The following is a 55,785-nucleotide window of genomic DNA, read 5'->3' as shown; positions in this document are numbered from 1 at the left end:
GACCCGACGACCCCGACGTCGGGCCCCTGTCCCACCGGCTCATGCGGTCGATCAGCGAACGCGCCCGCTGGCGATCCGAACTCCTCGCCGCGAAGGACCGGGCCGCGCAGGGGTCCTCAGATCTTTCGGCAACTCAGCACAGCGCACAGCACCACGGGGAGGAAAGACAGTGAACGAGGAGTTGTTGACCGTGCCGGAAGTGCTCGCCGAGCTGCGCGTACCGCGCTCGACCTGGTTCTACTGGCGGCAGACCGGCAAGGGGCCACGGGTGATCAAGCTCCCGAACGGGCAACTGCGGGTCCGCCGGTCGGCGCTGGGCCGGTGGCTCGGTGACCTGGAGCAGGACGCCGCGTGAAGAGCTACGAGGTCCAGATCTGGGAGATCGGCAAGCGCGCTGACCGGAAGGCTCGGCCGTGGCGGGTCCGCTGGGCGGTGAGCAGCCACCGCTTCGAGGAGATGTTCCGTACCAAGGCTTTGGCGCACTCGTTCCGCGCCGAGCTGGTCCAGGCGGCCAACGCGGGGGAGCCCTTCGACCCGGCCACCGGCCGCCCGGTCTCGGAGGCCAGAACCAAGAACCCCACTACGTGGTACGCGCACAGCCGCGCGTACGTCGAGATGAAGTGGCCCCGGGCGGCGGCCAAGACCCGGCGGTCGATCGTCGAGGCGCTGACCTCGATCACGGTGACCCTGACTCGGTCGACGAAGCGGGGCCGTCCGGATGACGCGCTTCTCCGTGAGGCGCTGTACCTCTACGGGCTGAACCCGCGTCGCTGGTCCGACGAGATCCCGGCCGAGCACGCGGCGGCCCTGGCCTGGCTGGAAACCGCGTCGCTGCCGGTCGTCGAGCTGGACTCGCCCGCGATGGTCCGCCGGGTCCTCGACAGCCTGTGCGTACGCCTCGACGGCAAGCCGGCGGCGGCCTCGACCGTCCAGCGCAAGCGGGCCACCTTCTACAACACCCTCGGGTACGCCGTCGAGCTGGAGCTGATCGACTCCAACCCGGTCGACCGGGTGCAGTGGACGGCTCCCGAGGTCGCGCAGTCCATCGACCGTCGGGTGGTGGCGAACCCTGCCCAGGTCGCCACGCTGCTGGAGGCGGTGAAATCTCTCGGCAAACGGGCCGACAAGGTGACGGCGTTCTTCGGCTGCCTCTACTACGCGGGTATGCGGCCCTCCGAAGCGGCGGACCTACGGCGGGAGGACTGCGACCTTCCCGGGCGCTGCCTCGACTGCGGGGCCGACTTCGACGACCTGGCGGCGGTCAAGGCGTCCGCGTCCTGTGACCACGAGAAGATCGAATACCGCTGGGGGCGCCTGGTGCTCGCCGGGACTGCCCCACGAGCAGGGTCGCACTGGACCGATGACGGCGGCTCCCACGAGCGGCGCGGCCTCAAGCACCGGGCGCGGCAGGAAACCCGAACGGTCCCGATCCCGCCCCGGCTCGTCGAGCTGCTGTGCGCGCACGTCGAGAGTCACGGCGTCGGCCCGGATGGTCGGTTCTTCCGCGGCCTGCATGGCGGCCCGCTCTCCGAATCGGTCTATGACCGGTGGTGGAAGCTCGCCCGCGAGAAGGCGCTGACCGAATCGCAGGTGGCCTCGCCGCTCGTGCGCCGTCCCTACGACCTGCGTCATGCGGCGGCTTCGCTCTGGCTAAATGCCGGCGTCCCGCCGACCGAGGTCGCTCGGCGCCTGGGCCACGGCGTCGCCGTCCTGCTCCGCGTCTACGCGAACTGCATCGACGGGGGAGACGACACCATGAACGACAAGATCGGCGACGCCCTCGGATGACACTAGCGCCGGTGTGTAACAGTGCGTGCATGCGCTCGAACCCCAAGAGGCGAGGCCGACGGCTGTCATCTTTCGTGGCTGCCTGTGCTGCGGGCTCGGCTGCGGTAACCGGCTTCTCTGAGGCTCCGACGAAGTTTCAGTTGGCCATGGTTGGGGTGTCGGCTCTCCTAGCGGCGTTGGGCGCACTGGTGCAGCCAGCGAATTCAGCGCGTGGTTCGACGACGACCTTTTTAAAAAAATCTGCGGCGCTGGCACGGTGCCAGATGGCAACAGTGCAAACCTGGCACCGTGCCAGCCTGGCACCGTGTTGAACACTCCGGCGATGGCGTAGTGGCAGGGCCGTGGGCGTGGGCGTGGGCAGATGGTGGGCACCCGTTCGGCAAGTCGCCGTCGGCAGGGCAGAAGTCGCAGCTCAGCGCATGTGGCCCCACCAAGATCGCTGACGCCCTGTAAATCCGTCGCGAAAGCTACAGAGGTTCGAATCCTCTACCCGCCACCAGGTGCACGAACGGCCCCGTGAGCTGCGGAGACGCGTTCCGGGGCCGTTTTCGTGCAGTCCAGCGGAGTCGAGCTCGATCCGGCGCTCCGCGGCTGCCTGCAGGAACATGGCGGGAACGGATGATCTTGTGCTCGCCCGGCCGCGTCCCGCTGGCTACGTGTCCAGAGACGAGAAGGCGTGCAGCATGCCGGCCCGTCGCGACAGACCCGGTTTCGTCCATCTCGTGACCCTTGCCGTCGCTACCCTCTGCTTGTGAACGACATCCGCGTGTCAAACCGTGACCGAGAAGCGGTCGTGGTCCGGCTCGGCGTCGCTGCACGCGAGGGGCGATTGACCCTCGCAGGTCCCCACGCAAGATCAAAAGATCCTCAACCTGCATCAGCCGGCGGTTGAGATCGGGTTGCCTACTTCACCGTACGCATCGGCTGGCCGGTCAAGACGCTGTAGCCGACGGTAATCAAGATCATGACGCCGACCACTGCGAAAGCTACGCCAATCACCCGTTCCAGCAGGATGAAGCGCGCCAGCCGCTCCTCGTGCGGGACGTCTGGTAGCCAACGCCAGGGCGGAACTCGCCGCAGCGCACTCGCGGTGGACATCGACCGCCGCACGTGCCACTCCGTCACGCCCCGAAAGTTGGTGGCCAGGGCGACGCCTACGAGGCTCACAGCCGGGCCCGTGATGACAGCCGCCAGAACACGCCATGTCTCCATCCGACCCCTCCGCTGTGGTTATGGGATCTTAGGGCGGCCCCTGTGTCGCATCTGTTTCGCGTACCCCTGTTGATCAACGTTCATGCTGGTCAGAGGCTTTGGGCACATCATGGTTGGCGTTGCGGACCTGGAGCGTCGCCCATTCGTACGAGATCCTGGTCGGGCCAGGAGTCGTTGCCGGTCACCGGTGTGCGGCTTCCCTCCGGGTGTACGACGTCCAACCCCCGGTGAGCCGGGCGGGTGGCGGTGAGTATGAGCGGTATGGGACATCCGGAAGGCGGTGGAGAGGGTCAGGACCTGTTGCAACGTCGCGAGGACGTGCGGCAGGCCAACTTCCTGGAGCTGTTCGTCGACCTGGTGTTGGTGTTCGCCCTGGCCGGGGTGGTCAGCCGCGTCGCGCGGGACATCGTCAGCGAAGACGCTGTCGTCCGGTGGCGGTCGATGGCCTTCCTGCTGGTGCTGGCGCTGCCGCTGATCTGGTTGTGGATCACGACCGCGCACATCACCAGCTGGTTCGACCCCCGCCGCCGCAAGATCCAGTGGATTGTGCTGGCCAGTGCCTTCGGGCTGCTGGTCATGTCGACCTCGCTGCCGTACGCGTTCGTGGGCCGCGGGTGGGCGTTCGCGCTGCCGTACGTGATCCTGCAACTCGGCCGGCCGCTCATCCTGATGCCCACGCTGCGCGGGCACCCCCTTCGGCAGCTCTACCTCCGGTCAGTGCTGTGGTACGCGGCCACGGCGGTGATCTGGCTCGCCGGCGCGGCCGTCAGTGGCGGCGCCCGGGCCACCCTGTGGGGGGTCGCCGTGACCATTGACATCGTCGCCGGGCAGCTGCGCTGGCCGGTGCCGGGGATGGCCCGGCCAGCGCAGGTCAGTGCGTGGGCCATGGACAGCCGCCACCACCTGCCCGAGCGTTACCAGCAGTTCCTGATGATCGCCCTCGGGGAAACCGTCCTGGCCGTCGGCCTCACGCTGACCAACCAGCCGGTCACCGCGGCGGCCGCCGCGGGGCTCGTGGTGGCGTTCCTGTCGACCGTGCTGTTGTGGCGGATCTACTTTTACCGCTCCGGCCAGATCCTCGCCGAAGCCGTCGCCGCGGCGGGGGACCGGTACGCCGCCGGCCGCGCCACCGGCACTGCCCACGTCGTCATGGTGACGGGCATCGTCGCCGCCGCCGTCGGCTTCGAGATCGTTCTGCAACAGCCGGACGGCCGGCCCGAGGCGGTGTGGCTCGTCGCGATCCTCGGTGGCCCGGCACTGTTCCTCTACGGCCGCGTCCGTCTGGAACGCATCGTGTTCGACCGACTCTCCATCCGCCGCGTCGTCGCCATCGTCGCCCTGGCGGTCGCCGCCGTCCCCCTGTACTTCGCCCCAACGCTGGCCGCTGCGGTCGTGGCCGCGCTCGTGCTGCTCGCCGTCGCCCTCGCCGACGCCCGCCACGCCGCCGGCCGTCCCCCCGAGGCGCCCTCCCCGGCGCACTAGGTCGACCTAGATCATGCGGCGGCCTCGCTCTGGCTGGATGCCGGCGTCCCGCCGGCGGCGGTTGCCCGGCGTCTGGGCCACGGCATCGCCGTGCTGCTTCGGGTCTACGCCAACTGCATCGACGGGGAGACGATGCACATCCGGACGGCCGGCGAAGCCGTGCGGCGCCGGACGGGAAGCGCTCACTCCCGCGGTTCCGTTCGTGACCGGCTTGTCCGGATCCGCCGCTCCGGCCGCATTGCCCTCCACCGATCGGGCGCATGGTGTCCCGACACTGGTGCGATGGCGCAGACCGGGTATGGTGGTCGATGCCCGGGCACGTGTCCGGATGGGTGGTGCGGCCTCCCGGGCGACTGATGGGGGGTTGCCGTACGGTCGACCGGCCGCTGCCGGCCCGGCCACCGAGCGGAATGCGCCGAAGGTCGTATTCGGCACTGTGCGAAGTGGGTGGTGGCCCTCGCAGGCTCGTGATCTGGCCTGCTGCGACGAGGGTGGTGGTCCGAACGGCGGAACGTCACCGACGCTCGGGCCGGCGGCAGGCGCACGGCTTTTCTGGGTACCTGCCTTGTGGCACGATCGTGGAACCTCCACCATCCCCGTGACACTTCCCCGACAGGAGCAAACATGTCTGGTCGAAGGCTGGGCCGGCTGCTTGGCTCGTTTTTCGTACTCGCCGCTGTGGCTGGTGGCGTCTTCGTCGGTGACGCCTCGAACGTCGGCGACGCCCAGTTGTTGGATTTTGTCTGGAACATGCCCAAGCTCTGACGAACCACCACGTCGATGATGTGAGCCGGCGCGGCCGGTGAGGGGAGCGGCATGGCGGGTCGAGGCCGCACCGGTCCCCGATCGACGGAGTACGCCTGGCTGATCACCGGGCCGTTGGCGATGCTCGCGGTCGTCTGCGCCACGGTCGTCGGCCTGGTCGCCCCGGAACCGTTCGGCGAATGGCCACTGGCAGTGCTGCTGCTGGTGGCCATGGTGGCTGCCGGCATGCCGGTGCTGAACTTCACGGTCCGGCGGCAGTCCATCGGGATGACGCTCAACGAGATCCCGCTCGTCCTGGCGTTCTTCCTCGTCCGGCCGCTCACGGTCGTCGCCATCTACACACTCTCGGCGATCATCACCCACCTGCGGCACCCCTCCGCCGCCGCGAAGTTCTGGTTCAACGTGGCCCGGGCCGCCGCCGGCTCGTCGCTGGCCGTCCTGGTGCTCCAGGCGTTCCCACCGGTGCAGGGCGTGGGTCCGGCCACCTGGCTGACCCTGTTCGTCGCGGCGAGCATGGTGAACCTGGTGAGCCTCACCGCGATCGCCGGGGTGCACACGCTGCTCCAGGGTTGGCAGGCCGGGCGCGAGGTCTTCCGGAAGTCCCCGCCGGGACTGCTGGCCGCGGCGATCAACATCGCCTGCGGGATGATCGTCCTGATCCTCATCGCGGCCACCTGGTGGTCGTTGCTGCTGCTGGCGGTCCTGGTCGCCGCGCTGGCGCTCGTCTACCGGGCGTACGCCCAGTTCTTCCGGCAGCACCGCACGCTCGCCGACATGTACGAACTGAGCCGCGCGGTGAGCGAGAGCGGCCAGTACGGCACCCTGCCCGACGCCCTCCTCGGGCGGGTACGGGCCCTGATGCAGGCCGAGTACGCCACCCTCTGGTTGCCCGCCCAGGGCCGGCACCCGGAGGTGCTGCTCACCGCGCGCAACGACGACCCGGGCCTGCTCGACTTCGCCAAGACGCCGGCCGCGCTGCGCGAACGCGCCCGTGACGAGGGCCGTACGGTGGCCGTCGGGCGGGGTCTGATGACCGACGGCGACCTGCGCGCGGCGCTGTCGGCGGAGCGCGTCAAGGACGTGATCGTCATCCCGTTGCGGTCCGGCCAGGCGGTCATCGGGACGCTGGAGGTCGCCAACCGCCTCGGTGACAGCAATCATTTCGTCCGCACCGACGTGCCTCTGTTCGAGACGGTGGCGGCGCACGCTGCGGTGGCGTTGGAGAATTCCCGGCTGGTCGACCGGCTGCGGCACGACGCCTACCACGACGCGTTGACCAAGCTGCCCAACCGGCGGCGGATCACCGGCGCGCTGGACGAGGCGGTCAAGATCCGGGCGCCCGGCGAGGTGGTGGCGCTGCTGCTGTTCGACGTCGACCGGCTGCGGCAGGTCAACGAGTCCCTGGGGCACGCGGCCGGCGACAAGGTCCTCGCCGAGGTCGCCGACCGGCTGCGCGCCTGCGCCCCGTCGTCGGCCCTGGTCGGCCGAGCCGGCGGGGACGAGTTCCTGGTCACGCTGCGGCTGGAGAGCGCCGAGGCGGCGGTGGAGCTGGCCGCGCAGTTGCGCGAGCAGATCCGCGACGAGATGGTCTTCGACGCGCTCACCCTGGACGTGGACACGGCGGTCGGCGTCGCCGTGCACCCGGATCACGGCAGCGACGCCGCCTCCCTGCTGCAACGGGTGGACCTGGCGGCGACGGCGGCCAAGTCCGTGCCGGGCAGCGTGCAGCTGTTCAGCCCGGCGCTGGAGTCCCGGTCGCTGCGGCGGCTGGGCCTCGCCGGTGACCTGCGGCGGGCGCTGGACGACGGCGAGCTGAAGGTCTACTTCCAGCCGAAGGTGACGCTGCGGGACCGCCGGCTGGTCGGCGTGGAGTGCCTGGCCCGGTGGGAGCACCCGGCCCACGGGTCGGTCGCCCCGGAGGACTTCGTCGCGGTGGCCGAGCACACCGGCCAGCTCGGCCGGTTCACCGAGTTCGTGCTCCGCGAGGGGCTGCGGCGCAGCCGGGACTGGTCGCACGCCGGCCAGCCGCTCTCCGTCGCGGTCAACCTCTCCGCCCGTACGCTCACCGACCAGCACTTCCCGGCCCGCGTGCAGGAGTTGCTCGACGAGTACGGCGTACCGCCGCAACGGCTCACGCTGGAGATCAAGGAGGCCGGGGTGCTGGACGGCACCGATCGGCCCATCCCGACGCTGCGGCGGCTGCGGGACCTCGGCGTACGGCTGTCGGTGGACGACTTCGGCACGGGGGATTCGTCCCTGGCGCACCTGCGCCGGCTGCCCGTGCACGAGGTGAAGGTCGACCGCTCCTTCGTGCAGGGCATGGCGACGGATCCGGGCGACCTGGCGATCGTGAACGCCGTGGTCACCCTCTCCCAGCAGTTCGGCCTGGCCGTGGTCGCCGAGGGTGTGGAGAGCGAGCTGACCCTGGAGCTGCTCCAGGACATCGGCTGCGAGATCGGCCAGGGCTTCCTGTTCAGCCGGCCACTGCCGTACGAGCGGCTGGAGGCCTGGTTCGGCGCCCAGGTGGATCCGGAGACGATCTCCGCCGGGGAGCTGCCCCGGCTGCGCGTCGTGCCGTGAGCTGTGGAAATGCGGCTCTGGGGGATCCGATTTCATCTCCGCCGCACGGCCGTGTAATGTATCCCCTGCGCGTCACCCCCCGGGGAGATCGCGCAGGCCCCCTTAGCTCAGTCGGCAGAGCGTCTCCATGGTAAGGAGAAGGTCTACGGTTCGATTCCGTAAGGGGGCTCAGAGGGTCCGGCTGGACCCGCCACGGCGGTGTAGCTCAGATGGTAGAGCAAGCGGCTCATAATCGCTGTGTCGCCGGTTCAAGTCCGGCCACCGCTACTCTCGTCCACCGGGCTTGTTCCCGGTGGCCGGTGGGATGGGCGCCATAGGCGCCCACTTTGCATGTCCGCGTGGTCAGCGCGTAGGCTGATGCGTCGTAGTTGTTACCCGTAGCGAGGAAGGCACTCCGCCGTGGCGAAGGCGACCGATGTCCGGCCGAAGATCACTTTGGCGTGTGTGGAGTGCAAGGAGCGCAACTACATCACGCGCAAGAACCGTCGTAACGACCCGGATCGCATCGAGCTGAAGAAGTTCTGCCCGCGGGACGGCAAGCACACGGTCCACCGCGAGACCCGCTGACCCACGGCCGGCTCCGCCGGCCCGGTCCCCGCACTTCCCGATCGCCGGTCCGTCAGGACGGCGCGGCTCCGGCCGCCGCCGCCCCGTACGGATCGGCGATCTTGTTTTGCGTGTAGGTTCGCGGCATGTCCCTGGACCCGTCCTTCGTCGGCCGGACGTACCCGCCGACCGCCCCCTACCAGGTGGGCCGAGAAAAGATCCGTGAGTTCGCGACGGCGATCGGCGCCGCCGACCCGGCCCACCACGACCCGGAGGCCGCCCGCGCGCTCGGCCACCCGGACGTGGTCGCCCCGCCGACCTTCCCCGTGGTGGTCAGCATGGCCGCCAGCCAGCAGATCATCGACGACCCGGCCCTCGGCGTGGACTACAGCCGGGTCGTCCACGGCGACCAGCGCTTCGCCTACACCCGTCCGGTGGTGGCGGGAGACGAACTGGTCTGCGTCTGCGTCGTCGAGGACGTCAGCAGCCGCGGCGGGCACGACTTCCTGACCACCCGCACCGAGGTCGGCACGTCGGCCGGGGAGCCGGTGGTGACCGTCTGGTCGAAGCTCGTCGTACGCGGGGAGGGCTGAGATGGAGCTGCCAGCCAAGACGTTCCGGGTGACGCGCGCGGACCTGGTCCGCTACGCCGGCGCCTCGGGGGACTTCAACCCGATCCACTGGAGCGACCGGTTCGCCACCAAGGTGGGTCTGCCCGGCGTGATCGCCCACGGCATGTTCACCATGGCGCTGGTCGGCCGCGCGCTGACGGAGTGGGCCGGCAGGCCGGACGCGGTGGTCGACTACAACGTCCGCTTCACCCGGCCGGTGGTCGTCCCGGACGACGACGAGGGCACCGAGATCGAGGTCACGGCGGTCGTCCGGGAGGTCACCGAGGAGGGCCTGACCAGGCTCGACGTGACCGCGACCTGCCGGGGGGAGAAGGTGCTCTCGCAGGCCCGGGCGACCGTCCGGACGGCCCGCTGACCAGGCCCGCGACGCGCGATGGGCAGACCGGTTGGGAAAGTCGTGCGACTACCCGTACACTGGTCCGCCGTGGGGCAAGTGACCCCTGCGCGGTCCTGCGACCGGGCGGGGTGAGCGTTGCCGCACAGGGGTGTAGCTCAATTGGCAGAGCAGCGGTCTCCAAAACCGCAGGCTGCAGGTTCAAGTCCTGTCACCCCTGCGCCTCAGGCCTGACCGTTCCCGTGGGTCGCGCCGCCGTAGGGCGGCGTCCGGCCCGTGGTGGTGGTATCGGCGGGGTGGTTCCGAGGCATTCGGGTCCGTCCGGCCGGTCCACCGGCCGCGGCCCGTCGCGGGACGGTTGGTCCGGCCGGCGTGACCAAGCGCTGCGCACGCCCACCGCGTGCGACCCGACATCCCGCGACGGAGGGCGAAGTGGCCGACAAGAAGCGGCGCGGCGAGGACGCCGGCGACGACCGTCTGCACGACGAGGTCGTCGACGACGTGGCCGACGACGACGCCACCGACGCCGAGGAGCCGGTCTCCCGGGGCGGCACCGCGACGCGGTCGCGGGCGAAGGCCGAGTCGGCCGACAGCCGGCCCAAGACCAAGACGGACACCGATCGCGTGGGTCTGTTCGGCCGCATCGCCCGATTCATCCGCGAGGTCGTGGCCGAGCTGCGTAAGGTCATCTGGCCGACCCGCAAGGAGCTGCTGACCTACACGGCCGTGGTGGTCGCCTTCGTCACGGTGATGCTGACGATCGTGGCCGGCCTGGACTACGCCTTCGCGAAGGGCGTGCTGTGGGTCTTCGGCAACCCCAGCTGACCGGCCGACTGAGCCGATAGTGACGGAAGTGAGCGAGCGTGCCTGAGTACGACGAGACCGCCGAGACCACGGACGAGCAGTCCACGGTGGCGACGGCGGCTGGTGACGAGTCGGTCGAGGCCGCCAGCGAGCCGGAGTTCCCCACCACCGAGCCCGCCCCGGACGAGGACTACGACCCGGTCGCCGAGCTGCGGCAGAAGCTGCGCTACGCGCCGGGCGACTGGTACGTGGTGCACTCGTACGCCGGCTACGAGAACAAGGTCAAGACCAACCTCGAGACCCGGATCACGAGCCTCGACATGGAGGACTACATCTACCAGGTCGAGGTGCCGACCCGGGAAGAGGTCGAGGTCAAGAACGGGAAGCGGTCGCAGGTGCAGGCCAAGGTCTTCCCGGGCTACATCCTGGTCCGGATGGAGCTGACCGCGGAGTCCTACTCCTGCGTGCGCAACACGCCGGGCGTGACCGGCTTCGTGGGCGCGACGGACCGGGCCGACCGCCCGGCTCCGCTCTCCCTCGACGAGGTGCTGAAGTGGCTGGCGCCGGCCGTCGAGACCGAGCAGAAGAAGGCCAAGCCCGAGATCAAGGTCCTCGACTTCGAGGTCGGCGACTCGGTCACGGTCACCGACGGTGCCTTCGCCTCGCTGCCGGCGACGATCAGCGAGATCAACGCCGACCAGCAGAAGCTCAAGGTGCTCGTGTCGATCTTCGGCCGCGAGACGCCGGTGGAGCTCAACTTCAACCAGGTCGCCAAGATCTGAGGTCCCGGTCGCCGGCGGTGGGCAGCGGCCCGCCGCCGGCGTACTCGTCCCACCCGTCCGTGCGACCTCGGCGGGAGGGGCGGCGGGACGCTGCGCTACCCTAGAACGTCGCCGCTGTCGCATCGCGCTGACCGTGCGCGCCCGCGGCCGGCACCTTTCCCAGTTCCAAGCCCCAGGAAGAGACATGCCTCCGAAGAAGAAGCTCGTCAAGACTTTCACGCTTCAGCTGCCGGCGGGCCAGGCCACCCCGGCGCCGCCGGTCGGCCCCGCGCTCGGCCAGCACGGCGTGAACATCATGGAGTTCTGCAAGTCCTACAACGCGCAGACCGAGGCCCAGCGGGGCGACATCGTCCCCGCCGAGATCAGCGTCTACGAGGACCGCAGCTTCACGTTCGTGCTGAAGACCCCGCCCGCCGCCCGGCTGCTGATCAAGGCCGCCGGCGTGCAGAAGGGCTCGGGCGTCCCGCACAAGGAGAAGGTCGGCTCGGTCACCCGCGCCCAGGTGCGCGAGATCGCCGAGAAGAAGATGGCCGACCTCAACGCCAACGACATCGACCAGGCCGAGAAGATCATCGCCGGCACCGCCCGGTCGATGGGCCTCAACGTCACCGACTGACCTCGGTCACCGCCAGATCCAGTTCGTGGGAGGGTGCGCGGACGCCGCGGCCCGCCATAGACCACAGGAGTTACCAGACCATGCAGCGCAGCAAGAGCTACCGCAAGGCCGCCGAGGTCATCGACCGGTCCAAGCTCTACACCCCCGCCGAGGCCGTGAAGCTGGCCAAGGAGACCACCAACGTCAAGTTCGACGCCACGGTCGAGGTCGCGATGCGCCTCGGCGTCGACCCCCGCAAGGCGGACCAGATGGTCCGCGGCACGGTCAACCTGCCGCACGGCACCGGTAAGACCGCCCGCGTGATCGTCTTCGCCGCCGGCGCGAAGGCCGAGGAGGCCGCCGCCGCCGGTGCGGACGAGGTGGGCACCGACGAGCTGGTCGCCCGGATCCAGGGTGGTTGGCTCGACTTCGACGCGGCGATCGCCACGCCGGACCAGATGGCCAAGATCGGCCGGATCGCGCGGATCCTGGGCCCGCGCGGTCTCATGCCGAACCCGAAGACCGGCACGGTGACCATGGACGTCACCAAGGCCGTCTCGGACATCAAGGGCGGCAAGATCACCTTCCGGGTGGACAAGCACTCCAACCTGCACCTGATCATCGGCAAGGCCTCGTTCTCCGAGACCCAGCTGATCGACAACTACGCGGCGGTCCTCGACGAGGTCCTGCGGGCCAAGCCGTCCGCCGCGAAGGGCAAGTACCTCAAGAAGGTCACCCTCACCACCACCATGGGCCCGGGCGTCCCGGTCGACCCGAACCTGGTGAAGAACCTGCAGGAGGGCTCGGCCGAGGGCTGAGCACCCGCACCCGTGACGGGGCGTCGCCACATCGTGGCGGCGCCCCGTTCCCTTTCCGCTGTGGCATGCTCGGTCGGGTGCGACTGGAGAACGTCTGGCTGCGGTACCGGCGGCGCGGGCCGTGGGTGCTGCGGGAGACGGATGTGCGGGTCGGTTCCGGTGAGGTCGTGGTCGTGCTCGGCCGCAACGGCGTGGGCAAGTCGACCCTGCTCCAGGTGGCGGCCGGGGTGCTGCGGCCGAGCCGGGGGCGCGTGATCGACCGGCCCCGACACGTCGGTTGGGTCCCGGAGCGTTTCCCGGCCGACCAGCCCTTCACCGTCGAGCGTTACCTGACCGCCATGGGTCGGGTCGCCGGCCTCGATTCGGCGGCGACGGGCCGGGCGGTCGACCACTGGACCGACCGGCTGGGCCTGGCCCGGTTCCGTCGGGTCCGGCTGCCGGAGCTGTCCAAGGGCACCGCCCAGAAGGTCGGCCTGGCCCAGGCGATGCTGCGTACCCCCGGCCTGCTGGTGCTCGACGAGCCGTGGGAGGGCCTCGACGCCGCCACCCGGGACCTGGTGCCCACGGTGATCGCCGAGGTGTTGGCAACGGGCGGGTCGGTGCTGGTCAGCGACCACCGCGGCGAGATCGCCCGGCTGCCCGGCGCCCGCCGCTGGACGGTGGCCGACGGCACGGTCACCGAGGGTGCGCCACCGGCCGACGCGGCGATGGTGGTGGTCGAGGTCGCGGTGCCGGCCGCGCGGGTCGCCGGCACCGTCGCCCGGTTGCGCGCCGAGGGCCATCACGTCCTGCGCGTACGCCCCGAGGCGCCGACCCCGTCCGGCATGCCGGACGGGGTCGCGACCGCCGAGGGGACGGCGGAGGTCGGCCTGGCGGAGCCGACCGGTCCGGCCACCGGGGGAGCGCGGTGACCGCCCTGCTCCGGCTGCGGCTGGCCGGCTTCCTGCGGACGGGGCGGGCGCTGGCGCCGCTGCTCGCGGGCCTGGTGGCGCTCGGCGTCCTCTACGGCGGCGGCCGGGCCCAGCCGGGAGAGGCGTACGGCGTCTCGGCGGTGGCGCTCTTCCCGGTGCTGGCCTGGCAGACCAAGGTGCTGCTGGACGTGGAGCCCGACGTGCAGCGCCGGTTGGCCCAGGCGCTGGTCGGGGTGCGCCGGGAGCGGCTGGCCGGCCTGCTCGCCGCCGGCGTGGCCGGGCTCGGCACGGTGGTCGTCGCGCTGGTCTTCCCCTGGCTGGTCGGCGGAGTCGCCGGCCCGGTGGGGCCGGACGACCGCTCGGTGCCCCTCGGCATCGCCGTCGGCCTGTGGGCGCACCTGCTGGCCGTACCCGCCGCGGTGGCGCTCGGGGCGCTGGCCAGCCGCGCCTGCGCGGGCAGCGCCGGCTACGGCGTCGCGGTGCTGGCGCTCGGCGGGGTCGGCGCGGTCGCCCTCGGCCTGAGCGGCTCGGTGGCGCCGTGGCTGGCGCCGCCGGTGATGGCGACCGCGCGGGCCGCCGCCGGCGACCTGGCCGCGCCGACCGTGGCGCTGCTGACCGGCTGGGCCGCGGCGTGGAGCGCGAGCGCCGGGGCGGCCTACCTGTGGCGGCGTCGCACCCGGCCCTGACCGGCGGCCCGCTCCCGGGGGTCCCACCGGAGGGGTGACGTGGTGCACCCGGGGGCGATTTGGTGGTCAGGGCAATCTTCGCGTAACCTTGGCGCGAAGTTCCACCCAGAGACCGCTGGTCACCGTGCCCCGGCACGGTCGAAGGTCCCGCGACGACGGGCGACCCGCGCAGGGCGGTAAGCGAAAATCGGTGCTGAGCACGGTCCGCCGACTGTGCCCGTGTCCCGGCCCTCGCCCCGTGCGCCCTGCGCCGGGGCTTTCTCGTTCTCGTGATGCCTCCGCTCCCGTCGAAAGCTCCGGCCGACGACGGTGACCAGCCTCGAGCAACGAGAGAGGAGGGACATGGCGGACAAGCCGATCCGGGCCGACAAGGCCACGGCCGTCGCTGAGCTGACCGAGAGCTTCCGCAACGCGGGCGCCACGGTGCTGACCGAGTACCGCGGTCTGACGGTATCCCAGCTCACCCAGCTGCGGCGCTCGCTCGGTAAGGAGACCAGCTACACGGTCGCGAAGAACACGCTCGCGAAGCGTGCCGCGTCCGACGCTGGCATCTCCGGTCTCGACGAGATGTTCACCGGTCCTACCGCGCTGACTTTCGTTTCGGGCGACGTCGTCGAGGCGGCGAAGGGCCTTCGCGACTTCGCGAAGGCCAACCCGAAGCTCGTCATCAAGGGCGGTGTCTTCGAGGGCAAGGCCATTTCCGCGGCCGAGGTCACGAAGCTTGCCGACCTGGAGTCCCGTGAGGTGCTGCTGGCCAAGCTGGCCGGCGCGATGAAGGGCAACCTGAGCAAGGCCGCGGCCCTGTTCCAGGCCCCGCTCTCCAAGGCCGCCCGTGCGGCGGCCGCCCTGGCGGACAAGCGCGAGAAGGAGGGCGCCGAGGCGGCCTGAGGCCCCGCGGCGCACCCAGTTCTTACCTAACAGATTCAGGAAAGGACGCCAGACATGGCGAAGCTCAGCACCGACGAGCTGCTCGACGCGTTCAAGGAGATGACGCTGATCGAGCTCTCCGAGTTCGTGAAGCAGTTCGAGGAGACCTTCGAGGTCACCGCCGCGGCTCCGGTCGCCGTCGCTGGCCCGGCCGGCCCGGCTGGCCCGGCTGCCCCGGTCGAGGAGGAGAAGGACGAGTTCGACGTCATCCTCGAGGCTGACGGCGGCAAGAAGATCCAGGTCATCAAGGTCGTGCGCGAGCTGACCGGCCTGGGCCTCAAGGAGGCCAAGGACCTGGTCGAGGCCGCTCCGAAGGCCGTCCTGGAGAAGGCCAACAAGGAGACCGCCGAGAAGGCCAAGGCCAAGCTCGAGGGTGAGGGCGCCAAGGTCACCCTCAAGTGACCTGAGGTCGACCAGGCGCGCGTCCGGCTCACGTGAGCCGGGGCACACCGCGTCACGGCGGGCGGTGATCCGACAGTGGATCGCCGCCCGCCGTCTTGGTGACCCGGTCGCAGCGCGGTGAGCAGGGCGTCCACGCCTGGCGTCGGCGCGTACCCGGTGCGTGGCGGTAGCCCGTGGGTGGGAAAGACGGGGCGACCCGGATGCCGGCCCTTGACGCGGCCCCGGGCTGACAGGCACGCTGACACCAGCAAGACCTTCCGCGCTTGCAACGGCCACCACTTGGGTAATGACAGCGGCAGCACCATCGGCCGCAACACCCGAGCGGCCCGGCAGGAACGTCGCGTTCCGAGCGGCCCGGTGAGACCCGGTTCCAGGGGGTCCCGAGGCACGTTCCGCGACGACCTGCGGGGTGGGCTGGACAGCGGTTAGCCTCTCGGCTACACTGCTAGTTTGCGCTGCCTTCCGACTTGACCCCTGCTCGGAAATGTCCGTTTACGGATAATTCTGGCGGGGTCATTGGAGTGCACGCGTACCAGCCGTTCTGCAGCACCGGTCCTCGGAAGGACGCATCTTGGCAGCTTCCCGCCCTGCGAAGACCAGTCGTACGTCGAGCGCATTCGCTCCCCGCCGAGTCTCATTCGGCAGGATCACCGAACACCTCGAGGTCCCCAACCTCCTCGCCATCCAGAACGAGTCCTTCGACTGGCTCGTCGGCAACGAGGCTTGGCAGGGCCGGTCGGCGGACGACCCGCACGCACGCTCGGGTCTCGCGGAGATCCTCGACGAGATCAGTCCCATTGAGGACTTCTCCGGCACCATGTCGCTCTCCTTCTCGGCTCCGCGCTTCGACGAGGTCAAGGCCTCGATCGAGGAGTGCAAGGAGAAGGACCTGACCTACTGCGCCCCGCTGTTCGTGACCGCGGAGTTCACCAACAACACCACCGGCGAGATCAAGAGCCAGACGGTGTTCATGGGTGACTTCCCGATGATGACGCCGAAGGGCACCTTCATCATCAACGGCACCGAGCGCGTCGTGGTCAGCCAGCTCGTCCGGTCCCCGGGCGTCTACTTCGACAAGCAGCCGGACAAGACCTCCGACCGCGACCTCTCCAGCGTCAAGGTCATCCCCAGCCGGGGTGCCTGGCTGGAGTTCGACATCGACAAGCGCGAGACGGTCGGCGTTCGCATCGACCGCAAGCGCCGGCAGGCCGTCACGGTCCTGCTCAAGGCCATCGGTTGGTCGGCCGAGCGGATCCGCGAGCGGTTCGGCTGGTCCGAGCTGATGATGACCACGCTCGAGAAGGACCACATCGCCGGCCAGGACGAGGCGCTCCTAGACATCTACCGGAAGCTCCGCCCTGGCGAGCCGCCGACCCGCGAGAACGCCCAGACCCTGCTCGACAACCTCTTCTTCAACCCGAAGCGGTACGACGTCGCCAAGGTCGGTCGTTACAAGTTCAACAAGAAGCTCGAGCTGGCCGTGCCGATCACCACCGGCACGCTGACCGAGGACGACATCGTCGCCACCGTGGAGTACCTCTGCCGGCTGCACGCCGGTGAGGAGGGCTACGAGGCCGACGACATCGACCACTTCGGCAACCGGCGCCTGCGTACGGTGGGCGAGCTGATCCAGAACCAGGTCCGGGTCGGGCTGTCCCGGATGGAGCGGGTCGTCCGCGAGCGGATGACCACCCAGGACGTCGAGGCGATCACGCCGCAGACCCTGATCAACATCCGCCCGGTGGTGGCGGCGATCAAGGAGTTCTTCGGCACCTCGCAGCTGTCCCAGTTCATGGACCAGACGAACCCGCTGGCGGGCCTGACCCACCGGCGCCGGCTGAGCGCGCTCGGCCCGGGTGGTCTGTCCCGGGAGCGGGCCGGCTTCGAGGTCCGCGACGTGCACCCGTCCCACTACGGCCGGATGTGCCCGATCGAGACGCCGGAAGGCCCGAACATCGGCCTGATCGGCGCGCTGTCCACCTTCGCCCGGGTCAACCCGTTCGGCTTCATCGAGACGCCGTACCGGAAGGTCGTCGACGGTCGGGTCACCGACCAGATCGACTACCTGACCGCGGACGAGGAGGACCGGTTCGTCAAGGCGCAGGCCAACGCGCCGCTGACGGCCGACGGGTCGTTCGCCGAGGACCGCGTCCTGGTCCGCCGTAAGGGCGGCGAGACCGAGGACGTCCCGCCGGCGGCCGTGGACTACATGGACGTGTCGCCGCGGCAGATGACCTCGGTCGCGACCGCGATGATCCCGTTCCTCGAGCACGACGACGCCAACCGGGCGCTGATGGGCGCGAACATGCAGCGCCAGGCGGTGCCGCTGGTCAAGGCCGAGTCGCCGCTGGTGGGCACCGGCATGGAATACCGTGCCGCGGTCGACGCCGGTGACGTGGTGGTCGCCGAGGTCGGTGGCGTCATCGAGGACCTCTGCGCCGACTACATCACCATCCACCAGGACGACGGCCACCGCCGCACGTACCTGCTGCACAAGTTCCGCCGCTCCAACGCCGGCTCCTGCGTCAACCAGAAGCCGGTGGTCTTCGAGGGCGACCGCGTCGAGGCCGGCCAGGTCATCGCCGACGGTCCGTGCACCGACGAGGGCGAGATGGCGCTCGGGCGCAACCTGCTCGTGGCGTTCATGTGCTGGGAGGGCCACAACTACGAGGACGCGATCATCCTGTCGCAGCGCCTCGTGCAGCAGGACGTGCTCACCTCGATCCACATCGAGGAGCACGAGGTCGACGCCCGGGACACCAAGCTGGGCCCGGAGGAGATCACCCGCGACATCCCGAACGTCAGCGAGGAGATGCTCGCCGACCTCGACGAGCGCGGCATCATCCGGATCGGCGCCGAGGTCGTCCCCGGCGACATCCTGGTCGGCAAGGTCACGCCCAAGGGCGAGACCGAGCTGACCCCGGAGGAGCGGCTGCTCCGCGCGATCTTCGGTGAGAAGGCGCGCGAGGTCCGCGACACCTCGCTGAAGGTGCCGCACGGTGAGACCGGCACGGTCATCGGCGTGCGTACCTTCTCCCGCGAGGACGGCGACGAGCTGCCCCCGGGCGTCAACGAGCTGGTCCGGGTCTATGTCGCCCAGAAGCGGAAGATCCAGGACGGTGACAAGCTCGCCGGCCGGCACGGCAACAAGGGCGTCATCTCCAAGATCCTGCCGATCGAGGACATGCCGTTCCTGGAGGACGGGACGCCGGTCGACATCGTGCTCAACCCGCTGGGTGTGCCGAGCCGGATGAACATCGGCCAGGTGCTGGAGACGCACCTCGGCTGGGTGGCGAAGACGGGGTGGAGCGTCGACGGCGACGACGCCGAGTGGAAGCGCCAGCTGCGCTCCATCGAGGCGCACGAGTCCGAGCCGGACACCAACGTGGCCACCCCGGTCTTCGACGGTGCCCGCGAGGAGGAGATCTCCGGTCTGCTCGCGTCGACCCTGCCCAACCGGGACGGCAAGCAGCTGATCGGATCCACCGGCAAGGCGCAGTTGTTCGACGGCCGCTCCGGCGAGCCGCTGCCGGACCCGATCGCGGTCGGCTACATCTACATCCTGAAGCTCAACCACCTGGTCGACGACAAGATCCACGCCCGGTCGACCGGCCCGTACTCGATGATCACGCAGCAGCCGCTGGGTGGTAAGGCGCAGTTCGGTGGCCAGCGCTTCGGTGAGATGGAGTGCTGGGCGATGCAGGCGTACGGCGCCGCGTACGCCCTGCAGGAACTGCTGACGATCAAGTCCGACGACGTCCTCGGCCGGGTCAAGGTCTACGAGGCGATCGTCAAGGGCGAGAACATCCCCGAGCCGGGCATCCCCGAGTCGTTCAAGGTGCTGCTCAAGGAGCTGCAGTCGCTGTGCCTCAACGTCGAGGTGCTCTCCAGCGACGGTGTGGCCCTCGAGATGCGCGAGACCGACGACGAGGTGTTCCGGGCCGCGGAGGAGCTGGGCATCGACCTGTCCCGGCGCGAGCCGAGCTCGGTCGAAGAGGTCTGAGGTGAGCGGTCGGGGGCCGGCTCGCCGGCTCCCGACCCCACCCACTAGCTAGCAGTACAGACGACGACATAGGGGACATAGTGCTCGACGTCAACTTCTTCGACGAGCTGCGCATTGGCCTCGCCACCGCCGACGACATCCGTCAGTGGTCGCACGGTGAGGTCAAGAAGCCTGAAACGATCAACTACCGCACCCTGAAGCCGGAAAAGGACGGGCTCTTCTGCGAGAAGATCTTCGGTCCGCAGCGGGACTGGGAGTGCTACTGCGGTAAGTACAAGCGGGTCCGCTTCAAGGGCATCATCTGCGAGCGCTGCGGCGTCGAGGTGACCCGGTCGAAGGTCCGCCGTGAGCGCATGGGCCACATCGAGCTCGCCGCTCCGGTGACCCACATCTGGTACTTCAAGGGCGTGCCGAGCCGGCTGGGCTACCTGCTGGACCTCGCCCCCAAGGACCTCGAGAAGATCATCTACTTCGCCTCGTACGTCGTGACGAGCGTGGACGCCGAGGCGCGTCACCGCGACCTCTCGACGATCGAGAACGAGATCCTGGCCGAGAAGCGGCAGGCCGAGAACAGCCGCGACTCGGAGATCGAGAAGCGGGCCGCCAAGCTCGAGGCCGACCTGGCCGAGCTGGAGGCCGAGGGTGCCAAGGCGGATGTCCGGCGCAAGGTCAAGGAGGGCGGAGAGCGCGAGATGCGCCAGATCCGCGACCGGGCCCAGCGCGAGATCGACCGCCTGGACGAGGTGCTCGACACCTTCCGCAAGCTGGAGCCGAAGCAGCTGGTCACCGACGAACTGCTCTACCGCGAGCTGCGGGACCGGTTCGGCGAGTACTTCACCGGCGGCATGGGCGCCGAGGCCATCAAGGCGCTGGTCCAGAACATGGACCTCGACGCCGAGGCCGAGAGCCTGCGCGAGACCATCCGCTCCGGCAAGGGCCAGCGGAAGATCCGGGCGCTCAAGCGGCTCAAGGTCGTCGCGGCGTTCCTGAACACCCGCAACTCGCCGCTCGGCATGGTGCTGGACTGCGTCCCGGTCATCCCGCCGGACCTGCGCCCGATGGTGCAGCTCGACGGTGGCCGCTTCGCGACCTCCGACCTGAACGACCTGTACCGCCGTGTGATCAACCGGAACAACCGCCTCAAGCGGCTGATCGACCTCGGCGCGCCCGAGATCATCGTCAACAACGAGAAGCGGATGCTCCAGGAGGCCGTCGACGCGCTGTTCGACAACGGCCGTCGCGGACGGCCGGTCACCGGCCCGGGCAACCGCCCGCTCAAGTCGCTGTCCGACATGCTCAAGGGCAAGCAGGGCCGGTTCCGCCAGAACCTGCTGGGCAAGCGCGTCGACTACTCCGGCCGTTCGGTCATCGTGGTCGGCCCGAAGCTCAAGCTGCACCAGTGCGGCCTGCCCAAGCAGATGGCGCTGGAGCTGTTCAAGCCGTTCGTGATGAAGCGGCTGGTGGACCTCAACCACGCGCAGAACATCAAGTCCGCCAAGCGGATGGTCGAGCGGCAGCGGCCGGTCGTGTGGGACGTGCTGGAAGAGGTCATCGGCGAGCACCCGGTCCTGCTGAACCGGGCGCCGACCCTGCACCGGCTGGGTATCCAGGCCTTCGAGCCGCAGCTGGTCGAGGGCAAGGCCATCCAGATCCACCCGCTGGTCTGCACCGCGTTCAACGCCGACTTCGACGGTGACCAGATGGCGGTGCACGTGCCGCTGTCCGCCGAGGCCCAGGCCGAGGCGCGGATCCTGATGCTGTCGTCGAACAACATCCTCAAGCCGGCCGACGGCAAGCCGGTCACCATGCCCACCCAGGACATGGTCATCGGTCTCTACCACCTCACCCACCTCACCACCGGTGAGCGGGGCGAGGGCCGGGCGTTCAGCTCGGACGCCGAGGCCCGGATGGCCTTCGACAACGGCGAGCTGCACCTGCAGGCACCGGTGAAGATCCGGCTGCGTGGCGTGGTCGGGGTCGACAACGGCGCCGGCGCCGAGCCGTGGACCGCCCCGGAGGGCTGGGCCGAGGGCGACCCGCTGACCGTGGAGACCACCCTCGGCCGGGTGCTGTTCAACGAGACGCTGCCGCAGGGCTACCGCTTCGTGAACTACGAGATCCGCAAGGGTCAGCTCTCCGCGATCGTCAACGACCTCGCCGAGCGCTTCCCCAAGGTGGCGCTGGCCGCCACCCTGGACGGGCTCAAGGAGGCCGGTTTCCACTGGGCCACCTGGTCCGGCGTGACGATCGGCATGGAGGACGTCATCGCTCCGCCGCGCAAGCGGGAGATCCTGGAGCGGTACGAGAAGGAAGCCGACCGGATCGACAAGCAGTACCAGCGTGGTCTGATGACCGCCGAGGAGCGCCGCGGCGAGCTCATCGAGATCTGGACCAAGGCGACCAACGAGGTCGCCAAGGAGATGGACACCGCGCTGCCGCAGGAGAACCCGCTGTGGAAGATGATCAACTCGGGTGCCCGCGGTAACCTCCTCCAGCTCCGGCAGATCGCGGCGATCCGTGGTCTGGTGGCCAACCCGAAGGGTGAGATCATCCCGCGGCCCATCAAGGCCAGCTACCGGGAGGGTCTCTCCGTGCTGGAGTACTTCATCTCCACGCACGGTGCCCGGAAGGGTCTCGCGGACACCGCCCTGCGTACCGCCGACTCGGGTTACCTGACCCGTCGTCTGGTGGACGTCTCGCAGGACGTGATCATCCGCGAGGAGGACTGCGGCACCGACCGCGCCATCCCGATGCAGATCGGCGAGCGGATCGACGGCAAGCTGGTCGTGCACGAGCACGCCGAGACCAGCGTGCACGCCCGGACGCTGGCCGACGACATCAAGGGGCCGGACGGCACCGTCGTCGCCGAGCGGGGTCAGGACATCAACTCCATCGGGGTCGACAAGATCGTCGCCGCCGGGGTGGAGACGGTCCGGGTGCGCAGCGTGCTCACCTGCGAGTCGAAGCTGGGCGTCTGCGGTGCGTGCTACGGCCGTTCGCTGCCGACCGGCAAGACCGTGGACGTCGGCGAGGCGGTCGGCATCATCGCCGCCCAGTCGATCGGTGAGCCGGGTACGCAGCTGACGATGCGTACCTTCCACACCGGTGGTGTCGCGGGTGAGGACATCACCCAGGGTCTGCCCCGTGTCCAGGAGATCTTCGAGGCCCGGGTCCCGAAGGGCAAGGCGCCCATCGCCGACACCCCGGGCCGGATCCGGATCGAGGACGGCGAGCGGTCGCGGAAGATCATCGTGGTGCCGGACGACGGCAGCGACGAGATCGTCTACGACAAGATCTCCAAGCGGGTCCGGCTGCGGACCCACGACGGCGACCACGTCGAGGTCGGCGAGAAGCTCACCGAGGGCACCATCGACCCGCACGAGCTGCTGCGCATCCTCGGCCCGCGCGCGGTCCAGGTCCACCTGACCCAGGAGGTCCAGGAGGTCTACCGCTCGCAGGGTGTGCTCATCCACGACAAGCACATCGAGATCATCATCCGCCAGATGCTCAAGCGGGTGACGGTCATCGACTCCGGCTCGACCGAGTTCCTGCCGGGTGTGCTGGTCGACCGGGCGCTGTTCGAGTCGGAGAACCGCCGACTCGTCTCCGAGGGCGGCGAGCCCGCCGCCGGTCGCCCGGTGCTGATGGGTATCACCAAGGCCTCGCTGGCCACCGACTCCTGGCTCTCGGCGGCCTCCTTCCAGGAGACCACCCGGGTGCTGACCGACGCGGCGATCAACTCGCGCAGCGACTCGCTCGTCGGCCTCAAGGAGAACGTGATCATCGGTAAGCTCATCCCGGCCGGTACGGGCATCAGCAAGTACCGCAACGTCCGGGTCGAGCCGACCGAGGAGGCGAAGGCCAAGGTCTACTCGATGACCGGCTACCCGGAGACCGACTACGGCTTCGGGCCGGCCAGCGGCCAGGCGGTTCCGCTGGACGACTTCGACTTCGGGTCGTACCGCTAAACAGCACGGACGACGAGGCCCCCGGCAGCCGCCGGGGGCCTCGTCGTGTCCCGGGATCGGTCGGCCCGATCCGGCGGGACCGGGGCATGATGGAGGGCATGACGACCGCACCCGGGCAGGCGCCCGTCGCCCCGCCGGTGCCGCCGCGCCACCCGCTCGACCCGGACCCGGCCCGGGCCACCAAGGCGAAGGCCGTCTTCGCGCTGGGCCTGATCGGCGCGCTGACCGGCCTGTTCGTCGGCGGCGTGGTGCCCGCCACGGTGGCGCTCCAGCTCGCCCGGCAGGCGCGCCGCGAGGCGTACGCGTCGGGGGGCTTCCTGACCGGTGCGGCCTGGCTGCGCCAGGGGGAGCGGCTGGCCTGGACGGGCCTGGTCCTGGTCGCGGTCACCGTGGTGGCCGCGGTGGTGGTCGGGGTGGTCCGCCTCGCCGACGCGCCCTACGGGCAGGACTTCGCGCCGAACGTGGACTGACCGCCCGGGGGAACGGGTCCCGCCGGGAGTGGGCCGTCCGCCCGCCGGCGGTAGCCTGGCCCGGTGTCCGTCGCGCGGCGGTGGACGCCGAGACGTCGACAGGAGGACCCGTGACGGAACCGGCGCGCTTTCCGGGCAGCGACCCCGCGGCGCCCCCCGCCACGCACCCGGACGCCGCCCCGTCCGACGCGGGGCAGTGGGCGCGGCCCGACGTGGCCGCCCCGCCCGCCCCGACGGGATACCCGCCACCCCCCGCGGCCGGCGGCTGGGGCGCGCCATCGGGTCCTGGTCCCGGCACGCCTCCCGGCGTGGCTCCCGGTTCGGGTCCCGGCTGGGGTGGCGGCTCCGCCTTCCCTGCCCTGACGACGCCTCCGCCGCCGCCGCGGGAGCCGGGTCGGCCGCCGAAGCGGGTCGAGGCGGTCGCCGGCACGCCGTTCGGCGTGGTGCACCTGGACGTGCCCCCGGTCACCTCCGGCCTCGCCGTCGGTTCCCTGGTGGCCGGGATCGTCTCGATCCTCGTCGCGCTGCTGGTGGTCTGCTTCGGCGCGGTCGCCGGCATGGGCGGCGCCTGGGCGGCCGGCGCCTTCACCGTGCTGGGCGTGCTGGCGGGGGCGGGCGCGGTCGTCGCCGGCCTGTTCGGGCTGCGGCAGATCCGCCGTGCGGCGCCGCCGCCGGCGGTCCGGTTCACCGGGCGGGGGCTGGCGGTGGCCGGCGTGAGCTGCGGCGGGGCGGGACTGCTGCTCAGCCTGCTCGGGCTGGGGCTGGCGTTGCTGGTGGCGCTGGCGTGACGCGGAGCCGCGACGGCCGGGAGTGAGCGGGGCCGCCCCGGGGTCGACGGGCCGGCTCCTGGGGAAGCCGGTACACTCGTGACCGTAGGTGCCCATCACAGGCGGGCAGGCGCGACGGGTTCGATCGGCGGGCGGGTGAGACGCTACGCCGGCCACTCCGTTTTGACCTGTGCGGTTGTGGTAGGTACTCTTTCCCCTTGTGCCCGGGCAAGCCCGGGCGACTCGTGCGTGCGCTGGATCCGGCGAGCCGGAAATCGCGTGGGAGCACGACAAAGCCAAAGACCCGGCGCGCGGCCTGCCGTGTGCCGGTGAAAGACCCCGGTCGACACGCGCGAGCGCCGACGCCGGGACCGTGAGCTGGGCGACACGCCCGACCGCGGGTGCCGGGACCTCCGCGAGGTGGCCCTGGTCGGAATGTAGGAGAGCCGGTCATCAGGCCGGCTACGGCAGAAGGCGCGGCCGCCCCACAGCGGCCGAAGGGAGCGGAGAAACCCGGTGCCCACCATTCAGCAGCTGGTCCGAAAGGGCCGTCAGGCCAAGACGACCAAGACGAAGACCCCGGCGCTCAAGGGGTCTCCCCAGCGGCGCGGCGTGTGCACCCGCGTGTACACCACCACCCCGAAGAAGCCGAACTCGGCGCTCCGCAAGGTCGCTCGTGTCAAGCTCAGCAGCCAGATCGAGGTGACCGCCTACATCCCGGGCGTCGGCCACAACCTGCAGGAGCACTCGATCGTGCTCGTCCGCGGCGGCCGTGTGAAGGACCTCCCCGGCGTGCGGTACAAGATCGTTCGCGGCTCGCTGGACACCCAGGGTGTCCGCAACCGCAAGCAGGCTCGCAGCCGTTACGGCGCGAAGAAGGAGAAGAGCTGAGATGCCGCGTAAGGGACCCGCTCCGCGGAAGCCGCTGGTCGCTGACCCGGTGTACAACTCGCCGCTGGTCACCCAGCTGGTGAACAAGATCCTGCTGCGTGGTAAGCGTCAGCTCGCCGAGCGCATCGTCTACGCGGCCCTCGAGGGCTGCCGTGAGAAGTCCGGCACCGACCCGGTCGTCACCCTCAAGCGGGCGATGGACAACGTCAAGCCGACCCTCGAGGTGCGCAGCCGCCGCGTCGGTGGCGCCACCTACCAGGTCCCGGTCGAGGTCCGCCCGGCCCGGGCGACCACCCTGGGCCTGCGTTGGCTGGTCACCTACTCCCGCGCCCGTCGCGAGAAGACCATGGTCGAGCGGCTGATGAACGAGCTGCTGGACGCGAGCAACGGCCTCGGTGCCGCCGTCAAGCGGCGCGAGGACACGCACAAGATGGCCGAGTCCAACAAGGCCTTCGCGCACTACCGCTGGTAACACCCTGGTTCCGGCGTCCGCGTGACGCCGGAACCGCCACCAGTTGTGTCGAGACGACGATAAGTAGGGATTGAAGTGGCCGCCGCAGACGCGCTCGCCAACGTACGCAACATCGGCATCATGGCCCACATCGATGCCGGTAAGACCACCACCACCGAGCGGATCCTGTTCTACACCGGCATCACGTACAAGATCGGTGAGGTCCACGAGGGCGGTGCCGTCATGGACTGGATGGAGCAGGAGCAGGAGCGTGGTATCACCATCACCTCCGCTGCTACCAAGTGTGAGTGGAAGGGCCACACGATCCAGATCATCGACACGCCCGGCCACGTCGACTTCACGGTCGAGGTCGAGCGGTCGCTGCGGGTGCTGGACGGTGCGGTCGCGGTCTACGACGGCGTCGCCGGCGTGGAGCCGCAGACGGAGAACGTCTGGCGGCAGGCGGACAAGTACAACGTCCCCCGGATGTGCTTCGTCAACAAGCTCGACCGGACCGGTGCCGACTTCTTCCGCTGCGTGCAGATGATGATCGACCGGCTCAACGCCACCCCGCTGGTGCTCCAGATCCCGATCGGCGCCGAGTCCGACTTCATCGGCGTGGTCGACCTGGTCGAGATGCGGGCGCTGACCTGGCGCGGGGAGACCCAGAAGGGTGAGGACTACGCGGTCGAGGAGATCCCGGCCGACCTCGCCGACTCCGCCGCCGAGTGGCGCGAGAAGCTGATGGAGACCCTGGCCGACGTCGACGACGCGGTGATGGAGAAGTACCTGGAGGGCGAGGAGATCTCCGCCGAGGAGATCAAGGCCGCCATCCGTCGGGCCACCATCGCCGGCAAGGCCAACCCGGTCCTCACCGGCACCGCCTTCAAGAACAAGGGCATCCAGCCGATGCTGGACGCGGTCATCGCGTACCTGCCGTCGCCGCTGGACATCCCGGCGATCGAGGGCACGGCCACCGACGGCGAGACGCCGATGCAGCGCAAGCCGTCCGTCTCGGAGCCGTTCTCCGGCCTGGCCTTCAAGATCCAGACGGACAAGCACCTCGGCAAGCTCACCTACGTCCGGATCTACTCCGGCACGCTCGAGTCCGGCTCCCAGGTGGTCAACTCCACGAAGGACCGCAAGGAGCGGATCGGCAAGATCTACCAGATGCACGCCAACAAGCGGGAAGAGCGCAGCTCGGCCCAGGCTGGCGACATCATCGCGGTGCAGGGTCTCAAGCAGACCACCACCGGTGACACCCTCTGCGACCCGGCGAACCCGGTCATCCTGGAGTCGATGACCTTCCCGGAGCCGGTCATCGAGGTCGCCATCGAGCCGAAGACCAAGGCCGACCAGGAGAAGCTAAGCACCGCCATCCAGCGGCTGGCCGAGGAGGACCCGACCTTCCGCGTCAAGCTGGACGACCAGACCGGCCAGACGGTCATCTCCGGCATGGGCGAGCTGCACCTGGACATCCTGGTCGACCGGATGCGCCGCGAGTTCAACGTCGAGGCCAACATCGGTAAGCCGCAGGTGGCGTACCGCGAGACCATCCGCCGCAAGGTGGAGAAGGTCGAGTACACCCACAAGAAGCAGACCGGTGGTTCCGGCCAGTACGCCCGGGTGATCATCAGCCTGGAGCCGCTGCCGCTGGGCAACGACGCCCCGACCTACGAGTTCGCCAACGCCGTGACCGGTGGCCGCATCCCCCGGGAGTTCATCCCGTCCGTGGACGCGGGCGCGCAGGACGCCATGCAGTACGGCATCCTCGCCGGCTTCCCCCTGGTGGGCGTCAAGCTCACCCTGGTGGACGGCCAGTACCACGAGGTCGACTCGTCGGAAATGGCATTCAAGATCGCCGGCTCGATGGCGATGAAGGAGGCGGCCCGCAAGGCCGACCCCGCGCTGCTCGAGCCGATGATGGCCGTTGAGGTCACCACTCCCGAGGAGAACATGGGTGACGTCATCGGCGACCTCAACTCCCGCCGTGGCATCATCCAGGCGATGGAGGAGCGCAGCGGCGCCCGCGTCGTCCGGGCCCTGGTGCCGTTGTCGGAGATGTTCGGCTACGTCGGCGACCTGCGGTCGAAGACCCAGGGCCGGGCTAGCTACAGCATGCAGTTCGACTCCTACGCCGAGGTTCCGGCCTCGGTCGCGAAGGAGATCATCGCCAAGGCGACGGGTGAGTGACCTCACCTGACGTGCTCCGATGATCCGGGGCGGTCGCGGGAGGGTGCTCCCCGCCCGCGGCCACCTCGGTCGGGATGCGTGAGACCGGGCCTGTAGGCTTCATCGCCGCAGAACCCACCAAAGCTCTCCGGCCGCCAGGCCGGAAAGGCTGTCGACAGAGTCCTAAGCGCCGACCGGCGCGCCGGGGCGAACGAACCAAGAAGTCCACAGGAGGACACCAGTGGCGAAGGCGAAGTTCGAGCGGACTAAGCCGCACGTCAACATCGGCACCATTGGTCACATCGACCACGGTAAGACGACGCTGACGGCGGCCATCACCAAGGTCCTGCACGACCAGTACCCGGACCTGAACCCGTACACGCCGTTCGACGAGATCGACAAGGCGCCGGAGGAGAAGGCCCGCGGCATCACGATCTCCATCGCGCACGTCGAGTACCAGACCGAGGCGCGGCACTACGCGCACGTCGACTGCCCCGGTCACGCCGACTACATCAAGAACATGATCACCGGTGCCGCGCAGATGGACGGCGCGATCCTGGTGGTCGCGGCGACCGACGGCCCGATGCCGCAGACCCGCGAGCACGTGCTGCTGGCCCGCCAGGTCGGCGTGCCCTACATCGTCGTGGCGCTCAACAAGAGCGACATGGTCGATGACGAGGAGCTCCTGGAGCTCGTCGAGCTCGAGGTCCGCGAGCTGCTCTCGTCGCAGGAGTACCCGGGTGACGACCTGCCGGTCGTCCGGGTCTCGGCGCTGAAGGCCCTCGAGGGTGACCCCGAGTGGACCGGCAAGCTGCTGGACCTGATGACCGCTGTCGACACCGCGATCCCGCAGCCGGAGCGCGAGACCGAGAAGCCGTTCCTCATGCCGATCGAGGACGTCTTCACGATCACCGGCCGCGGCACCGTGGTCACCGGCCGCGCCGAGCGTGGCATCCTCAAGCCGAACGAGGAGGTGGAGATCGTCGGCATCCGCGAGAAGTCGATGAAGACCACCTGCACCGGCATCGAGATGTTCCGCAAGCTGCTCGACGAGGCCCGCGCGGGTGAGAACGTCGGTCTGCTGCTGCGTGGCATCAAGCGCGAGGACGTCGAGCGCGGCATGGTCGTCATCAAGCCGGGCACCACGACCCCGCACACGGAGTTCGAGGCGACGGTCTACATCCTCTCCAAGGAGGAGGGCGGCCGGCACACCCCGTTCTTCCAGAACTACCGTCCGCAGTTCTACTTCCGGACCACGGACGTCACCGGTGTCGTCACGCTCCCCGAGGGCACCGAGATGGTCATGCCGGGTGACAACACCACCATGACGGTGAAGCTGATCCAGCCCATCGCCATGGAGGAGAACCTCAAGTTCGCGATCCGCGAGGGTGGCCGCACCGTCGGCGCCGGGTTCGTCACCAAGATCATCAAGTGAGCTAGGTAACCCCGATTAGACCCGCCGCCAGTCGTGCGGCATACTAGTCAGGTTGCGTAACGACAGTTCGCTGCCCGTGTTCGGCTTTCGTCGAACCTCCGGGCCGCAGGACAGTCGGGCGTAGGGTGGTTGGCGGCGCGTCCGCCAACCACCCTCGCACGGCGTTCAGGTCGCGGTAGTGCGATCGGCGCCTTGACCCACCGCGCGGTCAGAATCGCTCCGGAGTCCCGGGGCGGAGCCTGGCCCGGGAGCGCGACACGCCCGACCGCGGGGGTCGGCGAAGAGGGCCTGTACCAGCCGGTACAGGCGCCCGCAACACAGCGGCATCGAGAGAAGGAACAGAAGCCACCATGGCGGGACAGAAGATCCGCATCCGGCTCAAGGCCTATGACCACGAGGTCGTCGACTCCTCGGCTCGGAAGATCGTCGAGACGGTGACGCGTACCGGGGCGCAGGTCGCGGGCCCGGTGCCGCTGCCCACGGAGATCAACCGTTTCTGCGTTATCCGCTCGCCGCACAAGTACAAGGACTCGCGCGAGCACTTCGAGATGCGCACGCACAAGCGGCTGATCGACATCATCGACCCGACCCCGAAGACGGTCGACTCGCTCATGCGCCTCGACCTGCCGGCTGGCGTCGACATCGAGATCAAGCTGTAGGGACCGGACAAATGGACAGGCAAGTCAAGGGGATCCTGGGCGCAAAGCTCGGCATGACCCAGGTCTGGGACAACAACCGCGTTGTCCCGGTGACCGTGGTTCAGGCCGGCCCGTGCGTCATCAGCCAGGTTCGTAGCGCCGACAAGGACGGTTACTCCGCGGTCCAGCTGGCGTACGGCACGATCGACCCGCGCAAGGTCAAGAAGCCGATCAGCGGGCACTACGCGAAGGCCGACGTCGCGCCGCGCCGGCACATCGTCGAGCTGCGCACCGCCGACGCGGCGGACTACTCGCTCGGCCAGGAGATCACGGTCGAGGAGTTCCCGGCCGGTGTCTCGATCGACGTGACCGGCAAGACCAAGGGCAAGGGCTACGCCGGCCCGATGAAGCGTCACGGCTTCCACGGTCTGCGCGCCAGCCACGGTGTCGAGCGCAAGCACCGCTCGCCGGGCTCCATCGGCGCCTGCGCCACCCCGGGTCGTGTCTTCAAGGGCACCCGGATGGCCGGCCGGATGGGTGGCGTGCGCTACACCGTCCAGAACCTGACCGTCCAGGCGGTCGACACCGAGAACAACCTCCTGCTCGTCCGCGGCGCCATTCCCGGCCCCAAGGGCGCGCTGGTCCTGGTCCGCACCGCGGCCAAGACCAAGGTGAAGAAGGGCGGTGTGGCCAAGTGACCACCGTTGACGTCCTCTCCGTCGAAGGCAACAAGAGCGGCTCCGTCGAGCTGCCCGCCGACATCTTCGACGTCCAGGCCAACGTCGCGCTGATGCACCAGGTCGTGGTGGCCCAGCTCGCGGCAGCCCGCCAGGGCACGCACAAGGTCAAGACCCGCGGCGAGGTCGCCGGTGGCGGCAAGAAGCCGTACAAGCAGAAGGGCACCGGTCGTGCCCGGCAGGGCTCGATCCGCGCGCCGCAGTTCGCCGGCGGTGGCGTGGTGCACGGTCCCGTGCCGCGCGACTACAGCCAGCGCACCCCGAAGAAGATGAAGGCCGCCGCCCTGCGTGGCGCCCTGTCGGACCGGGCCCGCGCCGGGCAGGTGCACGTCGTCGAGGCGTTCGTCTCGGGCGAGAAGCCGTCGACCAAGGCCGCCCTGGCCACGCTGGCCAAGCTGACCGAGGCCCGCCGGGTCCTGGTCGTGCTGAGCAGCACCGACGAGCTGAACTGGGTGTCGCTGCGCAACGAGCCGCGGGTGCACCTGATCGAAGCCGGCCAGCTCAACACGTACGACGTGCTGGTGGCCGACGACGTGGTCTTCACGAAGGACGCCCTGGACGAGTTCCTCGGTGTTCCCGCCGAGACCACCGAGGAGGGTGGCAAGTGAGCACGATCGCCGACCCGCGCGACATCATCGTGGCGCCGGTCGTCTCGGAGAAGAGCTACAGCGAGCTGAACCGCAACTGGTACACCTTCCTGGTGCACCCGGACGCGAACAAGACCGAGATCAAGATCGCTATCCAGCAGATCTTCAACGTCCGCGTCCTGACGGTCAACACGCTCAACCGCGAGGGCAAGCGCAAGCGGACCCGCACCGGGTTCGGCAAGCGCAAGGACACCAAGCGGGCGATGGTGAAGCTGGCTGACGGTGACCGTATCGAGGCCTTCGGCGGCCCGGTCAGCTGAGGGGTGTAGACAATGGCTATCCGTAAGTACAAGCCGACGACGCCGGGCCGGCGTGGCTCGAGCGTCGCCGACTTCGCCGAGATCACCCGGTCGACGCCCGAGAAGTCGCTGCTGGCGCCGCTGCCGAAGAAGGGCGGACGCAACGCCCACGGCCGGATCACCACGCGGCACCACGGTGGCGGTCACAAGCGCCAGTACCGTCTGATCGACTTCAAGCGGGTCGACAAGGACGGCGTGCCGGCGAAGGTCGCCCACATCGAGTACGACCCGAACCGCACCGCGCGCATCGCGCTGCTGCACTACGCCGACGGCGAGAAGCGCTACATCATCGCGCCGAAGGACCTGAAGCAGGGCGACGCGGTGGAGTCCGGTCCGGGCGCCGACATCAAGCCGGGCAACAACCTGCCGCTGCGCAACATCCCGGTCGGTACCACCATCCACAACGTGGAGCTGCGCCCGGGCGGCGGCGCCAAGCTGGCCCGCTCGGCCGGCGTCGGCATCCAGCTGCTCGGCCGCGAGGGCGCGTACGCGACCCTGCGCATGCCGTCCGGTGAGATCCGGCGGGTCGACGTCCGCTGCCGCGCCAGCATCGGCGAGATCGGCAACGCCGACCAGTCGAACATCAACTGGGGCAAGGCCGGCCGTATGCGGTGGAAGGGCAAGCGCCCGACCGTCCGTGGTGTCGCGATGAACCCGGTCGACCACCCGCACGGTGGTGGTGAGGGTAAGACCTCCGGCGGTCGCCACCCGGTCAACCCGCAGGGTAAGCCCGAGGGCCGCACCCGTCGTAAGGGCCAGCCGAGTGACCGGCTGATCGTCCGCCGCCGCTACGCCACGCGTAAGCGCGGCTGAGGGAGATAAGACATGCCTCGCAGCCTGAAGAAGGGCCCGTTCGTCGACGACCACCTGCTCAAGAAGGTGGAGACGCAGAACGACAAGGGCTCGAAGAACGTCATCAAGACCTGGTCGCGGCGCTCGACGATCATCCCGGAGATGCTGGGTCACACGATCGCCGTGCACGACGGACGCAAGCACGTCCCGGTGTTCGTGACCGAGGCGATGGTCGGGCACAAGCTCGGCGAGTTCGCGCTGACCCGCACGTTCAAGGGTCACGAGAAGGACGACCGGAAGAGCCGTCGGCGCTGACGCCGCGGGCATACGGATAGAGGAACAAGGGGTTACAGCGATGCCAGGAAAGGGCGACGCTCCGGTGCTTCCGGGCGCGCGGGCGGTTGCGCGGCACGTGCGCATCTCGCCGATGAAGGCGCGCCGGGTGGTCAACCTCGTCCGCGGCCTGCCCGCGAAGGAGGCGCTCACGGTGCTGCAGTTCGCGCCGCAGGCTGCGAGCGAGCAGGTGTACAAGGTGCTCGCGAGCGCGATCGCCAACGCGGAGAACAACGAGCGGCTGGACCCCGACGCGCTGCTCGTCAGCGAGGCGTACGTGGACGAGGGCCCGACCATGAAGCGGTTCCAGCCGCGGGCGCAGGGCCGGGCGTACCGGATCCGCAAGCGCACCTGCCACATCACCGTCGCGGTCGAGGCCGTGGCGCCGGCCGCGCCGAAGAAGGCCGCGGCGAAGAAGGCGGCCCCGGCGAAGCAGGCGGAGCCGGCTGAGACGCAGAGCAAGACGGAGGGCGCCGAGTAATGGGTCAGAAGGTTCACCCGCACGGGTTCCGGCTCGGCATCTCGACCGACTGGAAGTCCCGCTGGTTCGCGGACAAGCTCTACAAGGACTACATCGGCGAGGACGTCAAGATCCGCCGCATGATGTCCAAGGGCCTCGAGCGTGCCGGCATCTCCAAGGTCGACATCGAGCGCACCCGGGACCGGGTCCGCGTCGACATCCACACCGCCCGGCCGGGCATCGTCATCGGCCGTAAGGGTGCGGAGGCCGACCGGATCCGTGGCGAGCTCGAGAAGCTGACCGGCAAGCAGGTCCAGCTGAACATCATCGAGGTGAAGAGCCCCGAGTCGGACGCGCAGCTCGTCGCCCAGGGCGTCGCCGAGCAGCTGTCCAGCCGGGTCAGCTTCCGTCGGGCGATGCGCAAGGCCATGCAGTCCGCGATGAAGAACCCGGTCTGCAAGGGCATCCGGGTCCAGGTCTCGGGCCGTCTCGGCGGCGCCGAGATGAGCCGGACCGAGTTCTACCGCGAGGGCCGGGTCCCGCTGCACACGCTGCGGGCCAACATCGAGTACGGCTTCTTCGAGGCCCGTACCACCTTCGGCCGGATCGGCGTGAAGGTCTGGATCTACAAGGGCGACGCGGTGCCGGGTCGGGAGACCCCGGCCGAGGCTCCGTCGCGCCCGCGCCGTGAGCGCGGCGACCGCCCCGAGCGGCCGCGCCGTGGTCGGTCCGGCTCGTCCGGCACGACCGCCGGTGGCACCGAGGCCGGCCGGGCCGCCGCGACCACCATCGCGCAGCAGGCCGAGACGCCGAGTGGTGACGCGGTGGATCCCGCCGCCGTCTCCGCCGCGGCAGAAACGCAGCAGGAGGGCTGACAGATGCTGATGCCGCGCAAGCCCCCGAAGGGCTTCCGCAAGCCGCACCACCCGGACCGCCACGGCGCGTCCAAGGGTGGTAACCGGGTGGTGTTCGGCGAGTTCGGGATCCAGGCTCTCGAGCCGGCGTACGTGACCAACCGCCAGATCGAGTCGGCGCGTATCGCGATGACCCGCCACATCAAGCGTGGTGGCAAGGTCTGGATCACGATCTTCCCGGACCAGGCCCTCACCAAGAAGCCGGCCGAGACCCGGATGGGTTCCGGTAAGGGTTCGCCCGAGTGGTGGGTCGCCAACGTGAAGCCGGGGCGGGTCCTCTTCGAGATGTCCTTCCCCAACGAGCAGATCGCGCGAGAGGCGATGCGTCGCGCGATCCACAAGCTCCCGATGAAGTGCCGCATTGTTACGCGCGAAGTGGGTGAATCCTGATGGCAGCGGGCGTTAAGGCCTCCGAGCTGCGTGAGCTCTCCGAGGAGGAGCTGGTCACGAAGCTGCGCGAGGCCAAGGCGGAGCTGTTCAACCTCCGCGTGCAGGCCGCAACCGGGCAGCTGGACAACAACCGGCGGCTGCAGGTCATCCGTCGGGAGATCGCCCGGATCTACACGATCATGCGTGAGCGCGAGCTGGGTCTCTCGGCCGCGCCGACTGAGGTGACTGCATCATGAGCGAGAACACCACCGCCGCCGCGCGGGCCCGCCGTAAGGTGCGTGAGGGCCTCGTGGTCAGCGACAAGATGGAAAAGACCGTCGTCGTCGAGGTCGAGGACCGGGTCAAGCACGCGCTGTACGGCAAGATCATGCGCCGTACCAGCAAGCTGAAGGTGCACGACGAGCAGAACACCGCCGGCATCGGCGACCGGGTCCTGATCATGGAGACCCGGCCGCTGTCCGCCACCAAGCGGTGGCGGCTCGTGGAGATCCTGGAAAAGGCCAAGTAGCGAAGGCTCAAGCTCGCCCGGCGTCAGTCGGGCGCGGGTTCCGCCAGGCTCCGGCCGCCTCGTGCGGCCGGAGAACCGGCAGACATAGGAGATAGACGTGATTCAGCAGGAGTCGCGACTGCGCGTCGCCGACAACACGGGTGCTCGGGAGATCCTGTGCATCCGGGTTCTCGGTGGCTCCGGTCGGCGCTACGCGAGCATCGGCGACGTCATCGTGGCCACCGTCAAGGACGCGATCCCGGGTGCCGGTGTGAAGAAGGGCGACGTCGTCAAGGCCGTCGTCGTTCGCACCGCCAAGGAGAGGCGGCGGCCGGACGGTTCGTACATCCGTTTCGACGAGAACGCCGCCGTCATCATCAAGGACGGCGGGGACCCGCGCGGCACCCGTATCTTCGGCCCGGTGGGTCGGGAGCTGCGGGACAAGCGGTTCATGAAGATCATCTCTCTCGCGCCGGAGGTGTTGTGACCGTGAAGGTCAAGAAGGGCGACACGGTCGTCGTCATCGCCGGCAAGGACAAGGGTGCCAAGGGCAAGGTCATCGCGGCCTACCCGCGGCAGGACAAGGTCCTGGTCGAGGGCGTGAACCGGGTCAAGAAGCACACCCGCATCAGCACCACCCAGCGTGGCGCCAAGACCGGTGGCATCGTCACCCAGGAGGCCCCGATCCACGTCTCGAACGTGCAGGTCCTGGACTCCGACGGCAAGCCGACCCGCGTCGGTTACCGGATCGACGAAAACGGCCAGAAGGTCCGCATCGCGCGTAGCACCGGTAAGGACCTGTGATGACCACGGCTACCGAAACCAAGACCATGCCGCGCCTCAAGGAGCGGTACCGCAACGAGATCGTGGCCCAGCTGCAGGAGCAGCACAAGTACGGCAACCCGATGCAGGTGCCGCGGCTGGTCAAGATCGTCGTCAACATGGGTGTCGGCGAGGCCGCCCGGGACGCCAAGCTGATCGACGGCGCCGTCCGGGACCTGGCCACCATCACCGGCCAGAAGCCGCAGGTGCGGCGGGCGACCAAGTCCATCGCGCAGTTCAAGCTCCGCGAGGGCATGCCGATCGGCGCGAAGGTCACCCTCCGCGGCGACCGGATGTGGGAGTTCCTGGACCGGCTGCTGTCGATCGCGCTGCCGCGTATCCGCGACTTCCGCGGTCTCGACGGGCGCAAGCTCGACGGGCACGGCAACTACACGTTCGGTCTGACCGAGCAGTCGGTGTTCCACGAGATCGACCAGGACAAGATCGATCGCCAGCGGGGCATGGACATCACGGTGGTCACGACCGCCACGACCGACGACGAGGGCCGGGCGCTGCTCAAGCTCCTGGGCTTCCCGTTCAAGGAGAACTGAGATGGCCAAGAAGGCGCTGATCCTCAAGGCGGCCGCGAAGCCGAAGTTCTCGGTTCGCGCGTACACCCGCTGCCAGCGGTGCGGGCGTCCCAAGGCGGTCTACCGCAAGTTCGGTCTCTGCCGGGTGTGCATCCGGGAGATGGCCCACCGCGGTGAGCTGCCCGGCGTGTCCAAGGCTTCCTGGTAATAGCTATTGCTCTTCGCCGTAGGCCCGGGGCTCACCGCCCCGGGAACCCCGGCGAGAAAGGCTGACGAATTCCATGACGATGACCGACCCGATCGCAGACATGCTCACGCGTCTGCGTAACGCCAACCAGGCGTACCACGACCGGGTGACGATGCCCTACTCGAAGATCAAGGCGAACATCGCCGAGGTCCTCAAGGCCGAGGGTTACATCGCCACCTGGTCGGTCGAGGAGCCCGAGGAGGGCGCCGTCGGCAAGCGACTGGTCGTCGAGCTGAAGTACGGCCAGAACCGGGAGCGGAGCCTGGCCGGCATCAAGCGTGTGTCCAAGCCCGGTCTGCGGGTTTACGCCAAGTCGGACGGGCTCCCGCGGGTGCTCGGCGGGCTGGGCGTGGCGATCATTTCGACGTCCCAGGGGCTGCTCACCGACCGGCAGGCCCGCAAGCGGAGCGTTGGCGGGGAAGTCCTCGCCTTCGTCTGGTAACGGGAGACAGGTAGAAATGTCGCGTATTGGACGTAAGTCGATCCCGGTGCCAGCCGGCGTCGACATCACGATCGACGGGCAGACCGTCAAGGTCAAGGGCCCGAAGGGCGAGCTCTCGCACACCCTGGCCGAGCCGATCACGATCGACCGGGCCGAGGACGGGCAGCTGAACGTCAACCGCCCGAACGACGAGCGCAAGGCCAAGGAGCTGCACGGCCTCAGCCGTACCCTGGTCGCCAACATGATCGTCGGCGTCACCGAGGGCTACCGCAAGAGCCTGGAGATCGCCGGCACCGGTTACCGCGTGACCGCCAAGGGCAAGGACCTGGAGTTCGCGCTCGGGTTCTCGCACCCCGTGCTGGTTCCGGCGCCGGACGGCATCACCTTCACGGTGGAGAAGCCGACGCTGTTCCACGTGGCCGGCATCGACAAGCAGCTCGTCGGTGAGGTTGCCGCCAACATCCGGAAGATCCGCCCGCCGGAGCCCTACAAGGGCAAGGGCGTGAAGTACCAGGGCGAGGTCATCCGCCGCAAGGCTGGAAAGGCAGGTAAGAAGTGAGCGCCACGCTGCTCAAGCGCCGCCGCGGCGTCGCCGCCAAGCGTGCCGTCGGGCGTGCGCGTCGGCACTTCCGGGTCCGCAAGAACATCAGCGGCACCGCCGAGCGTCCCCGCCTCGTGGTCACCCGCTCCCTGCGGCACATCGTCGCCCAGATCGTGGACGACACCAAGGGTCACACCCTGGCGTCGGCCTCGACCCTGGACGCCTCGGTGCGCGGCTCGGAGGGCGACAAGAGCGCCCTGGCCGGCAAGGTCGGCGCCCTGCTCGCCGAGCGGGCCAAGGCCGCCGGCATCTCCAAGGTCGTCTTCGACCGCGGTGGCAACCGGTACGCGGGGCGGGTCGCCGCGCTTGCCGACGCCGCCCGCGAAGCCGGGCTCGAGTTCTAGAAACCCCGTCACGAGAGAGAAGGAAGGCTGCTGATGCCAGGTCAACAGCGCCGTGGCGGCGGGTCCGGTGGCAACGAGGGTGGTCGCCGCGACAACCGCCGTGAGGGCGGCCGCGGAAACGCGCCCGTCGAGAAGACCCCGCACCTCGAGCGGGTCGTCGCGATCAACCGCGTCGCCAAGGTCGTGAAGGGTGGTCGTCGCTTCAGCTTCACCGCCCTGGTGATCGTGGGCGACGGCGACGGCACCGTCGGTGTGGGCTACGGAAAGGCCAAGGAGGTGCCCGCGGCGATCGCCAAGGGCGTCGAGGAGGCCAAGAAGCACTTCTTCAAGGTTCCGCGGATCGCCTCCTCCATCCCGCACCCGGTGACGGGTGAGGCGGCGGCCGGTGTGGTGCTGCTCAAGCCGGCTTCCGCCGGTACGGGTGTCATCGCCGGTGGTCCTGTGCGTGCCGTGCTGGAGTGCGCGGGTATCCACGACGTGCTCTCCAAGAGCCTCGGTTCGTCGAACCCGATCAACATCGTGCACGCCACCGTGGCGGCGCTGAAGGGGCTCGAGTCCCCCGAGGCCGTCGCCGCCCGTCGTGGCCTGCCGGTCGAGGACGTCGCGCCGGCCGCCATGCTGGCGTCGCGGGCGGGGGTGGCTTCCTGATGGCTCGCCTGAAGGTCACCCAGGTCCGGTCCGAGATCGGGACCAAGCAGAACCAGCGTGACTCGCTGCGTTCGCTCGGTCTCAAGCGGATCAACGACGTGGTGGTCAAGGAGGACCGTCCGGAGATCCGCGGCATGATCTTCGCGGTCAACCACCTCGTGAAGGTCGAGGAGGTCGAGTAATGACGATCAAGGTCCACCACCTGCGTCCGGCGCCCGGTGCCAAGACCGCGAAGACCCGCGTGGGTCGCGGTGAGGGCTCGAAGGGCAAGACCGCCGGTCGCGGTACCAAGGGTTCCAAGGCCCGCAAGAACATCTCGGCGGCGTTCGAGGGTGGGCAGATGCCCATCCACATGCGCCTGCCGAAGATGAAGGGCTTCAAGAACAAGTTCAAGGTGGTCTTCCAGGTGGTCAACCTGGACCGGCTCGCCGAGCTGTTCCCGAACGGCGGCCAGGTCGGCCCGCTGGAGCTCGTCGAGGCCGGCGCGGTCCGCAAGGGTCAGCCGGTCAAGGTCCTCGGCACCGGGGACCTCGGCGGGGTCGCCCTCCAGGTGTCGGCGCACGCGTTCAGCGCGTCGGCCAAGGAGAAGATCGCCGCCGCCGGTGGCACCGTCACCGAGCTGTAAGAGCTGTACGACACATGGCGCCCGCTCAGTTGTCCCAACTGGGCGGGCGCCATGCTCTCCCCGGCATGTGTGCGCCGGGTAACATCGGATTCGGTTTATGTAGCCGGGCACATCTGCCCGGACCGGGATCGGGCTGTTAGAGTCCCTTCCCAGCTATGGATATCGGGCGCTCGCCCGGCACCCACCCCGACCCGCCCGGGATCACCGGCGGCCCGCCGCGCGCAGGAGGAAGAAGTTGCTGTCCGCCTTTCTCAGTGCGTTCCGTACGCCTGACCTGCGCAAGAAGCTGCTGTTCACAGTAGGCATCATCGCGGTCTACCGGCTCGGGGCTACGCTGCCCAGCCCGGGTGTCTCGTACGGCAACGTGCAGAAGTGCCTCGACACCCTGGAGAACGGCTCCACCGGGGTCCTCAACCTGCTCAACCTCTTCTCCGGCGGCGCGCTGCTGCAGCTCTCGGTCTTCGCGCTGGGCATCATGCCCTACATCACCGCGTCGATCATCCTGCAGCTGCTGACCGTGGTCATCCCGCGGCTCGAGCAGCTCCGCAAGGAGGGCCAGGCCGGCCAGGCGAAGATCACCCAGTACACCCGCTACCTGACGCTGGGCCTGGGCGTCCTCCAGGCGTCGGCGTTCGTGGCGCTGGCCCGCTCCGGGCAGCTGTTCCAGAACCAGTGCGACCAGTTCCCGATCATCCCCGAGGGCACCGGGATCCCGGACTGGCTGACGCTGACCCTCCTGGTCATGACGATGACCGCCGGCACCGGCGTGGTGATGTGGCTCGGTGAGCTGATCACCGACCGGGGCGTCGGCAACGGCATGTCCGTCCTGATCTTCACCTCGATCGCGGCCCGGCTTCCCAGTGAGGGCTGGCAGATCAAGCAGACCGGCGGCTGGGGCAAGTTCATCCTCGTCATCGCGCTGGTCCTGGTGGTCATCACCGCGGTCACCTTCATCGAGCAGGCGCAGCGCCGGATCCCGGTGCAGTACGCCAAGCGGATGATCGGCCGGCGGATGTACGGCGGCACCTCGACCTACATCCCGCTGAAGGTCAACCAGGCGGGTGTCATCCCGGTCATCTTCGGCTCGTCGCTGCTCTACCTGCCCCAGTTGGCGCTGCAGTTCTTCGACCAGACCAACCCGGGCAAGACCCAGGCGTGGATCCAGAACAACCTGGTCGACCCGACCAGCCCGATCTACATCTCGGTCTACTTCCTGCTGATCATCTTCTTCACGTACTTCTACGTCTCGATCACGTTCAACCCGACCGAGGTCGCGGACAACATGAAGAAGTACGGCGGCTTCGTGCCGGGCATCCGCCCCGGCAAGCCGACCGCCGACTACCTCGACTTCATCCTCAGCCGGATCACCCTGCCGGGCGCCCTTTACCTGGGCATCATCTCGATCCTGCCGAACTTCTTCTTCATCTGGCTGGACAAGCAGCAGTACCTGAACTTCCCGTTCGGCGGCACCGCTGTCCTGATCATGGTCGGCGTCGGTCTGGAGACCACCAAGCAGATCGAGAGCCAACTGATGCAGCGGAACTACGAAGGGTTCCTGCGGTAGATGAGACTCGTTCTGGTTGGCCCGCCGGGTGCGGGCAAAGGTACGCAGGCCGAGTTCGTCGCCGCGCACCTCTCGGTCCCGAAGATCTCGACCGGTGACATCTTCCGGTCGAACGTCTCCCAGGGCACGCCGCTGGGGATCGAGGCGAAGCGCTACATGGACGCCGGCGAGCTGGTGCCCGACGAGGTCACGATCAACATGGTGCGGGACCGGCTCGCCGAGCCGGACGCCGCCGAGGGCTTCCTGCTCGACGGCTTCCCGCGCACCACGCCGCAGGCCGCCGCGCTGGACAAGCTCCTCGCCGACCTGGGCACCGCGCTCGACCTGGTGCTGGAACTCGTCGTCGACGACGACGAGGTGATCCGGCGGCTCTCCGGCCGGCGTACGTGCCGGGGCTGCGGCAAGATCTGGCACGTCGAGTTCGACGCGACCACCCGCGAGGGCATCTGCGACCGCTGCGGCGCCGAGCTGTTCCAGCGCGACGACGACAAGCCGGAGACCATCGCCACCCGCCTGCGGGAGTACGCGGACAAGACCGCGCCGCTGGTCGACTACTACGGCGCCCAGGGCAAGCTGGTGGGCATCGACGCCACCGGCCCGGTGGAGGACGTCACGCTCCGCGCCATCGACGCCCTGCGGTCGTACGGCGGCTGACGTCCCGCCGGGCTCCGGCGGATAGAGTGCGAAGAGCGGGGTACGTCCGACGTGCCCCGCTCTTCGGCATCGGCAACGAAAGGTAACGGCTCCATGCGTCGTCCCCAGCTGGACATCCAGCTGAAGACCCCTGACCAGATCGAGAAGATGCGGGCCGCCGGGCTGGTGGTCGCCGAGGCGCTGCGTCGGATGCGGGAGGCGGTCGCCCCCGGGGTCAGCACCGCCGACCTGGACGCCATCGCCGAGTCGACCATCCGCGAGGCCGGTGCCGTCCCCTCGTTCAAGGGCTACCACGGCTTTCCGGCATCGATCTGCTCGTCGGTGAACGAGCAGGTCGTGCACGCCATCCCGGCGCCGCAGCAGGTGCTCCGCGACGGGGACCTGATCTCGATCGACTGCGGCGCGGTGCTCGACGGTTGGCACGGCGACGCCGCGATCACGGTCGGCGTGGGCGAGGTCGACCCGGCGCTGCTCAGGATGGCCGAGGTGGCCGAGGACGCCATGTGGGCCGGCATCGCCGCCGCCGCCCGCGGGGCGGCCAGCGGCAGGGGCCGGCTCACCGACATCTCGCACGCCGTGGAGAACGCCGTCCGCAAGGGCGGCCGGTACGGCATCGTCGACGGCTACGGCGGCCACGGCATCGGCACCGAGATGCACCAGGACCCGCACGTGCTCAACCACGGACGCCCGGGCAAGGGCCCCCGCCTGGTGCCGGGCATGGCGCTGGCGATCGAGCCGATGATCACGATGGGCTCGCCCCGGACGGTGGAGCTCTCCGACGGCTGGACCGTGGTCACCCGGGACCGGTCGATGGCGGTGCACGTCGAGCACACGATGGCGCTGCTCCCGGACGGCGTCTGGGTGCTGACCGCACCGGACGGCGGTCGCGCCCGGCTCGGCGAACTCGTCACCTCCCGTCAGCCCGCCGACTCGCCGGCCGTCTGATCCGACGATGGTCGGCCGGAGCCGCCCGAGCACGACGAGCGGTCGCCGCTGGCGTACGGGGAGCGGGACGCCCTCGTCACGGCCCGCCGGCGCCCGCCGCCCCCGCGGCGCGGGAGCTCGCGACGCCGGCGGGCGCTGTCCTGTTCCTGGTCGAGGCGCCCGCCGGGCCGGAACGCTGGGCGGGTGACCTGGATGCCTGATTGTCGCCTTTCGGGTGGTCCGACGCTCCCAAGGGTGGCCGGTTTGGCGACGGCCCGCAGGCGGGCGTACACTTTCTGATCGGCGCACAGCGTCCACTCCGGCATGCCCACCCCGCGCTTCGGTGGGAGTCGGAGCCGCGGCTGGCGCGGGCTTCCTGATCTTGATCAGTCGCCCGTGTAAGACGTTGTGGGCCGTCCGGAGTAACCGACGTCAGGACAGCGGAGGACATGCCGAAAAAAGACGGAGCCATCGAGATCGAGGGTCGGGTCATCGAGCCCCTGCCGAACGCAATGTTCCGCGTGGAGCTCGCGAACGGTCACAAGGTGCTGGCTCACATCAGCGGCAAGATGCGGCAGCACTACATCCGCATCCTGCCGGAGGACCGGGTCGTCGTCGAACTCTCGCCGTACGACCTGACCCGCGGGCGCATCGTCTACCGCTACAAGTAAGCCTGACGACGGCCGGGACGTCCCCGTGTCCGTCTTCGACGTCCGGTGTCGCGCCTCGGCGCGTCGTCGGGCCAGATGGGAAGTAAGGCAACCGTGAAGGTCAAGCCGAGCGTCAAGAGGATCTGCAACAAGTGCCGGGTCATCCGCCGGCACGGCCGGGTCATGGTCATCTGCACCGACCCGCGCCACAAGCAGCGCCAGGGCTGAACCAGTTCCGACCGGCCGTGTGACAACGGTCGGTCGTAATCGGTCCGGGCCGCGGATCCAGACAACGAATCAATTGCTCGTCCCAGCCGCGGGCGGTGCGCGTCGCGTACCTCTTCGTGGTTGACCCCCGGTCGGAGGCCGGGGCCCGCTCGGGCAGCGACCGTTTCCGGTCGCCGGCGCACGACGCCGGAGGCGGAACGGTCGGTAGCGGGGTGGGACGGGTCCACACCTCCGCCAGAACACCACGAGGAGCACGCCCGCACATGGCACGTCTAGTCGGCGTCGACCTCCCCCGCGAGAAGCGGATGGAGATCGCGCTCACCTACATCTTCGGCGTGGGTCGGACCCGCGCCCTGGAGACGCTCGCCGCCACCGGCATCTCGCCGGACAAGCGCGCCCGGGACCTCACGGACGAGGAGCTGGTCCAGCTCCGCGACCACATCGAGGGCAACTACAAGGTTGAAGGCGACCTGCGCCGCGAGGTCGCCGCTGACATCCGCCGCAAGGTCGAGATCGGCTGCTACGCCGGCATCCGGCACCGCCGGGGCCTGCCCGTGCGTGGCCAGCGGACCCGGACCAACGCGCGGACCCGCAAGGGCCCGAAGCGGACCGTGGCCGGCAAGAAGAAGCCCGGCAAGAAGTAAATAGGAGCGCACAGACTTATGCCACCGAAGGCTCGTGCCGGAGCCGCTGTCAAGAAGGTCCGGCGCAAGGAACGCAAGAACGTCGCCCACGGGCAGGCGCACATCAAGAGCACCTTCAACAACACCATCGTGTCCATCACGGACCCGACCGGTGCGGTCATCTCCTGGGCCTCCGCGGGCCAGGTGGGCTTCAAGGGCTCCCGCAAGTCGACCCCGTTCGCCGCGCAGCTCGCCGCCGAGGCCGCCGCGCGCCGGGCGATGGAGCACGGCATGCGCAAGGTCGACGTGTTCGTCAAGGGCCCCGGCTCCGGCCGGGAGACCGCCATCCGTTCGCTGCAGGCCGTGGGCCTGGAGGTCGGTCAGATCTCCGACGTGACCCCGCAGCCGCACAACGGGTGCCGTCCGCCGAAGCGTCGCCGGGTCTGAGAGGTTAGAGAGAGATGGCTCGTTACACCGGTGCTGACTGCCGCCGTTGCCGGCGGGAGAAGATGAAGCTGTTCCTCAAGGGCAGCAAGTGCGATGGCCCGAAGTGCCCGTTCGAGTCCCGGCCGTTCCCGCCCGGGCAGCACGGCCGCGGCCGCACGAAGGAGACGGAGTACCTGCTCCAGCTCCGTGAGAAGCAGAAGGCCCGCCGTGTCTACGGCGTGCTGGAGAAGCAGTTCCGCGGTTACTACGAGGAGGCCGTGGCCAAGCAGGCCAAGACCGGTGAGGTCCTCCTGCAGATCCTCGAGTCGCGGCTGGACAACGTGGTCTACCGGGCCGGCTACGCCAAGTCCCGGGACATGGCCCGTCAGCTGGTCAAGCACGGTCACTTCACGGTGAACGGCAAGAAGGTCGACATCCCGTCGTACCGCGTCAAGGAGCACGACATCATCGAGGTCCGGGGCAAGAGCAAGGAGCTCACCCCGTTCATCGTGGCGCAGGCCGAGGCCGGCTCGCGGTCGGTTCCGGCGTGGCTCGAGGCGATCCCCAGCCAGATGAAGATCCTCGTGCACTCGCTCCCGGCCCGCCAGGTCATCGACACGCAGGTCCAGGAGCAGCTGATCGTCGAGCTCTACTCCAAGTAGTCGGGGCTCGTTGCGGTGGCCCGCCCGACACGGGCGGGCCACCGGAACAGTTTGTCGTGGGCGTCATATGGCGGGCGCCCCGGAAGAGAAGAGAAGACATGCTCATCAGCCAGCGACCGACCCTCTCCGAGGAGTCGATCAACGAGACCCGGTCCCGGTTCACCATCGAGCCGCTGGAGCCGGGCTTCGGCTACACCCTGGGCAACTCGCTGCGGCGTACGCTGCTGTCGTCGATCCCGGGTGCGGCGGTCACCTCGATCAAGATCGACGGTGTGCTGCACGAGTTCACCACGATCCCCGGTGTCAAGGAGGACGTGGTCGAGCTCGTCATGAACATCAAGGAGCTCTGCGTCAGCTCCGAGCACGACGAGCCGGTCAGCATGTACCTGCGCAAGCAGGGCCCCGGCGACGTGACCGCGGGTGACATCCAGCCGCCGGCCGGCGTCTCGGTGCACAACCCCGACCTGAAGCTCGCCACCCTCAACGGCAAGGGCCGGCTCGACATGGAGCTGACCGTCGAGCGGGGCCGCGGCTACGTCACGGCGGCGCAGAACAAGCAGGCCGGCGCCGAGATCGGCCGGATCCCGGTCGACTCGATCTACTCGCCGGTGCTCAAGGTGACCTACCGCGTCGAGGCGACCCGTGTCGAGCAGCGGACGGACTTCGACCGGCTGATCATCGACGTCGAGACCAAGCCGTCGATGGGCCCGCGTACCGCGCTGGCCTCGGCCGGCTCGACGCTGGTGGAGCTGTTCGGTCTGGCCCGGGAGCTGGACGAGACCGCCGAGGGCATCGACATCGGGCCGTCCCCGCAGGACGCCCAGCTCGCGGCGGACTTGGCGCTGCCGATCGAGGAGCTGGACCTGACCGTCCGCTCCTACAACTGCCTCAAGCGCGAGGGCATCAACTCCGTTGGTGAGCTCATCGGGCGTACCGAGGCCGACCTCCTCGACATCCGCAACTTCGGTCAGAAGTCGATCGACGAGGTCAAGATGAAGCTCGCCGGGATGGGTCTGGGGCTGAAGGACTCGGCCCCGAACTTCGACCCGGCGCACGTCGTGGACACCTTCGGCGAGGCCGACTACGACACCGACGACTACCGCGAGACCGAGCAGCTCTAGTCCGCGCTGCCGCCACACCTGAGGAGCACCAAGCATGCCCACGCCCACCAAGGGCCCCCGCCTCGGCGGCAGCCCCGCGCACGAGCGGCTGATGCTGGCCAACCTGGCCACCGCGCTGTTCCAGCACGGCAAGATCCAGACCACCGAGACGAAGGCCCGGCGGCTGCGTCCGCTGGCCGAGCAGCTCATCACCAAGGCCAAGCGCGGCGACCTGGCGTCCCGCCGGCGGGTGCTGGGCGTCGTCAAGGACAAGGACGTGGTCTACGCCCTGTTCGACCAGATCGCGCCCCGGTACGCCAACCGCAACGGTGGCTACACCCGGATCGTGAAGACCGGTCCGCGCAAGGGTGACGCCGCGCCGATGGCGATCATCGAGCTGGTCGAGGAGCTTCAGGTCGCCGAGCCGAAGGCGAACAAGAAGACCGCCGCCCGCAAGGCCGCGCAGCAGGACAAGGTCGAGGCGCTCGCCCCGGCCGAGGAGGCCCCGAAGTCGAACTCGGGCGACCAGGACGCCGAGGCGCCCGTGTCGGCGTCCGGCGACACCGCCGCCGCCCGCGAGGACAGCGACGAGGCCGGCGAGAACGACAAGGCCTGATCCAGGCCACCGTCGGGCCCGGCACCCCTCGTGGGGTGCCGGGCCCGACCCCGTGAGGCGGAGGTACGAGTGGACGAGCGCACCCGGCTGCGGCTGGACGTCGCGTACGACGGCACCGGCTTCTCCGGCTGGGCCGCCCAGCCGACACGGCGTACGGTCGCCGGGGTGCTCGTGCAGACCCTCGACCTGGTGCTCGGCGCGGGGACGGCGACGGGGCTGACCGTGGCGGGTCGCACCGACGCCGGGGTGCACGCCACCGGGCAGGTCTGCCACGTGGACCTGTCCACCGCCGTGTGGCGGGAGCACGAGGGGCGGCTGCTGCGCCGGCTGGCCCGGCTGCTCCCCACCGACATGCGGGTGCGGGCGATGACCGAGGTGCCCGCCGACTTCGACGCCCGGTTCTCGGCCACCTTCCGCCGCTACGAGTACCGGGTCACCGACGCGCCGTGGGGCGCCGAGCCGCTGCGCCGGCACGAGGTGCTGGCCTGGCCGAAGCCGCTCGACCTGGACGCGCTGAACGCCGCCGCGGCGGGGCTGGTGGGGGAGCACGACTTCGCCGCGTACTGCCGGCGCAAGGAGAACGCCACCACGCTGCGCGAGGTGACCCGGCTGGACTGGCGGCGGGACCCCGACGGGCTCCTCGTGGCCACCGTGCAGGCCGACGCGTTCTGCCAGGCGATGGTGCGCAGCCTGGTCGGCGCGATGCTGGTCGCGGGGGACGGGCGCCGTCCGGTCGGGTGGCCGGGCAGCCTGCTCACCCGCCGGGAACGGTCCAGCGAGGTGACCGTTGCCCCGGCGCACGGGCTGACCCTGGTCGCCGTGGGCTACCCCGACGACCCGGCCGAGTACGCCCGCCGCGCCGAGGCGACCCGCCGGCTGCGCGTCCCCGTGGAGGGTTGACCGCAGGGACGCGTCCGACGTGCGCCATCTCGGCGGATCGGTGCCGACCGGCCAGGGTGTCGGCCGTCGGGGCCCGCGCACCCGTCCACACCCGGGGGCTCGTCACTCGCCCGGCAGCTCGCTCCCGTCCTGTGTGCCGGTGCGGTCCGCGCCCTCGTCGGTCGGCTGGCCGGCCGTCCCACCGTCCGCCCGGCGCTCCAGCACACTCTGGTTGAGGTGCAGCTCGATCATGTCGAAGAGGATCTCTCTGGCCTTCGTGTCGCCCGACCTGATCGTCTCGCCGTCGGCGCGGGCGACCACCGCGTACGCGAGGTAGTGGCCGCGCACCTGCCAGCCGACCCGCGCCGGCGCGGTGGCGATCGCCTCGGTGCCGTTGTCGGCCGGCATGCCCCGGAATCGGCCCTGCCGCTCGTCGAGCATCTGCCGGATCCGGTCGCGGGCGCGTTCGGCGCTGGCGCGGTCGGTCAGGTTGAACAGGCCGGCGGTCACCAGGTGGTCGCCGTCGGGCGTGCGCAGGGTGGCCCGGACCACCTGGTTGCAGCCGAGCCGGACCAGCAGGTCGGCGACCTCCCCGGTGGCCGCGACCGCGCAGCTGGCGCTGGAGTGGGTCTTCAGCACCCGGTACGCGGGCTGCCCGTCGGCGACGACGAGCTGCGTGCCGGGGAACAGTTCCTTGGCCGTCAGCGGCGCCTGGTCGGTGTCCCGGGAGTCGAGGTCGTGCGCCCCGGCCTCGGCCGACTCGGCCACCTGGGGCTGGCCGGTGGGCGTGGCCTGCGGCGTCCGGTCGCGCTCGACCAGCAGGGCGGCGGCGCCGAGGCCGCAGAGCGCGAGCAGCACGAGCACGGCCGCACCGCCGACCAGCACCTGCCACAGCCGGCCGCCGCCCCGCTGCGGCACGGGGCGCTCGACCGCCACGGGTGCCTCGGTGTCCACGGGTGCCTCGGCCGCTACGGCCGGCTCGGCCGGTGCCGGCGACACCTGCACGTCCGACCGCGCCTGCACGTCCGACCGCGCCTGCACGTCCGACCGCGCCTGCGGGTCCGGCGGGGCCTGCGGGGTCGGTGGGTCGGGCCGTACCTCTGCCTGTGGCGCTGGCGCCGCCTCCTGTGACGCTGGTGGCGACGTCTGCGGCGGCTGTGGCGCTGGTGGCGGCGGCTGCGGCGCCTGTGGTGCTGGCGCGTGCTGCGCGGGGGACACCGGGACCGGGGCGCGGACCGGCGCCGGCTCGGCGGGGGGCAGCGCGACCCGGTTGGGCCGGGGCAGCGACGGCGTCGGGAAGCGGGACGGGGAGGGACCGGCCGGCGGACCGGCACCGAGCACCGAGCGGCCGGACCCGCGCTCCGGGTACTCCATGAATGCTTCCTCATCGGACTCGTACCGATACACCATGTCGCCCAGGGTAGGAGGCATTGTCCCTTTAGGGGGTAATAACGGGAAATTGGGTGCCTGACTGTTTCGTGTCGTGCTGTGTCCGCTCCTCGGCCCGGGACCGGCCGGTGGCGAGGGCGGTGCGAGAATTGCCGGCGTGACCGGCGACCACTACTTCACCGCTGAACCCGCGACTGCCGCCCACCCGCGCGAGGTCGAGTTCGCCGTCGCCGGCCGCGACTACACCCTGACCTCCTCCGGCGGGGTCTTCTCCGCCGCCCGCCTCGACCCCGGCACGGCCGTGCTGCTGCGCAAGGCCGAGCTGCCGCCCGCCGGCACGGCCGGCGCCCTGCTCGACCTCGGCTGTGGCTTCGGGCCGATCACCTGCGTGCTGGCCACCTCGGCGCCGTCGGCGACCGTCTGGGCCGTCGACGTCAACGAGCGGGCCCGGGAGCTGACCGCGGCCAACGCGGGGCGGGTCGGCGCGGGCGACCGGGTACGCGTCGCCGCGCCGGACGACGTGCCCGCCGACGTGACGTTCGCCCAGCTCTGGTCCAACCCGCCGATCCGGGTCGGCAAGGACGAGCTGCACCGGATGCTGCTGCGCTGGCTGCCCCGGCTCGCCCCGGACGGCGTCGCCTGGCTGGTGGTCGCCCGCCACCTCGGCGGCGACTCGCTGCACCGCTGGCTGGCCGACCAGGGCTGGCAGGTCGAGCGGCACGCCAGCCAGAAGGGCTACCGGGTGCTGCGCGTCACCCGGTAATTGGTTGGGCCGCCCGGCGGGTGCTCGGGCAGGATGCCGGCGTGGGATACGTGGACGTGGCAGCCGTCGGGCACCTCCTCCCCGACGGGCGGGAACTCTTCACCGACGTCTCGTTCCGGGTCGGGGAGGGCGCCAAGGTGGCCCTGGTCGGGCCGAACGGCGCCGGCAAGACGACGCTGCTGCGGATGGTCGCCGGCGACCTGCCGGTGAAGACCGGCGCGATCGCGCGGGCCGGCGGGCTGGGCGTGATGCGCCAGTTCATCGGCATGATCGGTGACGAGTCCACACTGGCCGACCTGGCGCTGTCGCTCGCCCCGCCGGCGCTGCGCGACGCCGGCCGCCGGCTCGCCGAGACCGAGGCGGCCATGCGGGCGGCCGAGGTCCGCGGCAAGTACAGCACCGCCGCCGGCAAGGCCCAGCTGGCGTACGCGGACGCGCTCGCGGCGTGGGGCGAGGCCGGCGGGTACGACGCCGAGGTGCTCTTCGACACCGTCGCCACCATCGTGCTCGGCCTGCCGTGGGACGGCGCCCGGGAGCGACCCGTCCGGACCCTCTCCGGCGGCCAGCAGAAGCGCTTCGCCCTCGAACTGCTGCTGCGCGGCCCCGACGAGGTGCTGCTCCTCGACGAGCCGGACAACTTCCTCGACGTGCCGGGCAAGCGCTGGCTGGAGGGGCGGCTGCGCGAGTCGGCCAAGTCGGTGCTCTACGTCTCGCACGACCGGGAGCTGCTGGCGCACACCGCCGACCGGGTGGTCGCCGTGGAGGGCGGCAGCGCCTGGGTGCACCCCGGCGGTTTCGCGAGCTGGCACTCCGCGCGGGTGGCCCGGCACGCCCGCCTCGACGAGCTGCGCAAACGCTGGGACGAGGAGCACCAGAAGCTGCGCGAGCTGATGCTGATGTACAAGCAGAAGGCCGCGTACAACGACGGGATGGCCTCGCGCTACCAGGCCGCGCAGACCCGGTTGCGCAAGTTCGAGGAGGCCGGGCCGCCGCCCGTACCGCCGAAGGACCAGGACATCCGGATGCGCCTGACCGGCGGGCGGACCGGCAAGCGCGCGGTGGTCTGCGAGCAGTTGGAGCTCGACGGCCTGACCTACCCGTTCGACCTGGAGATCTGGTACGGCGACCGGGTGGCGGTGCTCGGCGCCAACGGCACGGGGAAGTCGCACTTCCTCCGGCTGCTCGCCCGCGGCGGCAGCGACCCCGACCCGGCCAACGGCCCGGTCGACGGCGCGGCGGCGCTCGCGCCGGTCGCGCACGACGGGGTGGCCCGGCTCGGCGCGCGGGTGCGCCCCGGGCACTTCTCGCAGACCCACGACCGGCCGGAGCTGATGGCGAAGACCCTCGTGGAGATCCTCTGGCGGGGGGACGACCACCGGGCCGGCATGGACCGGCACGCGGCGATGGCGGCGCTGTCCCGGTACGAGCTGGCGGGGCAGGGCGACCAGCGCTTCGGCACCCTCTCCGGCGGGCAGCAGGCGCGGTTCCTGGTGCTGCTGCTGGAGCTGTCCGGCGCGACGCTGCTGCTGCTCGACGAGCCCACCGACAACCTCGACCTGGCGTCGGCGGAGGCGCTGGAGGCCGGGCTGACGGCGTTCGAGGGAACCGTGGTCGCGGTGACCCACGACCGCTGGTTCACCCGATCGTTCGACCGGTTCGTCCTCTTCCGCGGCGACAACGAGGTGGTGGAGACCCCCGAGCCGGTCTGGGACGTTGGCTGAGGCGAACCCGGGCGGCGGGCCGGCCGGCATAGGGTGGATCTCGTGACTGAGATGACCTACCGCCGGTTGGGCGACTCCGGGCTCGTGGTGTCCGTCGTCGGCATCGGCTGCAACAACGTCGGCCGCAAGCTCGACCTCGACGGGACCCGGGCGGTGGTCGACGCCGCGCTGGACGCCGGGATCAACTTCTTCGACACCGCCGACATCTACGGCGAGCCGCAGGGCGGCTCCGAGGAACTGCTGGGTCAGGCGCTCAAGGGCCGCCGCGACGACGTGGTGGTGGCCACCAAGTTCGGCATGGACATGCACGGCCTCAACGGCCCCGACTTCGGCGCCCGGGGCGCGCGGCGCTACATCGCCCGCGCCGTGGAGGCGTCGCTGCGCCGGCTCGGCACCGACCACATCGACCTGTACCAGATGCACGAGCCTGACCCGGGCACCCCGATCGACGAGACCCTCGCCGCGCTGGACGACCTGGTCCGCGCCGGCAAGGTGCGCTACCTGGGCAACTCCAACTTCGCCGGGTGGCAGATCGCCGACGCGGACTGGGTGGCGTCGTCCAACGGCCGGTCCCGGTTCATCAGCGTGCAGAACCACTACAGCCTGCTGGAACGCTCCGCCGAGGCCGAGGTGGTGCCGGCCTGCGAGCGGTTCGGCCTCGGGCTGCTGCCGTTCTTCCCGCTGGCCAACGGCCTGCTGACCGGCAAGTACAAGCGCGACCAGGCCCCGCCCGCCGGCAGCCGCCTCGCCGGAGGCGGCCGGTACGCACAGCGCCTCGCCGCCGCCGACTGGGACACCATCGAGGCGATCGAGGCGTACGCGAACGAGCGGGGGCTGTCGATGCTCCAGGTGGCCATCGGCGGGCTGGCCGCCCTGCCGGCGGTGACCTCGGTGATCGCCGGTGCCACCACACCCGAGCAGGTGCGCTCCAACGCGGAGGCGGGCACCTGGCAGCCCACCGACGAGGACCTCGACGCCCTCCGCGCCATCCTCTGAGCCGGGTACGCCCGGCCGCCGACGCGCCCGCCCAGGCCCGGGTCGTCACGGGTGGAACACCACGCACGTCTCCGACACCGGGAGGCAGCCCTGGTGTTCCACCCGTCCCCGCCATCTTTCCCCGCGCGCCCGTCCCGGCCGGCCCCGGGCGACTGTCCCGTGGGCCTGCCGGCGGGCGCTCCGTCACCTGGCCGGAGGGACCGTGCGCCGCCGCGGGTGGAACGGCACGGCTGTCACCGTGGGCGGGTTACAGCCGTGCTGTTCCGCTCGTCTGCACGTTCCCGCAGGGCGGCGGTGACGAGGCGTACCGTCCGGGGCCGGTGCCGGAGCACATCGTCGGCGGTGAAGCGGAGGACGATCCAGCCGGCCGCGCGCAGCGCGTTCAGCCGGGCGACGTCCTGGCGGAAGTGGGCGCGCTCGCGGTGGTGGTCGCCGTCGTACTCGACCGCGACGCGCAGGGCGGGCCAGGCCAGGTCGACCCGACCGACGAACCGCCCCCGGGCGTCGAGCACGTCGTGCTGTGCCGTGGGTGGGGGCAGCCCGGCGTCGAGCAGGAGGAGCCGCAGCCGGGTTTCCATCGGGGACTCGCTCAGCGGCTCGGCCAGCGCCAGCACCTCGCGCAGCAGCGGCAGCCCGGGCCAGCGGGAACGCGTGTCGGCGTACGCCTGCAGGGCCGGCAGCCCGACCACCCGGCGGTGCAGCATGGCGTCGACGGCGACGAGGGCCTCGTCGCGTGGCCCTCGTCGCGCGAGGTCGAACGCCGTTCGCAGCGGCGTGGTGACCGGTAGGCCGCCGAAGCAGGTCAGGTCGCTGCCCGGCAGCGCCGAGCGGGTGACGGCCAGCTGTGGGTGCGGGCGCAGGCGTGCCGGCCGGGAAAGGAGCACGCTGACCGGCGCGTTCCGCGGCAGCAGGTCGACGCCCCACAGGTACGCGGCGCTCGGCCCGGCGATCGCGGCACCGGCGGGCAGGAGCAGGGCGACCGCGTCGCACCAGAGCCGATGGTCGGCTGCGCGCAGGGCGTCCCGGTGCACGTACACGTCGGGGAGCAGGCGTTGCCAGGTCGGGCCGCGCAGCATGGCGCGGGTCAGCAGCCCCTGCGCGATCGCGGTGCTGCCGCGGAACGGCAGGAAGGCGAGCCGGGGCGGAACCCGGGCGGGGGAGGGCATCCGGACAGCATCGCGTGACGGGTCGGTCACGCGCCGCCCCGATCGTCGGCTTCGGACGGTCGGTGTGAAATCCGCGTCCCGCCCTTGGCGGATCCGGCGATCCGTCGTACGGTGACACGCGCAAGTGACCCACGGGAGCCCGGTGCACCGGGCTGAGAGGGGGGCTGAGAGCCCCCGACCGTCGAACCTGATCCGGGTAATGCCGGCGCAGGGAGGAGTGTTGCCGTGCCGTCCCTGGGACGACTGCATCTGATCACCGACACCCGACCCGGGCGGGATCCGCTGGCCGTGTTGCGGGCGGCCCTTCCGGTGGCCCGCGCCGAGCTGGTCGTGCAGGTCCGCGTCACCGACGACGCCACCGACCGGGAGGCGTACGACCTGGCCCGCCGGGTGGTCGCGCTCTGCGCGCCGTACGACGTCCCCTGCCTCGTCAACGACCGGCTGCACGTGGCGCTGGCGGTGGGCGCCGCCGGCGGGCACGTCGGCGCGGCGGACCTGCCGGTCGGGGCGGCCCGCCGGGTGCTCGGCGCGACCGCCGTGCTCGGGGCCACCGCCCGCGAGCCGGGGACGGCCGCCGAGGCGGTCGCCGCCGGGGCCAGCTACCTGGGCGTGGGCCCCTGCCACGCCACGAGCACCAAGACCGGCCTGCCGGCGCCGATCGGCCCGGCCGGGGTGCGCGCCGTCACCACCGCCGTGGACGTGCCGGTGGTCGCGATCGGCGGGGTGACCGCCGCGAACGCGCCCGCGCTGCTGGCCGCCGGGGCGTACGGGGTGGCGGTGGTGGGGGCACTGTCCGGGGCGGCCGATCCGGCCCGGGCGACGGCGGAGCTGCTGGGAGCGCTGGGGTGCTGAGCCGGCCGGACGTCGCCGTGGTGGGGGCGGGACCGGTCGGGCTGGCGATCGCCTGGCGCTGCGCGGCGCGCGGCCTCCGGGTCGCCGTGCACGACCCCGCCCCGGGCTCCGGCGCGTCGTACGTCGCCGCCGGGATGCTCGCCCCGGTCGCCGAGGCGTACTTCGGCGAGCACGAGCTGACCGGGCTGCTGACCGCCTCCGCCGCCCGCTGGCCCGCCTTCGCCGCCGAGCTGACCGCCGCCACCGGCGCGGACGTCGGCTACCGCACCGAGGGCACGTTGGTGGTCGGGCTCACCGCCGACGACCTGGCCGAGGCCCGCCGGCTGTGGGCGTACCAGCAGGGTCTCGGACTGCCGGTGACGCCGCTGCGCCCCTCGGCGCTGCGGGACCGCGAGCCGGCGTTGGCGCCCCGGGTGCGCGGCGGCGCGCTCGCCGCCACCGACCACCAGGTCGACCCGCGCCGGCTGGTGCCGGCGCTGCGCGCGGCCGCCGAACGGGCCGGCGCCACGCTGGTGCCCGCCGCCGTGCGCCGGCTGTCCGACGTGGACGCCCGCGTCACGGTGGTGGCGGCCGGCTGCGGGGCGGCGGCCCTGACCGGGCTGCCGGTGCGGCCGGTGAAGGGCCAGGTGCTACGGCTCCGCGCGCCCGGCGGCGGCGCGCCGGTCTTCCGGCACGTCATCCGGGGGTACGCCGACGGCGAGCACGTCTATCTCGTGCCCCGCGACAGCGGGGAGGTGGTGGTGGGCGCGACCGTCGAGGAGCGCGCCGACACCGACGTCTCCGCCGGGGCGGTGCTGCGCCTGCTCCGCGCCGCCGTCGACCTGCTGCCGGAGCTGGCCGAGTACGACCTCGTCGAGGCCCTCGCCGGCCTGCGCCCCGGCACCCCGGACAACGCCCCGATCCTCGGCCCGCTGCCCGGCCGGCCGGGCGTGCTCGTCGCGACCGGGCACCACCGGCACGGCATCGTGCTCACCCCCGTCACCGCCGACCTGGTCGCCGACCTGGTCGTCACCGGTACGGCGGACCCGCTGCTCGCCCCCTTCACCCCGGACCGGTTCGCGCCGGCCGCCACCGCCGATCCGGTTGTCACCGTCGGACGGGCCGCCACCGCCGATCCGGTTGTCACCGTCGGACGGGCCGCCACCGCCGATCCGGTTGTCACCGTCGGACGGGCCGCCACCGCCGATCCGGTTGT

65 protein-coding genes, 3 tRNA genes and 1 riboswitch (1 of these 69 running past the window's edge) are annotated in these 55,785 nt (G+C 70.3%); of the genes, 65 read left to right on the top strand and 3 right to left on the bottom strand.

Annotated features, from left to right (window positions below; genetic code table 11):
- The 3 genes in view from AB0G14_RS01450 to AB0G14_RS01440 are tightly spaced (each overlapping or abutting the next) and all read left to right on the top strand, a layout consistent with a single transcriptional unit that may run on beyond the window.
- A protein-coding gene (locus AB0G14_RS01450; protein ID WP_357692579.1) for a replication initiator crosses the window boundary here: on the top strand, positions 1–173 show its final stretch. Its footprint begins 1,603 nt before the window's first position; the window shows 173 of its 1,776 coding nt (coding positions 1,604–1,776); its start codon lies off the left edge, out of view; its stop codon occupies positions 171–173.
- Positions 170–355 (top strand): helix-turn-helix domain-containing protein, encoded by a 186-nt coding sequence (locus AB0G14_RS01445; RefSeq protein ID WP_030329852.1) that lies wholly within the window; start codon positions 170–172, stop codon positions 353–355. Before AB0G14_RS01450 ends, AB0G14_RS01445 begins: the two co-directional genes overlap by 4 nt.
- Positions 352–1,788, top strand: coding sequence for a tyrosine-type recombinase/integrase (locus AB0G14_RS01440; RefSeq protein ID WP_357692577.1), 1,437 nt, complete (start codon positions 352–354; stop codon positions 1,786–1,788). Before AB0G14_RS01445 ends, AB0G14_RS01440 begins: the two co-directional genes overlap by 4 nt.
- A gap of 903 nt (positions 1,789–2,691) precedes the next feature.
- Here the strand turns inward: AB0G14_RS01440 and AB0G14_RS01435 are convergent.
- Positions 2,692–3,000 carry a hypothetical protein gene (locus AB0G14_RS01435; protein ID WP_357692575.1) on the bottom strand — a complete coding sequence of 103 codons (309 nt, stop codon included), beginning with the start codon at positions 2,998–3,000 and terminating at the stop codon, positions 2,692–2,694.
- Between the two features lie 261 nt (positions 3,001–3,261).
- On the opposite strand from AB0G14_RS01435, the gene AB0G14_RS01430 reads away from it, so the two are divergent.
- The 57 genes from AB0G14_RS01430 (at position 3,262) to truA (ending at position 47,724) form a co-directional block, all read left to right on the top strand.
- Complete coding sequence (locus AB0G14_RS01430) at positions 3,262–4,482, top strand: low temperature requirement protein A (protein ID WP_357692573.1); 1,221 nt, start codon at positions 3,262–3,264, stop codon at positions 4,480–4,482.
- A gap of 624 nt (positions 4,483–5,106) precedes the next feature.
- Complete coding sequence (locus tag AB0G14_RS01425; RefSeq protein WP_350711563.1) at positions 5,107–5,247, top strand: hypothetical protein; 141 nt, start codon at positions 5,107–5,109, stop codon at positions 5,245–5,247.
- Positions 5,248–5,298: 51 nt separating this feature from the next.
- On the top strand, positions 5,299–7,827 hold the full coding sequence (locus tag AB0G14_RS01420) for a bifunctional diguanylate cyclase/phosphodiesterase (protein ID WP_357692571.1): 2,529 nt from the start codon (positions 5,299–5,301) through the stop codon (positions 7,825–7,827).
- A 96-nt stretch (positions 7,828–7,923) separates the two neighbouring features.
- A tRNA-Thr gene (locus AB0G14_RS01415) sits at positions 7,924–7,996 on the top strand.
- Between the two features lie 25 nt (positions 7,997–8,021).
- Positions 8,022–8,094: transfer RNA gene (locus AB0G14_RS01410), tRNA-Met, on the top strand.
- A 132-nt stretch (positions 8,095–8,226) separates the two neighbouring features.
- Positions 8,227–8,394 carry a 50S ribosomal protein L33 gene (gene rpmG, locus AB0G14_RS01405; RefSeq protein WP_013288652.1) on the top strand — a complete coding sequence of 56 codons (168 nt, stop codon included), beginning with the start codon at positions 8,227–8,229 and terminating at the stop codon, positions 8,392–8,394.
- Between the two features lie 125 nt (positions 8,395–8,519).
- Positions 8,520–8,966: a MaoC family dehydratase N-terminal domain-containing protein gene (locus tag AB0G14_RS01400; protein ID WP_357692569.1), complete on the top strand. Its 447-nt coding sequence runs from the start codon at positions 8,520–8,522 to the stop codon at positions 8,964–8,966.
- A 1-nt stretch (position 8,967) separates the two neighbouring features.
- A complete protein-coding gene (locus AB0G14_RS01395) occupies positions 8,968–9,360 on the top strand; it encodes a MaoC family dehydratase (RefSeq protein ID WP_350681617.1) in 393 nt (130 codons plus the stop codon).
- Positions 9,361–9,486: 126 nt separating this feature from the next.
- Positions 9,487–9,559 (top strand) — tRNA-Trp (locus AB0G14_RS01390).
- Between the two features lie 212 nt (positions 9,560–9,771).
- Entirely contained in the window at positions 9,772–10,164 is a 393-nt protein-coding gene (gene secE / locus AB0G14_RS01385) for a preprotein translocase subunit SecE (RefSeq protein ID WP_357692566.1), read from the top strand.
- Positions 10,165–10,202: 38 nt separating this feature from the next.
- Entirely contained in the window at positions 10,203–10,925 is a 723-nt protein-coding gene (nusG, locus tag AB0G14_RS01380; RefSeq protein WP_357460220.1) for a transcription termination/antitermination protein NusG, read from the top strand.
- Between the two features lie 184 nt (positions 10,926–11,109).
- The gene (gene rplK, locus AB0G14_RS01375) at positions 11,110–11,541 is read left to right on the top strand and encodes a 50S ribosomal protein L11 (RefSeq protein WP_357692563.1); all 432 of its coding nucleotides are present in this window, start codon (positions 11,110–11,112) and stop codon (positions 11,539–11,541) included.
- Between the two features lie 80 nt (positions 11,542–11,621).
- Positions 11,622–12,338: a 50S ribosomal protein L1 gene (rplA, locus tag AB0G14_RS01370; RefSeq protein ID WP_357692560.1), complete on the top strand. Its 717-nt coding sequence runs from the start codon at positions 11,622–11,624 to the stop codon at positions 12,336–12,338.
- 77 nt (positions 12,339–12,415) lie between these two features.
- Entirely contained in the window at positions 12,416–13,249 is an 834-nt protein-coding gene (locus AB0G14_RS01365; protein WP_357692558.1) for an ATP-binding cassette domain-containing protein, read from the top strand.
- The gene (locus tag AB0G14_RS01360) at positions 13,246–13,935 is read left to right on the top strand and encodes a hypothetical protein (RefSeq protein ID WP_357692555.1); all 690 of its coding nucleotides are present in this window, start codon (positions 13,246–13,248) and stop codon (positions 13,933–13,935) included. The genes AB0G14_RS01365 and AB0G14_RS01360 overlap by 4 nt, the downstream gene beginning before the upstream one ends.
- Before the next feature lie 342 nt (positions 13,936–14,277).
- Positions 14,278–14,823, top strand: coding sequence for a 50S ribosomal protein L10 (gene rplJ / locus AB0G14_RS01355; protein WP_091102532.1), 546 nt, complete (start codon positions 14,278–14,280; stop codon positions 14,821–14,823).
- A 54-nt stretch (positions 14,824–14,877) separates the two neighbouring features.
- On the top strand, positions 14,878–15,264 hold the full coding sequence (gene rplL, locus AB0G14_RS01350) for a 50S ribosomal protein L7/L12 (RefSeq protein ID WP_357692552.1): 387 nt from the start codon (positions 14,878–14,880) through the stop codon (positions 15,262–15,264).
- 571 nt (positions 15,265–15,835) lie between these two features.
- Positions 15,836–19,267: a DNA-directed RNA polymerase subunit beta gene (locus AB0G14_RS01345; RefSeq protein WP_357692549.1), complete on the top strand. Its 3,432-nt coding sequence runs from the start codon at positions 15,836–15,838 to the stop codon at positions 19,265–19,267.
- A gap of 80 nt (positions 19,268–19,347) precedes the next feature.
- Positions 19,348–23,235, top strand: coding sequence for a DNA-directed RNA polymerase subunit beta' (locus AB0G14_RS01340; protein WP_357692546.1), 3,888 nt, complete (start codon positions 19,348–19,350; stop codon positions 23,233–23,235).
- Positions 23,236–23,333: 98 nt separating this feature from the next.
- The gene (locus AB0G14_RS01335; RefSeq protein WP_357692544.1) at positions 23,334–23,705 is read left to right on the top strand and encodes a hypothetical protein; all 372 of its coding nucleotides are present in this window, start codon (positions 23,334–23,336) and stop codon (positions 23,703–23,705) included.
- 359 nt (positions 23,706–24,064) lie between these two features.
- Entirely contained in the window at positions 24,065–24,493 is a 429-nt protein-coding gene (locus AB0G14_RS01330) for a hypothetical protein (RefSeq protein WP_357692782.1), read from the top strand.
- Positions 24,494–24,988: 495 nt separating this feature from the next.
- Entirely contained in the window at positions 24,989–25,363 is a 375-nt protein-coding gene (gene rpsL / locus AB0G14_RS01325; RefSeq protein WP_007465318.1) for a 30S ribosomal protein S12, read from the top strand.
- A 1-nt stretch (position 25,364) separates the two neighbouring features.
- The gene (gene rpsG / locus AB0G14_RS01320; RefSeq protein ID WP_013735957.1) at positions 25,365–25,835 is read left to right on the top strand and encodes a 30S ribosomal protein S7; all 471 of its coding nucleotides are present in this window, start codon (positions 25,365–25,367) and stop codon (positions 25,833–25,835) included.
- Between the two features lie 75 nt (positions 25,836–25,910).
- Positions 25,911–28,007, top strand: a complete 2,097-nt coding sequence (gene fusA, locus AB0G14_RS01315) for an elongation factor G (RefSeq protein WP_357692541.1) — start codon at positions 25,911–25,913, stop codon at positions 28,005–28,007.
- 220 nt (positions 28,008–28,227) lie between these two features.
- On the top strand, positions 28,228–29,421 hold the full coding sequence (gene tuf, locus AB0G14_RS01310; protein WP_357692539.1) for an elongation factor Tu: 1,194 nt from the start codon (positions 28,228–28,230) through the stop codon (positions 29,419–29,421).
- A 350-nt stretch (positions 29,422–29,771) separates the two neighbouring features.
- Positions 29,772–30,080 (top strand): 30S ribosomal protein S10, encoded by a 309-nt coding sequence (gene rpsJ, locus AB0G14_RS01305; protein ID WP_007073037.1) that lies wholly within the window; start codon positions 29,772–29,774, stop codon positions 30,078–30,080.
- An 11-nt stretch (positions 30,081–30,091) separates the two neighbouring features.
- Positions 30,092–30,757, top strand: a complete 666-nt coding sequence (gene rplC, locus AB0G14_RS01300) for a 50S ribosomal protein L3 (protein WP_357460245.1) — start codon at positions 30,092–30,094, stop codon at positions 30,755–30,757.
- Positions 30,754–31,404 (top strand): 50S ribosomal protein L4, encoded by a 651-nt coding sequence (gene rplD, locus AB0G14_RS01295; RefSeq protein ID WP_357692538.1) that lies wholly within the window; start codon positions 30,754–30,756, stop codon positions 31,402–31,404. The genes rplC and rplD overlap by 4 nt, the downstream gene beginning before the upstream one ends.
- Positions 31,401–31,703 (top strand): 50S ribosomal protein L23, encoded by a 303-nt coding sequence (gene rplW / locus AB0G14_RS01290; protein WP_076466668.1) that lies wholly within the window; start codon positions 31,401–31,403, stop codon positions 31,701–31,703. The genes rplD and rplW overlap by 4 nt, the downstream gene beginning before the upstream one ends.
- Positions 31,704–31,715: 12 nt before the next feature.
- Complete coding sequence (rplB, locus tag AB0G14_RS01285) at positions 31,716–32,555, top strand: 50S ribosomal protein L2 (protein ID WP_046567215.1); 840 nt, start codon at positions 31,716–31,718, stop codon at positions 32,553–32,555.
- Between the two features lie 12 nt (positions 32,556–32,567).
- Positions 32,568–32,849 carry a 30S ribosomal protein S19 gene (rpsS, locus tag AB0G14_RS01280; protein WP_007073032.1) on the top strand — a complete coding sequence of 94 codons (282 nt, stop codon included), beginning with the start codon at positions 32,568–32,570 and terminating at the stop codon, positions 32,847–32,849.
- A 40-nt stretch (positions 32,850–32,889) separates the two neighbouring features.
- Complete coding sequence (gene rplV / locus AB0G14_RS01275) at positions 32,890–33,348, top strand: 50S ribosomal protein L22 (protein WP_091102565.1); 459 nt, start codon at positions 32,890–32,892, stop codon at positions 33,346–33,348.
- A complete protein-coding gene (rpsC, locus tag AB0G14_RS01270; protein WP_091102569.1) occupies positions 33,348–34,202 on the top strand; it encodes a 30S ribosomal protein S3 in 855 nt (284 codons plus the stop codon). Before rplV ends, rpsC begins: the two co-directional genes overlap by 1 nt.
- A gap of 3 nt (positions 34,203–34,205) precedes the next feature.
- The gene (rplP, locus tag AB0G14_RS01265; protein WP_073834927.1) at positions 34,206–34,631 is read left to right on the top strand and encodes a 50S ribosomal protein L16; all 426 of its coding nucleotides are present in this window, start codon (positions 34,206–34,208) and stop codon (positions 34,629–34,631) included.
- Complete coding sequence (gene rpmC, locus AB0G14_RS01260) at positions 34,631–34,867, top strand: 50S ribosomal protein L29 (protein ID WP_007073028.1); 237 nt, start codon at positions 34,631–34,633, stop codon at positions 34,865–34,867. Before rplP ends, rpmC begins: the two co-directional genes overlap by 1 nt.
- Positions 34,864–35,139 carry a 30S ribosomal protein S17 gene (rpsQ, locus tag AB0G14_RS01255; protein WP_088998356.1) on the top strand — a complete coding sequence of 92 codons (276 nt, stop codon included), beginning with the start codon at positions 34,864–34,866 and terminating at the stop codon, positions 35,137–35,139. Before rpmC ends, rpsQ begins: the two co-directional genes overlap by 4 nt.
- Positions 35,140–35,236: 97 nt before the next feature.
- Positions 35,237–35,605 carry a 50S ribosomal protein L14 gene (gene rplN / locus AB0G14_RS01250; RefSeq protein WP_007465279.1) on the top strand — a complete coding sequence of 123 codons (369 nt, stop codon included), beginning with the start codon at positions 35,237–35,239 and terminating at the stop codon, positions 35,603–35,605.
- Positions 35,602–35,922: a 50S ribosomal protein L24 gene (gene rplX / locus AB0G14_RS01245; protein ID WP_172896341.1), complete on the top strand. Its 321-nt coding sequence runs from the start codon at positions 35,602–35,604 to the stop codon at positions 35,920–35,922. The genes rplN and rplX overlap by 4 nt, the downstream gene beginning before the upstream one ends.
- Positions 35,922–36,491 (top strand): 50S ribosomal protein L5, encoded by a 570-nt coding sequence (gene rplE, locus AB0G14_RS01240; protein ID WP_350681992.1) that lies wholly within the window; start codon positions 35,922–35,924, stop codon positions 36,489–36,491. The genes rplX and rplE overlap by 1 nt, the downstream gene beginning before the upstream one ends.
- A 1-nt stretch (position 36,492) precedes the next feature.
- Positions 36,493–36,678 carry a type Z 30S ribosomal protein S14 gene (locus AB0G14_RS01235; protein ID WP_007073023.1) on the top strand — a complete coding sequence of 62 codons (186 nt, stop codon included), beginning with the start codon at positions 36,493–36,495 and terminating at the stop codon, positions 36,676–36,678.
- A gap of 73 nt (positions 36,679–36,751) precedes the next feature.
- Entirely contained in the window at positions 36,752–37,159 is a 408-nt protein-coding gene (gene rpsH, locus AB0G14_RS01230; RefSeq protein WP_013288624.1) for a 30S ribosomal protein S8, read from the top strand.
- Positions 37,160–37,175: 16 nt separating this feature from the next.
- Entirely contained in the window at positions 37,176–37,718 is a 543-nt protein-coding gene (gene rplF / locus AB0G14_RS01225; RefSeq protein WP_350711533.1) for a 50S ribosomal protein L6, read from the top strand.
- Between the two features lie 8 nt (positions 37,719–37,726).
- Positions 37,727–38,104, top strand: a complete 378-nt coding sequence (gene rplR / locus AB0G14_RS01220; RefSeq protein WP_357692780.1) for a 50S ribosomal protein L18 — start codon at positions 37,727–37,729, stop codon at positions 38,102–38,104.
- A 33-nt stretch (positions 38,105–38,137) separates the two neighbouring features.
- Complete coding sequence (gene rpsE / locus AB0G14_RS01215; protein ID WP_007073019.1) at positions 38,138–38,752, top strand: 30S ribosomal protein S5; 615 nt, start codon at positions 38,138–38,140, stop codon at positions 38,750–38,752.
- Entirely contained in the window at positions 38,752–38,934 is a 183-nt protein-coding gene (gene rpmD, locus AB0G14_RS01210; RefSeq protein ID WP_007073018.1) for a 50S ribosomal protein L30, read from the top strand. The genes rpsE and rpmD overlap by 1 nt, the downstream gene beginning before the upstream one ends.
- A complete protein-coding gene (gene rplO / locus AB0G14_RS01205) occupies positions 38,934–39,377 on the top strand; it encodes a 50S ribosomal protein L15 (RefSeq protein ID WP_350711532.1) in 444 nt (147 codons plus the stop codon). Before rpmD ends, rplO begins: the two co-directional genes overlap by 1 nt.
- A gap of 235 nt (positions 39,378–39,612) precedes the next feature.
- Positions 39,613–40,941, top strand: coding sequence for a preprotein translocase subunit SecY (secY, locus tag AB0G14_RS01200; protein ID WP_357692533.1), 1,329 nt, complete (start codon positions 39,613–39,615; stop codon positions 40,939–40,941).
- Positions 40,942–41,595 (top strand): adenylate kinase, encoded by a 654-nt coding sequence (locus AB0G14_RS01195; protein ID WP_357460255.1) that lies wholly within the window; start codon positions 40,942–40,944, stop codon positions 41,593–41,595.
- Positions 41,596–41,688: 93 nt separating this feature from the next.
- Positions 41,689–42,540 carry a type I methionyl aminopeptidase gene (gene map, locus AB0G14_RS01190; RefSeq protein WP_357692530.1) on the top strand — a complete coding sequence of 284 codons (852 nt, stop codon included), beginning with the start codon at positions 41,689–41,691 and terminating at the stop codon, positions 42,538–42,540.
- A 428-nt stretch (positions 42,541–42,968) separates the two neighbouring features.
- On the top strand, positions 42,969–43,190 hold the full coding sequence (gene infA / locus AB0G14_RS01185; RefSeq protein WP_007073013.1) for a translation initiation factor IF-1: 222 nt from the start codon (positions 42,969–42,971) through the stop codon (positions 43,188–43,190).
- A 93-nt stretch (positions 43,191–43,283) separates the two neighbouring features.
- The gene (gene rpmJ, locus AB0G14_RS01180; RefSeq protein ID WP_012184307.1) at positions 43,284–43,397 is read left to right on the top strand and encodes a 50S ribosomal protein L36; all 114 of its coding nucleotides are present in this window, start codon (positions 43,284–43,286) and stop codon (positions 43,395–43,397) included.
- 263 nt (positions 43,398–43,660) lie between these two features.
- Positions 43,661–44,041, top strand: a complete 381-nt coding sequence (gene rpsM / locus AB0G14_RS01175) for a 30S ribosomal protein S13 (RefSeq protein WP_043965541.1) — start codon at positions 43,661–43,663, stop codon at positions 44,039–44,041.
- A gap of 18 nt (positions 44,042–44,059) precedes the next feature.
- Entirely contained in the window at positions 44,060–44,467 is a 408-nt protein-coding gene (rpsK, locus tag AB0G14_RS01170; RefSeq protein ID WP_007073011.1) for a 30S ribosomal protein S11, read from the top strand.
- 14 nt (positions 44,468–44,481) lie between these two features.
- Positions 44,482–45,108: a 30S ribosomal protein S4 gene (rpsD, locus tag AB0G14_RS01165; protein WP_350711525.1), complete on the top strand. Its 627-nt coding sequence runs from the start codon at positions 44,482–44,484 to the stop codon at positions 45,106–45,108.
- Positions 45,109–45,206: 98 nt separating this feature from the next.
- Positions 45,207–46,229: a DNA-directed RNA polymerase subunit alpha gene (locus AB0G14_RS01160; protein WP_091079335.1), complete on the top strand. Its 1,023-nt coding sequence runs from the start codon at positions 45,207–45,209 to the stop codon at positions 46,227–46,229.
- Between the two features lie 34 nt (positions 46,230–46,263).
- The gene (gene rplQ, locus AB0G14_RS01155; RefSeq protein WP_350711523.1) at positions 46,264–46,824 is read left to right on the top strand and encodes a 50S ribosomal protein L17; all 561 of its coding nucleotides are present in this window, start codon (positions 46,264–46,266) and stop codon (positions 46,822–46,824) included.
- A 69-nt stretch (positions 46,825–46,893) separates the two neighbouring features.
- Positions 46,894–47,724, top strand: a complete 831-nt coding sequence (gene truA, locus AB0G14_RS01150; protein WP_357692525.1) for a tRNA pseudouridine(38-40) synthase TruA — start codon at positions 46,894–46,896, stop codon at positions 47,722–47,724.
- Between the two features lie 102 nt (positions 47,725–47,826).
- Here truA and AB0G14_RS01145 read toward each other — a convergent pair whose 3' ends face one another.
- Positions 47,827–49,113: a hypothetical protein gene (locus AB0G14_RS01145; protein ID WP_357692523.1), complete on the bottom strand. Its 1,287-nt coding sequence runs from the start codon at positions 49,111–49,113 to the stop codon at positions 47,827–47,829.
- A gap of 136 nt (positions 49,114–49,249) precedes the next feature.
- Here AB0G14_RS01145 and AB0G14_RS01140 point away from each other — a divergent pair, with 136 nt between their 5' ends.
- From AB0G14_RS01140 to AB0G14_RS01130, 3 genes are read left to right on the top strand one after another with little or no spacing between them, the layout of a single operon-like run.
- A complete protein-coding gene (locus tag AB0G14_RS01140; RefSeq protein ID WP_357692521.1) occupies positions 49,250–49,855 on the top strand; it encodes a methyltransferase in 606 nt (201 codons plus the stop codon).
- 41 nt (positions 49,856–49,896) lie between these two features.
- Complete coding sequence (locus tag AB0G14_RS01135; protein ID WP_357460265.1) at positions 49,897–51,576, top strand: ATP-binding cassette domain-containing protein; 1,680 nt, start codon at positions 49,897–49,899, stop codon at positions 51,574–51,576.
- Positions 51,577–51,609: 33 nt separating this feature from the next.
- Complete coding sequence (locus AB0G14_RS01130; protein WP_357692519.1) at positions 51,610–52,572, top strand: aldo/keto reductase; 963 nt, start codon at positions 51,610–51,612, stop codon at positions 52,570–52,572.
- A 233-nt stretch (positions 52,573–52,805) separates the two neighbouring features.
- On the opposite strand, the gene AB0G14_RS01125 is transcribed toward AB0G14_RS01130, so the two are convergent.
- Complete coding sequence (locus AB0G14_RS01125) at positions 52,806–53,738, bottom strand: DUF559 domain-containing protein (protein ID WP_357692517.1); 933 nt, start codon at positions 53,736–53,738, stop codon at positions 52,806–52,808.
- A gap of 122 nt (positions 53,739–53,860) precedes the next feature.
- Positions 53,861–53,969: riboswitch (TPP riboswitch) on the top strand.
- On the opposite strand from AB0G14_RS01125, the gene thiE reads away from it, so the two are divergent.
- Positions 53,964–54,590: a thiamine phosphate synthase gene (gene thiE / locus AB0G14_RS01120; protein ID WP_357692515.1), complete on the top strand. Its 627-nt coding sequence runs from the start codon at positions 53,964–53,966 to the stop codon at positions 54,588–54,590. It overlaps the preceding riboswitch by 6 nt.
- Positions 54,584–55,785, top strand: a 1,202-nt coding sequence (thiO, locus tag AB0G14_RS01115; protein ID WP_357692513.1) for a glycine oxidase ThiO, incomplete at its 3' end; no start/stop codon positions are given. The genes thiE and thiO, both read left to right, overlap by 7 nt.

Origin of the sequence: Micromonospora sp. NPDC023814 (assembly GCF_040639595.1) — a bacterium.
Taxonomy (GTDB): domain Bacteria; phylum Actinomycetota; class Actinomycetes; order Mycobacteriales; family Micromonosporaceae; genus Micromonospora.
This window is presented reverse-complemented; position numbering and strand designations above follow the sequence as displayed.

Coding starts and splice junctions, on each gene's coding strand:
- rplF (WP_350711533.1), top strand. CDS start 37,176: ATGTCGCGTATTGGACGTAAGTCGATCCCGGTGCCAGCCGGCGTCGAC.
- rplB (WP_046567215.1), top strand. CDS start 31,716: ATGGCTATCCGTAAGTACAAGCCGACGACGCCGGGCCGGCGTGGCTCG.
- AB0G14_RS01195 (WP_357460255.1), top strand. CDS start 40,942: ATGAGACTCGTTCTGGTTGGCCCGCCGGGTGCGGGCAAAGGTACGCAG.
- rplK (WP_357692563.1), top strand. CDS start 11,110: ATGCCTCCGAAGAAGAAGCTCGTCAAGACTTTCACGCTTCAGCTGCCG.
- AB0G14_RS01145 (WP_357692523.1), bottom strand. CDS start 49,113: ATGGTGTATCGGTACGAGTCCGATGAGGAAGCATTCATGGAGTACCCG.
- rpsH (WP_013288624.1), top strand. CDS start 36,752: ATGACGATGACCGACCCGATCGCAGACATGCTCACGCGTCTGCGTAAC.
- rpsJ (WP_007073037.1), top strand. CDS start 29,772: ATGGCGGGACAGAAGATCCGCATCCGGCTCAAGGCCTATGACCACGAG.
- AB0G14_RS01400 (WP_357692569.1), top strand. CDS start 8,520: ATGTCCCTGGACCCGTCCTTCGTCGGCCGGACGTACCCGCCGACCGCC.
- rpsG (WP_013735957.1), top strand. CDS start 25,365: ATGCCGCGTAAGGGACCCGCTCCGCGGAAGCCGCTGGTCGCTGACCCG.
- rplC (WP_357460245.1), top strand. CDS start 30,092: ATGGACAGGCAAGTCAAGGGGATCCTGGGCGCAAAGCTCGGCATGACC.
- rplO (WP_350711532.1), top strand. CDS start 38,934: ATGACGATCAAGGTCCACCACCTGCGTCCGGCGCCCGGTGCCAAGACC.
- infA (WP_007073013.1), top strand. CDS start 42,969: ATGCCGAAAAAAGACGGAGCCATCGAGATCGAGGGTCGGGTCATCGAG.
- rpsS (WP_007073032.1), top strand. CDS start 32,568: ATGCCTCGCAGCCTGAAGAAGGGCCCGTTCGTCGACGACCACCTGCTC.
- AB0G14_RS01335 (WP_357692544.1), top strand. CDS start 23,334: ATGACGACCGCACCCGGGCAGGCGCCCGTCGCCCCGCCGGTGCCGCCG.
- AB0G14_RS01160 (WP_091079335.1), top strand. CDS start 45,207: ATGCTCATCAGCCAGCGACCGACCCTCTCCGAGGAGTCGATCAACGAG.
- rpsE (WP_007073019.1), top strand. CDS start 38,138: ATGCCAGGTCAACAGCGCCGTGGCGGCGGGTCCGGTGGCAACGAGGGT.
- rpmC (WP_007073028.1), top strand. CDS start 34,631: ATGGCAGCGGGCGTTAAGGCCTCCGAGCTGCGTGAGCTCTCCGAGGAG.
- AB0G14_RS01425 (WP_350711563.1), top strand. CDS start 5,107: ATGTCTGGTCGAAGGCTGGGCCGGCTGCTTGGCTCGTTTTTCGTACTC.
- AB0G14_RS01125 (WP_357692517.1), bottom strand. CDS start 53,738: ATGCCCTCCCCCGCCCGGGTTCCGCCCCGGCTCGCCTTCCTGCCGTTC.
- AB0G14_RS01430 (WP_357692573.1), top strand. CDS start 3,262: ATGGGACATCCGGAAGGCGGTGGAGAGGGTCAGGACCTGTTGCAACGT.
- rplL (WP_357692552.1), top strand. CDS start 14,878: ATGGCGAAGCTCAGCACCGACGAGCTGCTCGACGCGTTCAAGGAGATG.
- rpmD (WP_007073018.1), top strand. CDS start 38,752: ATGGCTCGCCTGAAGGTCACCCAGGTCCGGTCCGAGATCGGGACCAAG.
- AB0G14_RS01235 (WP_007073023.1), top strand. CDS start 36,493: ATGGCCAAGAAGGCGCTGATCCTCAAGGCGGCCGCGAAGCCGAAGTTC.
- AB0G14_RS01395 (WP_350681617.1), top strand. CDS start 8,968: ATGGAGCTGCCAGCCAAGACGTTCCGGGTGACGCGCGCGGACCTGGTC.
- rpsD (WP_350711525.1), top strand. CDS start 44,482: ATGGCTCGTTACACCGGTGCTGACTGCCGCCGTTGCCGGCGGGAGAAG.
- rplP (WP_073834927.1), top strand. CDS start 34,206: ATGCTGATGCCGCGCAAGCCCCCGAAGGGCTTCCGCAAGCCGCACCAC.
- rpsM (WP_043965541.1), top strand. CDS start 43,661: ATGGCACGTCTAGTCGGCGTCGACCTCCCCCGCGAGAAGCGGATGGAG.
- rplQ (WP_350711523.1), top strand. CDS start 46,264: ATGCCCACGCCCACCAAGGGCCCCCGCCTCGGCGGCAGCCCCGCGCAC.
- rplJ (WP_091102532.1), top strand. CDS start 14,278: ATGGCGGACAAGCCGATCCGGGCCGACAAGGCCACGGCCGTCGCTGAG.
- AB0G14_RS01435 (WP_357692575.1), bottom strand. CDS start 3,000: ATGGAGACATGGCGTGTTCTGGCGGCTGTCATCACGGGCCCGGCTGTG.
- AB0G14_RS01420 (WP_357692571.1), top strand. CDS start 5,299: ATGGCGGGTCGAGGCCGCACCGGTCCCCGATCGACGGAGTACGCCTGG.
- rplE (WP_350681992.1), top strand. CDS start 35,922: ATGACCACGGCTACCGAAACCAAGACCATGCCGCGCCTCAAGGAGCGG.
- map (WP_357692530.1), top strand. CDS start 41,689: ATGCGTCGTCCCCAGCTGGACATCCAGCTGAAGACCCCTGACCAGATC.
- rpsQ (WP_088998356.1), top strand. CDS start 34,864: ATGAGCGAGAACACCACCGCCGCCGCGCGGGCCCGCCGTAAGGTGCGT.
- rplV (WP_091102565.1), top strand. CDS start 32,890: ATGCCAGGAAAGGGCGACGCTCCGGTGCTTCCGGGCGCGCGGGCGGTT.
- rplA (WP_357692560.1), top strand. CDS start 11,622: ATGCAGCGCAGCAAGAGCTACCGCAAGGCCGCCGAGGTCATCGACCGG.
- rpsK (WP_007073011.1), top strand. CDS start 44,060: ATGCCACCGAAGGCTCGTGCCGGAGCCGCTGTCAAGAAGGTCCGGCGC.
- rpsC (WP_091102569.1), top strand. CDS start 33,348: ATGGGTCAGAAGGTTCACCCGCACGGGTTCCGGCTCGGCATCTCGACC.